Annotated in this window: 45 protein-coding genes (1 of these 45 only partly in view); 30 read left to right on the forward strand and 15 right to left on the reverse strand. The window is 70.6% G+C overall.

Going from position 1 to position 57,671, the window contains the following annotated elements; translation table 11 throughout:
* Positions 1–105: 105 nt before the first annotated feature.
* A complete protein-coding gene (locus tag N5095_RS18375; protein WP_267624622.1) occupies positions 106–288 on the reverse strand; it encodes a DUF7331 family protein in 183 nt (60 codons plus the stop codon).
* Positions 289–848: 560 nt separating this feature from the next.
* On the opposite strand from N5095_RS18375, the gene N5095_RS18380 reads away from it, so the two are divergent.
* On the forward strand, positions 849–1,811 hold the full coding sequence (locus tag N5095_RS18380) for a transcription initiation factor IIB (RefSeq protein WP_267624623.1): 963 nt from the start codon (positions 849–851) through the stop codon (positions 1,809–1,811).
* A 397-nt stretch (positions 1,812–2,208) separates the two neighbouring features.
* On the opposite strand, the gene N5095_RS18385 is transcribed toward N5095_RS18380, so the two are convergent.
* The gene (locus tag N5095_RS18385; protein ID WP_267624624.1) at positions 2,209–3,081 is read right to left on the reverse strand and encodes a DUF63 family protein; all 873 of its coding nucleotides are present in this window, start codon (positions 3,079–3,081) and stop codon (positions 2,209–2,211) included.
* Positions 3,082–3,248: 167 nt separating this feature from the next.
* On the opposite strand from N5095_RS18385, the gene N5095_RS18390 reads away from it, so the two are divergent.
* From N5095_RS18390 to N5095_RS18425, 8 genes are all read left to right on the forward strand, one after another.
* A complete protein-coding gene (locus tag N5095_RS18390) occupies positions 3,249–4,106 on the forward strand; it encodes a hypothetical protein (RefSeq protein ID WP_267624625.1) in 858 nt (285 codons plus the stop codon).
* 142 nt (positions 4,107–4,248) lie between these two features.
* The gene (locus tag N5095_RS18395; protein ID WP_267624626.1) at positions 4,249–4,977 is read left to right on the forward strand and encodes a hypothetical protein; all 729 of its coding nucleotides are present in this window, start codon (positions 4,249–4,251) and stop codon (positions 4,975–4,977) included.
* Positions 4,978–5,377: 400 nt separating this feature from the next.
* Complete coding sequence (locus tag N5095_RS18400) at positions 5,378–6,073, forward strand: hypothetical protein (RefSeq protein ID WP_267624627.1); 696 nt, start codon at positions 5,378–5,380, stop codon at positions 6,071–6,073.
* A 458-nt stretch (positions 6,074–6,531) separates the two neighbouring features.
* Complete coding sequence (locus N5095_RS18405; protein ID WP_267624628.1) at positions 6,532–7,251, forward strand: hypothetical protein; 720 nt, start codon at positions 6,532–6,534, stop codon at positions 7,249–7,251.
* A 461-nt stretch (positions 7,252–7,712) separates the two neighbouring features.
* Entirely contained in the window at positions 7,713–7,976 is a 264-nt protein-coding gene (locus tag N5095_RS18410) for a DUF7123 family protein (RefSeq protein WP_267624629.1), read from the forward strand.
* Between the two features lie 161 nt (positions 7,977–8,137).
* Complete coding sequence (locus N5095_RS18415; protein ID WP_267624630.1) at positions 8,138–8,818, forward strand: hypothetical protein; 681 nt, start codon at positions 8,138–8,140, stop codon at positions 8,816–8,818.
* A gap of 399 nt (positions 8,819–9,217) precedes the next feature.
* Complete coding sequence (locus N5095_RS18420) at positions 9,218–11,821, forward strand: bacterio-opsin activator domain-containing protein (protein ID WP_267624631.1); 2,604 nt, start codon at positions 9,218–9,220, stop codon at positions 11,819–11,821.
* 189 nt (positions 11,822–12,010) lie between these two features.
* Complete coding sequence (locus N5095_RS18425) at positions 12,011–12,469, forward strand: winged helix-turn-helix transcriptional regulator (RefSeq protein ID WP_267624632.1); 459 nt, start codon at positions 12,011–12,013, stop codon at positions 12,467–12,469.
* A 333-nt stretch (positions 12,470–12,802) separates the two neighbouring features.
* On the opposite strand, the gene N5095_RS18430 is transcribed toward N5095_RS18425, so the two are convergent.
* A complete protein-coding gene (locus N5095_RS18430) occupies positions 12,803–13,210 on the reverse strand; it encodes a winged helix-turn-helix transcriptional regulator (protein ID WP_267624633.1) in 408 nt (135 codons plus the stop codon).
* Between the two features lie 227 nt (positions 13,211–13,437).
* On the opposite strand from N5095_RS18430, the gene N5095_RS18435 reads away from it, so the two are divergent.
* Genes N5095_RS18435 through N5095_RS18445 form a run of 3 tightly spaced genes read left to right on the forward strand, consistent with a single transcriptional unit; the run spans position 13,438 to position 16,329 of the window.
* Complete coding sequence (locus tag N5095_RS18435; RefSeq protein WP_267624634.1) at positions 13,438–14,163, forward strand: hypothetical protein; 726 nt, start codon at positions 13,438–13,440, stop codon at positions 14,161–14,163.
* Between the two features lie 13 nt (positions 14,164–14,176).
* Entirely contained in the window at positions 14,177–15,163 is a 987-nt protein-coding gene (locus N5095_RS18440; protein ID WP_267624635.1) for a hypothetical protein, read from the forward strand.
* Positions 15,164–15,192: 29 nt separating this feature from the next.
* Positions 15,193–16,329, forward strand: a complete 1,137-nt coding sequence (locus N5095_RS18445) for a DUF63 family protein (protein ID WP_267624636.1) — start codon at positions 15,193–15,195, stop codon at positions 16,327–16,329.
* A 172-nt stretch (positions 16,330–16,501) separates the two neighbouring features.
* Here N5095_RS18445 and N5095_RS18450 read toward each other — a convergent pair whose 3' ends face one another.
* Positions 16,502–17,173: a hypothetical protein gene (locus N5095_RS18450; protein ID WP_267624637.1), complete on the reverse strand. Its 672-nt coding sequence runs from the start codon at positions 17,171–17,173 to the stop codon at positions 16,502–16,504.
* 1,093 nt (positions 17,174–18,266) lie between these two features.
* Entirely contained in the window at positions 18,267–20,339 is a 2,073-nt protein-coding gene (locus N5095_RS18455; RefSeq protein ID WP_267624638.1) for a S8 family peptidase, read from the reverse strand.
* A gap of 302 nt (positions 20,340–20,641) precedes the next feature.
* On the opposite strand from N5095_RS18455, the gene N5095_RS18460 reads away from it, so the two are divergent.
* Positions 20,642–20,941 carry a PadR family transcriptional regulator gene (locus tag N5095_RS18460; protein ID WP_267624639.1) on the forward strand — a complete coding sequence of 100 codons (300 nt, stop codon included), beginning with the start codon at positions 20,642–20,644 and terminating at the stop codon, positions 20,939–20,941.
* 170 nt (positions 20,942–21,111) lie between these two features.
* Positions 21,112–21,864, forward strand: a complete 753-nt coding sequence (locus tag N5095_RS18465) for a hypothetical protein (protein WP_267624640.1) — start codon at positions 21,112–21,114, stop codon at positions 21,862–21,864.
* A gap of 58 nt (positions 21,865–21,922) precedes the next feature.
* On the opposite strand, the gene N5095_RS18470 is transcribed toward N5095_RS18465, so the two are convergent.
* The 3 genes from N5095_RS18470 to N5095_RS18480 form a co-directional block, all read right to left on the reverse strand.
* Positions 21,923–23,521: a S8 family serine peptidase gene (locus tag N5095_RS18470; RefSeq protein ID WP_267624641.1), complete on the reverse strand. Its 1,599-nt coding sequence runs from the start codon at positions 23,519–23,521 to the stop codon at positions 21,923–21,925.
* A 192-nt stretch (positions 23,522–23,713) separates the two neighbouring features.
* Complete coding sequence (locus N5095_RS18475; RefSeq protein WP_267624642.1) at positions 23,714–24,061, reverse strand: hypothetical protein; 348 nt, start codon at positions 24,059–24,061, stop codon at positions 23,714–23,716.
* 166 nt (positions 24,062–24,227) lie between these two features.
* A complete protein-coding gene (locus N5095_RS18480) occupies positions 24,228–25,481 on the reverse strand; it encodes a tyrosine-type recombinase/integrase (protein ID WP_267624643.1) in 1,254 nt (417 codons plus the stop codon).
* 630 nt (positions 25,482–26,111) lie between these two features.
* On the opposite strand from N5095_RS18480, the gene N5095_RS18485 reads away from it, so the two are divergent.
* From N5095_RS18485 to N5095_RS18500, 4 genes are all read left to right on the forward strand, one after another.
* Entirely contained in the window at positions 26,112–26,540 is a 429-nt protein-coding gene (locus N5095_RS18485) for a CopG family ribbon-helix-helix protein (RefSeq protein ID WP_267624644.1), read from the forward strand.
* A gap of 170 nt (positions 26,541–26,710) precedes the next feature.
* Positions 26,711–27,520, forward strand: a complete 810-nt coding sequence (locus N5095_RS18490) for a hypothetical protein (protein ID WP_267624645.1) — start codon at positions 26,711–26,713, stop codon at positions 27,518–27,520.
* Positions 27,521–27,698: 178 nt separating this feature from the next.
* On the forward strand, positions 27,699–30,329 hold the full coding sequence (locus N5095_RS18495; RefSeq protein WP_267624646.1) for an efflux RND transporter permease subunit: 2,631 nt from the start codon (positions 27,699–27,701) through the stop codon (positions 30,327–30,329).
* Between the two features lie 73 nt (positions 30,330–30,402).
* Complete coding sequence (locus tag N5095_RS18500; RefSeq protein WP_267624647.1) at positions 30,403–30,918, forward strand: DoxX family protein; 516 nt, start codon at positions 30,403–30,405, stop codon at positions 30,916–30,918.
* Between the two features lie 57 nt (positions 30,919–30,975).
* Here the strand turns inward: N5095_RS18500 and N5095_RS18505 are convergent, their stop codons facing one another.
* Entirely contained in the window at positions 30,976–32,748 is a 1,773-nt protein-coding gene (locus tag N5095_RS18505; protein WP_267624648.1) for a COG1361 S-layer family protein, read from the reverse strand.
* Positions 32,749–33,305: 557 nt separating this feature from the next.
* On the reverse strand, positions 33,306–33,461 hold the full coding sequence (locus N5095_RS18510) for a DUF7563 family protein (RefSeq protein WP_267624649.1): 156 nt from the start codon (positions 33,459–33,461) through the stop codon (positions 33,306–33,308).
* A 294-nt stretch (positions 33,462–33,755) separates the two neighbouring features.
* Between N5095_RS18510 and N5095_RS18515 the strand changes: the two genes are divergently transcribed.
* From N5095_RS18515 to N5095_RS18525, 3 genes are all read left to right on the forward strand, one after another.
* Entirely contained in the window at positions 33,756–35,321 is a 1,566-nt protein-coding gene (locus N5095_RS18515; protein WP_267624650.1) for a DUF7125 family protein, read from the forward strand.
* 147 nt (positions 35,322–35,468) lie between these two features.
* The gene (locus N5095_RS18520; RefSeq protein WP_267624651.1) at positions 35,469–37,550 is read left to right on the forward strand and encodes a bacterio-opsin activator domain-containing protein; all 2,082 of its coding nucleotides are present in this window, start codon (positions 35,469–35,471) and stop codon (positions 37,548–37,550) included.
* Between the two features lie 155 nt (positions 37,551–37,705).
* Positions 37,706–37,990 carry a hypothetical protein gene (locus tag N5095_RS18525; protein WP_267624652.1) on the forward strand — a complete coding sequence of 95 codons (285 nt, stop codon included), beginning with the start codon at positions 37,706–37,708 and terminating at the stop codon, positions 37,988–37,990.
* A gap of 80 nt (positions 37,991–38,070) precedes the next feature.
* On the opposite strand, the gene N5095_RS18530 is transcribed toward N5095_RS18525, so the two are convergent.
* Positions 38,071–38,274 carry a hypothetical protein gene (locus N5095_RS18530; RefSeq protein WP_267624653.1) on the reverse strand — a complete coding sequence of 68 codons (204 nt, stop codon included), beginning with the start codon at positions 38,272–38,274 and terminating at the stop codon, positions 38,071–38,073.
* Between the two features lie 508 nt (positions 38,275–38,782).
* Here N5095_RS18530 and N5095_RS18535 point away from each other — a divergent pair.
* Positions 38,783–40,420 (forward strand): sensor histidine kinase, encoded by a 1,638-nt coding sequence (locus N5095_RS18535; RefSeq protein WP_267624654.1) that lies wholly within the window; start codon positions 38,783–38,785, stop codon positions 40,418–40,420.
* A 32-nt stretch (positions 40,421–40,452) separates the two neighbouring features.
* Here the strand turns inward: N5095_RS18535 and N5095_RS18540 are convergent, their stop codons facing one another.
* The 3 genes from N5095_RS18540 to N5095_RS18550 all read right to left on the reverse strand — a co-directional run bounded on the left by N5095_RS18540 (position 40,453) and on the right by N5095_RS18550 (position 45,497).
* Complete coding sequence (locus N5095_RS18540; protein WP_267624655.1) at positions 40,453–42,270, reverse strand: asparagine synthase-related protein; 1,818 nt, start codon at positions 42,268–42,270, stop codon at positions 40,453–40,455.
* 43 nt (positions 42,271–42,313) lie between these two features.
* On the reverse strand, positions 42,314–43,933 hold the full coding sequence (locus N5095_RS18545; RefSeq protein ID WP_303651737.1) for an alkaline phosphatase family protein: 1,620 nt from the start codon (positions 43,931–43,933) through the stop codon (positions 42,314–42,316).
* A gap of 493 nt (positions 43,934–44,426) precedes the next feature.
* The gene (locus tag N5095_RS18550) at positions 44,427–45,497 is read right to left on the reverse strand and encodes a glycosyltransferase family 2 protein (protein WP_267624658.1); all 1,071 of its coding nucleotides are present in this window, start codon (positions 45,495–45,497) and stop codon (positions 44,427–44,429) included.
* 455 nt (positions 45,498–45,952) lie between these two features.
* Between N5095_RS18550 and N5095_RS22405 the strand changes: the two genes are divergently transcribed.
* From N5095_RS22405 to N5095_RS22410, 3 genes are all read left to right on the forward strand, one after another.
* The gene (locus tag N5095_RS22405; RefSeq protein ID WP_267624659.1) at positions 45,953–46,825 is read left to right on the forward strand and encodes a winged helix-turn-helix transcriptional regulator; all 873 of its coding nucleotides are present in this window, start codon (positions 45,953–45,955) and stop codon (positions 46,823–46,825) included.
* 13 nt (positions 46,826–46,838) lie between these two features.
* Positions 46,839–47,963 (forward strand): hybrid sensor histidine kinase/response regulator, encoded by a 1,125-nt coding sequence (locus tag N5095_RS18560; RefSeq protein WP_267624660.1) that lies wholly within the window; start codon positions 46,839–46,841, stop codon positions 47,961–47,963.
* A gap of 137 nt (positions 47,964–48,100) precedes the next feature.
* Entirely contained in the window at positions 48,101–49,444 is a 1,344-nt protein-coding gene (locus N5095_RS22410) for a glycosyltransferase family 4 protein (protein ID WP_267624661.1), read from the forward strand.
* A 99-nt stretch (positions 49,445–49,543) separates the two neighbouring features.
* Here N5095_RS22410 and N5095_RS18570 read toward each other — a convergent pair whose 3' ends face one another.
* The gene (locus tag N5095_RS18570; protein ID WP_267624662.1) at positions 49,544–50,128 is read right to left on the reverse strand and encodes a metal-dependent hydrolase; all 585 of its coding nucleotides are present in this window, start codon (positions 50,126–50,128) and stop codon (positions 49,544–49,546) included.
* Between the two features lie 444 nt (positions 50,129–50,572).
* Here N5095_RS18570 and N5095_RS18575 point away from each other — a divergent pair, with 444 nt between their 5' ends.
* The 5 genes from N5095_RS18575 to N5095_RS18595 form a co-directional block, all read left to right on the forward strand.
* Positions 50,573–51,898, forward strand: a complete 1,326-nt coding sequence (locus tag N5095_RS18575) for a nucleotide sugar dehydrogenase (RefSeq protein ID WP_267624663.1) — start codon at positions 50,573–50,575, stop codon at positions 51,896–51,898.
* Positions 51,899–52,168: 270 nt separating this feature from the next.
* The gene (locus N5095_RS18580) at positions 52,169–52,363 is read left to right on the forward strand and encodes a DUF7563 family protein (RefSeq protein WP_267624664.1); all 195 of its coding nucleotides are present in this window, start codon (positions 52,169–52,171) and stop codon (positions 52,361–52,363) included.
* A 500-nt stretch (positions 52,364–52,863) separates the two neighbouring features.
* Positions 52,864–54,678, forward strand: coding sequence for a glutamine--fructose-6-phosphate transaminase (isomerizing) (gene glmS, locus N5095_RS18585; RefSeq protein ID WP_267624665.1), 1,815 nt, complete (start codon positions 52,864–52,866; stop codon positions 54,676–54,678).
* 154 nt (positions 54,679–54,832) lie between these two features.
* Positions 54,833–56,752 carry an asparagine synthase-related protein gene (locus tag N5095_RS18590; RefSeq protein ID WP_267624666.1) on the forward strand — a complete coding sequence of 640 codons (1,920 nt, stop codon included), beginning with the start codon at positions 54,833–54,835 and terminating at the stop codon, positions 56,750–56,752.
* Between the two features lie 70 nt (positions 56,753–56,822).
* Positions 56,823–57,671, forward strand: the 5' portion of a protein-coding gene (locus N5095_RS18595; protein WP_267624667.1) for a CapA family protein. It continues 681 nt past the right edge of the window; the window shows 849 of its 1,530 coding nt (coding positions 1–849); the start codon lies at positions 56,823–56,825; the stop codon falls past the right edge of the window.

Raw genomic sequence — 57,671 nt, forward strand, 5'->3', positions numbered from 1 at the left:
GGAGTCGTGAGGTGGTTCGCCGCCCGGGTCGGTCACGGGTGTGAGTCCGGACCGTGGCGAGTCGAGCGGCGCGGAGACGTCGAGTCGACTCGGCTGTGGTCCCGACTAGCACATGCTGGCGAGCGCCACGGGTACGTCCGAGAGCAGCCACGCGCTGTGGTTGTGGACGTCGTACATGACGACCCCACCGGCGCGCAGGTGGAGAACGGCGAGCGGTTCACCCGACGAGCGGTCGTCCGCCGACGGACGGCCGTCCTGTTCGTGGTTCGGGTTGTCGTTCCTGTGCATTGTCTTGTCGACGGGCGACTGCGTCGTCTCGTCGGTTAGTTCCTCCTACGCTACGCGCCGTGTTAACTCCTAGCTTACACGTTGGTTACGTCGGTACGCGGAGGCGCCTGCATACTCGGCGGATTGGACGGACGGGCGGTTGGATGGACGGGGAGGTGGACGTAAGCGGATGGATGCGGGGGATGGATTCGGGTGGATGCGAGGGGATGGAGCGATGGGCGGACGGGGCCGAGTACCGGCCGTGAGCGGCCGAACAGACGGCGAAGGCGGCAGGGTCACAGGGGCGGCGAGGGTCGGGAGGTGGCGTTAGCCGGTCGGGTAGCCGTAGCCCCGCTACCGCACAGTTAGCTGAACCTTATAGCTACGCCGCACGAAAACCGCGTGAGGGCCGCGACGCCGTGTGCGTCGCGTAACACTGCTTCGTCCCGCGGGGGTTCGGCCGCGGACGCCGGCGACCCGGGCGACCGACGAGGGCCGGGCGCCGACGCCGACGGCCGGCGACTCGCGACCGACGGGGCGACTGGGCACCCGAGCACCGCGGGTCCACTGGAAGGCGACACATGACCGAAACATTCGAAGACGGGCGGGAAACGACCGGAGAACGCAAACGGGCGGGGGGAACGTGCCCGGAGTGTGGGGGGCTGTTGACCGACGACGTCGTCCACGGGGAGACGGCCTGTAGCGACTGTGGGCTCGTCGTCGCCGAGAACGCCATCGACCCCGGGCCGGAGTGGCGCGTGTTCAACCCCGAGGAGGCCGACTCGAAGACCCGCGTGGGCGCCCCGACCACCGCGATGTGGCACGACAAGGGGCTGTCGACGACCATCGACTGGCAGAACCGCGACAGCCAGGGGAACCCCCTGTCGGCGTCCCAGCGGCGGACGCTCCACCGACTCCGGCTGTGGAACCAGCGCTTCACCGCGGAGAACGCCCAGGACCGGAACCTCCGGCAGGCACTCGGCGAAATCGACCGGATGGCGTCGGCGCTGGGACTGCCGAACGACGTGCGCGAGACGGCGAGCGTCATCTACCGGCAGGCGCTGAAGCAGGACCTGCTCCCCGGCCGCTCCATCGAGGCGGTCGCGACGGCGTCGCTGTACGCCGCCGCCCGGCAGGCCGGCATCCCCCGGAGCATCGTCGAGATGACGGGCGTCAGCCGGGTCGACGAGCGCGAGTTCCGCCGGGCGTACCGCTACATCGTCCGCGAACTCGGGCTGGTCGTCCAACTCGCCGACCCCGTCCAGTACGTCCGGCGCTACGCCTCCGAACTGGGGCTCTCCGCCGAGGCCGAGAACGTCGCCTGCGACCTGCTCGCGAACGCCCAGCGGCTGGGCTTCCACAGCGGGAAGAGCCCGGTCACCCTCGCCGCCGCGGCGGTGTACGCCGCCGCCGTCGTCACCAACGAGGACGTGACCCAGACGGACGTGTCGTCGGTCGCCGACGTGAGTGACGTGACCATCCGCACGCGCTACAAGGAACTGCTCGCGGCGGCCGACGGCGGGCCGGGGTCCGGCGACGACTGAGCGGCCGGTTCTCTCTCCCGCGACCGGGAGTTTTCCGAAGCGACACACCAAGCCGAGAGCGACGGTGAACGGCCGAACAACCGACGGGTGGGACTTCGGAAGAGGCCGGTCGCGGGACGAAGCACGACGTTCACGAGAGCAAAGCTCTCGTGCAGTTCGGAAGACGCGGCGCGTCTTCCGAGCACACCAGAACGGCCCCGCCGTTCCGGGGACAGCCCACAAGAAGTGCCGGCGGCACTTCTTGGGACGACGCTAAGCACGTGAGGGAGCGATAGCGACCGAACGCGCGCAACGAGTCGCGCGAGTCCCGCGGCCGGGGGCTTCCGGGAGCCGTCGGTACAGCACCGGAACCGCCGAACTCGCCGACGCGCCCTCGAATATCGACGGAAACGAACGCTCACAGAATCGCGTACAGGAAGAGGTTGTGGAGCCCCGGCCCCAGCCCCGCGGTCGCGGTGAGCCCGAGCAGCAGGTGTTGGTAGATGGGGCGGTCGGTCATCCCCTCGCCGACGACCCAGAGGACGGCCACGGCGACCGCGAGCTTGACGAGTAGAAACAGCCAGCCGGCGCCGAGCAGGTCGGCGGTCGGGAGCGTCGCCGCGAACTCGAGAATCCGGAGGGAGAGCGGCGTCTGTTCGGCGAACCCGAGGATGTCGATGCCGACGAGCGTGGTGGTGCCGTCGAGCAGGTGGCCGAAGAGGACGGCGGCCCCGAGGACGCCGGTGGCCGCAGTCACGTGCGGGGTGTTCCCGTCCAACCACCGCCAGACGGCGACGGTGCAGACGACGGCGACGAGGAAGGCGACCACCGGCCAGAACGGGTGGACCTCGCGCCCGCCCAGCGAGAGCGTGACGCCGGTGATCGGCGCGAGCATGAACACGCCGACGACGGCGAGCGCCTCGTCGACGCTCCACATCGAGTCGGGGTGGAGGTGGTCGGCCGCGAGAATCCAGACGGCGCCGCCGAGGACGAACGCCGTGACGTACACCAGCGGAGCCGTCAGGAGGGGAACGACGTTCGCCGGGAGGACAAGCGTCTTCCCGAGCACGGAGAGCGCGGCGGCGACGGCGACCCACGGGAGGAAGGCGACGACGGTCGTCTCGGTGGCGTCGAGACGACGCGCGCGCGAAGAGGAGACGACGGCGGCGGCGCCGAGCGCCAGCGCCAGCGAGTACAGCGGGAACGCCGTCACGGTCTCGACCGACCCAGCGACGAGGGGCCAGAACGCTCCGTCCCCAGCGCCGGCGCCGCCCGCCGCTACCGACTGCATCGCCCCCGCTCCGGCCACGCGAGCGTCGGTCGGTGGCCTCCCGTCGTCTCCTCGGGCATCTACCAGTTGTACGGCCGGACCGGTATTAGCGTCCCACTCAACGGCTCCGTAACGTAGTTACCTCCGTCTCGGCGTGGGCGGAAGTCCCCGCACGCCCACTAGCGAGCATGGAATCCACACAGCGTGACGAACGCGACCCGCGGACGGACGGGAGCGACCGGTCGGCCCGTGGTGACCCCGACCGGACCGACCGGGTCGACGGCGTCCGACGAACGATGCTCGGCGCCCTCGGCGTCCTCGGCGCCGGCCTCGTGTACCCCGGCCGTGCCCGCGGGGCGCCGGTCGCCGGGGGGAGCGCGAGGGGAGCGACCGGCGCTGACGGGACCGGCGGCGGGGCGAACCAGCGGGCGGCGACCCCGGTCGTCCGCGCGCTGGACGCGTTGGAGGAGTTGGAGCGGAGCCTCCGACAGACCGTGCGCGCGCTCGAGGCGGTGCTCGACGCCCTCGACGACGAGGCCGGGACGGTCGCGGGGGCGACGGACCGGATGCTGGACGCGGTCGAGCGGCTCGAGCGGACCCTCCGTGAGGTAGAGGACGCGGCCCGCCGCGACGCCGTCTCCCGCGGGGAGGCGCGCGCGGTGGCTCGCGACGGTATCGAAGGGGCGCAGGCGCGACTCGACTACGCGCTGGAGCTCGTCGCCGGCCCCGGCCCCGACGTGGAGGGCGAACTGGACGCCGTCGACGCCCGACTGTCGGCCGTCGAGGAGGAGATGGAGGACGCCCTCGACCAACTCGACGACGCCGCCCGGTGGACGGCCGACCGGGGACAGGAGCGGACCCTCGACCGAGCGGCCCGGAGCGTCGACTACGCCTTCCGGAGCCTCGACGACGCCGAGCGGGCGGTCGAGGACGGCGACGCCGAGGACGCCCTGCGGACGCTCGACCGGCTCCGCGAGACGGTGTCGGCACACGTGGTCGACCTCCGCGAGACGGTGGAGCCGCCGGCCGGCGGGCAGTCGCGCTGAGCGTCGATTCGCTCGTTTCCGGACACCTCGGCCGGCTGACCCCTCAGCTCGTCCCGTTTCTTTCGGATAGCGCCACACCTATCGGTTATGTGATGCTTATTGCGGAATCACGCCTCTGTACGGTAGGGATGTGAGAGAGACTATGCGCGACTTCTCCAAGCGACAGTATCTGAAGTACGCCGGCCTCGGGCTGGCCGCGATGACCCTCGGGGTCGGGGGCACCGCCGGCTCCGTCGCCGCGCGCCACGGCGCTCCTGTGGACGCGCCCCTCGTGGCGCCGCAGTTCGACGGCCGCATCCTCGACTACGAGCGCGACGACGACGGCGAGGTGCAGTTCGACTTCCGCGGCATCCGCTTCCGCACCTCCGACGACGACATCGACCTCGACGACGTCGACAGCGGGGTCTCCTTCGAGACCAACCGCCGCGACGACCACCTGCAGCTGCTCGTCGACCGCGGCGGGGTCCAACTCGACCTCGACGTGGCGGACGACGGCGACCGCATCGACCTCACCATGGCCGTCGGCGACGAGTACCTCGACTTCGAGTTCGACGACCGCGACCGCGAGGTCGACCTCACCGTCTCCGGCAGCGGCGTCACCTTCGAGGACGCCAGCGCGCGCATCGAGTACCAGGGCGACGCCATCACCCTCGACTGGGACGGCGACGACGGCGACCTCGACATCAGCGGCGACGTCTCGCTGCGCCTTCGCACCGACCGGCGCGACATCGACTTCGAGTACCGCGACGACGACGTCGCCGTCGACTTCCGCGACGAGGAGCTCGACTACGTGGGCGAGGACGTCACCATCGAGTGGCGGATGAACCGCGGCCGCCGGGACGACGACTTCGAGGCCCGCCTGCGCCGCTGAACGCGCGGCCCGTCGGCCCGACGGGTGTCGACGCCGGTCGTCACCGCGTCGGCGTCGGCCGGCCCGCCCGCAGGCGTATCGGCGGTCACGGGACCGCCGACGCGCCGCCACGGCCGCCCGACCGGACTCCCCACCGCACCGCAGTCCTTCATCCGGCGTCCGGCCGGCCCCGTTACGTCCGGGACGCTACGCCACCCCCGAGTGACGACGCCACCCAAGCGTGGCCCGAGTGAGATAATACAGAAACTACCACCAGTCAGTGGAATTCCAAGAGGATTTGATGCCTCATTCGTGTGATTCCTCAACTTTTCCGGTTTCTTCGAGGACGCAACGCAACGTATCGGTTATGTGATGCTTATGTCCCCATCACGCGTCAGTAGTAGTGGAGAGAAGAACAGCTATGACGCAGAACAGCAAGCGACAGTTCCTGAAGTACGCCGGTGCCGGCCTGGCCGTCTCGGCGATCGCCCTACCGGGCACGGTGAGTGCCGCCGCGCCCGCCCCGACGGCCGCCCCGCAGGTCAGCCCGCGCCGCGGCGACCGCCTCGACTACGAGCGCGACCGCGACGGCAACGTCGAGTTCGAGGCCTACGGCGTCTCCTTCGAGTCCGACGACGGCGACATCGAACTCCAGGACGACGACGTAGACTTCGAGACGAACGACGACCGCGACGAGCTCGAGCTGACCATCGACAACGGGAACGTCCAGCTCGACCTCGAGATGAGCGACCGCGGCGACCAGGTGGAGCTCACCCTCGCCGTCGGCGGCGAGTACATCGACTTCGAGGTCGACGGACTCGCCATCGAGTTCGAGGCCATCGGCGACGCCGGGCAGTTCGAGGACGACGGCGAGATTCAGTACGACGGGGAGGCCATCAGCTTCGAGTGGGACGCCGACAGCAACCAGCTGGAAATCTCCGGCGACGTCGAGCTCGAACTCGAGGTCGACCGCGGCGACCTCAACTTCGAGTACAGCGACGGCGACGTCTCCATCGACTTCGACGACGACGAACTCGAGTACGAGGGCCGCGACGTCTCCCTCGAGTGGGAGTTCGAGAACGGCGACCGCGACTCCTTCGAGGCTCGGCGCCTCTGAGCCGCCGACCGTGTCGGCCTCGATGCGTCGGGCCCCAGCGCCCGTCGCCTCCCGCCCCTTCGACCGTCCGTCACTACCGACCGCCGTGTCGTGACCGGCGGCTTCCGGACAGCGTTCCCCCGAGCGGCAGCCACCTCGGTGCGACCGTTCCCCTTCACGACCCGTTCCCGACGCCACGAGCCCTCCTGCTCGTTCCCGTGCGCGTGAGAGCACAAATCGAACGAAATCGTCGGAAATCGTCGAGCCGAACCGAGGCCGTCGCCTCCGAGCGGACCGTCGGCCTCGCCGCCGGGCGTCGGCCCCGTCTCTGGAGAGCCTCTCGGGGCGGGTTCGCCGGCCGCTGACCCCCTGTGATTCCGGGCTCCACACCACCCCGCCACTTCGCGGTAAGGCGCCTACGTATCGGTTATCTGACTGTTTATCCCCGTCGCAGGCCTCGTAGTAGACGGAGTTAAGAGATGAAGGACTTCTCCAAGCGACAGTACCTGAAGTACGCCGGCGCCGGGCTGGCGGCAGCCTCCCTCGGGATCGGTGGGACGGTCGGAAGCGGCGCGCTCTCGAGCGTCGAGGGTGCGACCTCGTCCGGCGGCGCGGCCCCACAGAACGGGCGGCCGAGCAGCGGCGACCGCCTCGACTACGAACGCGTCGGCAACGACATCGAGTTCGACTACCTCGACGTGTCGTTCGAGTCCGACGACGGTGACATCGAGCTCAACGACATCGACCTCGACTTCGAGACCGACGGCGACAGCCTCGAGCTGACCATCAACACCGGGAGCGCCTCGGTCGACCTCGAGATGGACGACAACGGCGCGTCCGTCGAGCTGACCATCAGTGTCGGCAGCGAGTACATCGACTTCGAGTCCGACGGCAACGACGTCGAGTTCGAAGCCATCGGCACCTCCGAGACGTTCGAGGACGACAACAACGAGATCGAGTACAAGGGTGACAGCCTCCAGTTCGAGTGGGACGCCGACTCCCAGGAGCTGGACATCACCGGCGACGTCAGCCTCGAACTCAAGACCGACGGCAGCGCCGACCTGGACTTCGAGTACCAGGACGACGACTTCATGATCGACTACGACACGACGGAGCTCGAGTACATGGGCCCCGACGTCTCCCTCGAGTGGGAGAACGGCGACGGCGACGACGACGAGTTCGAAGCCCGCCGGATGTAAGCCGACGAGTCGACCACCCCGCCGTGACGACCGCCGTCGGCGGTCGGCCACGACGTATCCCCGAGCGCATCGACGGCTCGTACGTGGTTTCCCGCGGTTCGCACGCGGCTTTTCCGGCGTTCACACCACCGCACGCGGCCCTGACAGTCGACTCCGAGCGGTCCGCCGCTGGACGGTCTAGACAGGCGGTCCCCGGCGACCGGCTCCCGACCACTCCGGGCCCGTACTTTCGCTCTTTCCGAGTCGGACGGCGTGTCCCCGTGTCTACTCACCCGTCCGTCACCTCGTTTCGTACTACTGGCACGTAACGCCGTTTCATATAGGTCAGATGATACTTATGCCCGTTCCGAGCGAAGGTATCGACGAGGGACGGCGGGTCGGGACGGCGGGGCAGGTCGGCGGCGTCGGCGAGGCGTCGACGACGGACGGCCCGGACTCCGGCCCCCGTTGGGAGGACGAACATGAGCGCACCTGCACACACCGAGACGAAGGGAGTGAACGACAAACAGCGACGGATTCTCGAGTACCTCCTGGCCAACGCCGGCTCGCGGACCTACTTCAAGTCGCGGCTCATCGGCGAGGCCGTGGGGCTCTCCGCGAAGGAGGTCGGCGCGAACCTCGCGTTCATCCTGCAGAGCGGGGCCAACGACGGGCTCGACATCGAGAAGTGGGGGTACTCCTCCGGGACCACCTGGAAGGTTACCCCGAGCGAACGGGGCGGGTGAGCGCGGTGCGGGCGGCCCTCCTTCTCGCGGTCGGTGGACGGTGGCCGTCACTCCGACACAACACCGACCGGTAAGTCACCTACCTCCGCCACAACGGCCTACGTATCGGTTATCTGACCGTTTATCCCCGTCGCAGGCCTGGTAGTAGACGGAGTTAAGAGATGAAGGACTTCTCCAAGCGACAGTACATGAAGTACGCCGGCGCTTCGCTGGCGGCGCTCTCCCTCGGAATCGGTGGGAAGATGGCGACGGAGGGCAGCGGTGCCCCCGCGAGAGTCGACGTCGGCGGCGGTGGCGGCGGCTCCACCCCCGCGGTCAGCGGCGGTGACGGCGGCGACGTCGCCCCCGAGGTCGGCACCGGCGGCGACGCGCAGCCCCAGAGCTCGCGTCCCCGCAGCGGCGACCGCCTCGACTACGAGCGCGACGACGACGGGAACATCGAGTTCACCTGGAACGACGTGGACTTCGAGACGAAAGACGACAACCAGAACGTCGAACTCACCGTCAACAGCGGCGACGTGACCCTCGACCTCGAGACGGACAACGCCGGACAGGACGTCGAAGTCACCCTCTCGGTCGGCGGCGAGTACGTCGACCTCGAAGTCGACGGCGACGACCTGGAGTTCGAAGCTATCGGCAACTCCGAGACGTTCGAGGACGACAGCGACGAGATAGAGTACAAGGGCGACGCCATCGACCTGGAGTGGGACGACGACGCCCGCGAGATCGACATCACCGGCGACGTGATGCTCGAGTACGACGGCGACGAGCTGGAGTACCGCGGCACCGAGGTCCACCTCGAGTGGGAAGTGGGCGGCGAGTTCGAGGCCCGGCTCCTCTGAGGAGCCGACCGAGTCCGAGCGCCACGTCGCTCTACGCCCCCGGCGTCGACACCGACACCACCGCTCCCGTCGGCGCCGACACCGGCACCGCCTCCACCGTCGGCGCCGACACCCGCGCCGGCGCGTCCGGCGGCCGGGAGACGCCCGCCCGGAACGAAACGGGCGGAGTAGAACGGAACGCTGTTTTCTCGCACCCGTCGACCAGGCGCCACTACGGGCCGCGTCCGACCGGCGGGCGACCCGCCGCGGTCGCGCCCGAGCCGACCGGCCGCCGGGCTGTCGGACCGACCGGGTCGACGGTCGGCGACGCCGGGTCGCCCGCCAGGGATGCCGTGTCGCCTGTCAACGGGATACAGTTATGCGCGTGGAGCGAGGAGTAGATAGGAGGGGAGGGCGGGTATGAAAGACGAGCAGGACTCGGGAGGGCGGAGGCGGCGAGACGAGCGAGTGACCGCCGACGCCCCGCCCGGCGGGGTCGAACGGACCGAGACCCTCGAGCGCCTCGGGACTCCGGCGAGCGTCGGGGCGTCCGACGGGCGGAACGACCACCCCGGACCGAAACCCGACGCCGACGCGCTCGCCGACCTCTATCGGACCGTGTTCGAGGCCGCCGACGACGGCGTGCTGCTCGTCGACGTGGCCGCCGACGCGTTTCTGACCGCCAACCCCCGTGCCTGCGACCTACTCGGCTACCCGGACGGGGAACTCGTCGACGTGTCGCCCACGACCGTCCACGCCGACGACGTCGCGCGCTACCGCGAGTTCGTCGCGAACGCGCTCCGCGCGGGCGACGGCTGGACCGAAGAGCTCACCTGCACCCGACGGGACGGCTCGACGTTCGTCGCGGAGGTCGCCGCGAGCGTCGTCGACGTGCGCGGACGGACGTACCTGCTCGCCCTGTTGCGCGACACGACCGACCGGCGCGCCTTCGAGCGCGAGCTGGCCGACCGGTGGCTCGCCGTCGACGCCGCGACCGAGGGCATCGCCCAGCTCGACGTCGACGGGGAGTTCACGTACGTCAACGGCGCGTTCGCCGCGCTGTTCGGCTACGCCCGTGACGCCCTGCTCGGACAGGGGTGGCAGGGGCTGTACGACGAGGCGACACAGGAGCGGTTCAGCAACCAGACCCAGCCGGCGCTGTTCGACATCGGGAGCTGGCGCGGGGAAGCGGTGGGCGTCAGAGCCGACGGGACGACGTTCCCCCACGAGCTCTCGCTCACCGCCCTCGACGACGGGGGCGTGCTCTGTATCGTCCGCGACGTGAGCGAGCGCCGCCGGCGCGAGCGCCAGCTCGAGGCGCTGAGCGAGGTGTCGGGCTACCTGCTGACGGCCGGCTCGACCGGCGAGATTGGCGAAATCGCCGTCGCGGCCGTCGAGGAGCTGCTCGGCTACTCGCTGGCCGGGGTGGCGATGTACGACGCCGAGACGGACAGCCTCGAGCTGACGGCGCTCTCCCGGGAGCTGGACCGTGTCATCGACCCGCTCGACCCGCCCGACTCCTTCGACGTGGAGGGAACCGAGGTCGGGCAGGCGTACAGGGGCGGCAAGCCCACCGTCACGCTCGTCGGCGAGGACGACCCGCTGAGCCAGACACCCATCACGCAGGTGCTGCTCGTCCCGCTCGCCGAACACGGTATCCTCGGCGTCGGTACCTACGGCGACGAGGGGTTCGACCGCTCGGACGTGGCCCTCCTCGAGGTGCTGGCGGCGAACGTCGCCGCCGCGCTCGGCCGGGCCGGTCGCGAGGCGGAGCTGACGGCCGCCCGGACCGAACTGGCGGCCCAGCGCGACGAACTGCTCGAACAGCGCGACGCCCAGCGGACCCTCCTCGACGTGAGCGCGCTCGCGCGCGAGGTCGTCGACGGCGTCGTCGACGCGCGCTCGCGGGCCGACATCGAGCGCGTCGTCTGTGAGCGCCTCGCCGCATCGGAGCTGTACCACTTCGCGTGGATCGGCGAATACAGCGCCGACCGTGGCCGCATCGTCCCCCGGGCCGGGGCGGGCGTCGGGCCGAGCCTCCTCGACGAAATCGCGGACATCGTCGTCACCGAGGGGGCCCGCGGGGCGGCGGACGTGGCCGTCGAGACCGGCGAGGTGCAGGTCGTCCGCGGCATCGGCGAGGTCGACCGCCTCCACGAGCCGGTGCGCCGCGAGGCGCTCGAACGCGGGTTCGAGGCCGCCATCGCGGTGCCGCTCAGCTACCACGGACGCGACTACGGCGCGCTCGTCGTCGTCGCGGGCCGCGAGGACGCCTTCGACGAGTACGAACTCGCGACCTTCGAGATGCTCGGCGACCTGGTCGGGTTCACGCTCCGCGCGGAGAACGACCGGAACCTCCTCTACGCCGACAGCGTCGTCGAGGTCGAGGTCCGAAGCACCGACCGGAGCTCCTTCTTCGTCGACGCCGCCTCCAGTCTGGGCTGCCGGATGCGCTTCGTCGGCATCGTCCCGACCGACGAGGGTCACCAGAAGCTGTACGCCCTGCTCGAAGGAGCGACCGTCGACGGGCTGGCCGAGTTCGCGACCGGCATGCCCCACGTCCGGGCGGTCGAGGCCATCGACGAGAACGCGGTGGACTCGCTGGTCGTGGTGACGCTGTCGGGCGGGTCCATGACCTACGACCTGACCGAACGGGGTGCACACATCCTCGACGCCGAGGTGGACTCGACCGGGACCCGGCTCCGCTTCGAGGTACCCTCGCGCGACGACGCCCGGAGCGTCGTCGAGGCGTTCCTCGACACCTACCCCGACACCACGGTCGTGGCCATCCGCGAGCAGGACCGGCCGGTGCGCTCGCTGTCGGAGCTCCGCGGACAGTTCCTCGGGAGTCTCACCGAACGCCAGCGCACCTGTCTCACGAGCGCCTACCTCGAAGGCTACTACGACTGGCCGCGACGCAGTAGCGCCGAGGAGGTCGCCGCCCGCCTCGGCATCTCCTCTGCGACGTTCCACCAGCACGTCCGGCTCGCCGAGGAGAAGCTCCTGCGTGCGCTCCTCGACTGACGCCACGGGAGGTTCGACACAGAACGGGGTTACGCGGTCGAAACCTACGGCTCTAGGGGCGATTTCTCGGATCGTTGACCGACCGTGTCGGCTGTCACCTACCCGCGTAGGCCGCTAACTTTCGTCCGTTTGGGGAGTAGTATACGTGAGGGGAGGCCCACTGATGACGACGAACGGAGGGAAGTTCTGATGGAACGCGACTTCGACTTCACCCGCACGGTCGGGATCGAAGGCGAGAAGAGACAGGAGACGACGGGGGGAAGAAGCGAGTACGTCGAACTCGAGTACGCCGAGTCCCACACCGAGACGGAGCCGACCGGGTTCGGCCACCCGAGCCCGGCACAGCTCCAGGAGGGGTTCACCACGGTGGCGACCCTCATCGGACGCAAGTGGCACCTGGTCATCCTCGACCAGCTGCTAACGACCGGCCCACTCGGCTTCAGCGCACTGCTACGGCGCATCGACGGCATCTCGAGCAAGGTGCTCTCGGAGAGCCTGACCGACCTCGAGGAGAACGGGTTCATCTCGCGGACGGTCGTCTCCGACCGCCCGTTCCGCGTCGAGTACGCCATGACGAACCGGGGGTACTCCCTCCGGCCCGTCCTGGACGCCGTCCGCGTCGGCTTCGACGACGGCGTCGACCGCTGACGGCGGCGACGCCGACGCCCGGCCCGGTCGGTCGGCACGGGTCGAATCGACTCGGCTGGGCGGCCGCGGCACGCTCCCTACTTTCTCTCTCGATTACATCCCGAGCGACACAGACACACCGACGACGGGAGCGGACGCTCGCTCACGCGCAGACCGGACACTAGACACCGGATAGACACGGTATCGGATAGACACGACACCGGATAGCGCCGGGTTCGTCGGGGGCCGGCGCGGGACAGCCGCCCAAAAGAGGACACCGAGTCGGCCGGGGCGGGACCCCACGGCCCGTCCGGCCGGTCGTCGTTCGGGGTCGAGGCGCGTTCGGCCGGTCGTTCAGCCGCTTCGGACGACCGGCTCCCGCTCCTCGCGCCGTTCGTACTCCTCCTCGGCCTCCGGTGGGAGGAGGTACTCGATGCTCCACGCGGCGAGGCTCTCGACGGTCGGCCGGAGCGCCTCGCCCTGCTCGGTCAGCGAGTACTCCACCCGGAACGGCTTGTCGCTGATGACGCGCCGGGTGACTACCCCCAGTTCCTCCATCTCGGCGAGGTTCTCGGAGAGCACCTTGCTGGAGATGCCCGAGATTTCGGTCTGGAGGGCGCTGAACCCGAGCGGCCCCTCGTTCAGTAGCCGGTGGATTATCACCGGACGCCACTTCTTGCCCACGATGTCCGCCGCGGCGGTGATGGGACACCAGTCTTCGCCCGCACACCATCGCTCGGCGGTGTCGCTACGCTTGCCCATACAGTTCCAACCTAGCGTGGGGGGTACAAAACCGGTGCCCGCTTGTGCGGAGGTGTGACATAGTCCCTGCGGTCGTTATTACACCCGCCGTGTCCGGTCACTCAGCTAGGAACCCACGGGTAACCCCGCTCCACGGGCGTAGTGACCGTACCGCCTCCGCGCCGCGTTACGTGCAGGTCGTATGACAGTTTATCGGGGCCGCGGGCGTACAGGCTTCTGAGAAGAGCATGGCGGACATCACCAAGCGGGACTACCTCAAACTGACCGGCGTATCGCTCGGGGCCGTCGCCCTCGCATCGGGCGGGCTCGTCGTAACGAACGCCGGGACGGCCCTCGACGCCGAGGCTGCGGTCTCGCCGCCGTCGCCCGGCGTCGCCGGACGCGTCGCGCCACCCGCCTCGGACCCGGGCGTCGAGGCCGACGTCGACGGCGACGAGATACACGCGGAGATCGAAGGCGCCGGCGACGGTGACGCCCAGCCCCAGCGGGCGGGACCCCGGAGCGGCGACCGCCTCGACTTCGAGCGCGACGCGGACGGCGACATCGAGTTCACCTGGGAGGGCGTCGACTTCGAGACGAAGGACGGCGACCGGGACATCGAGTTCCGGGTCGACGAGGACGGCGTCGTCCTCGACCTCGAGACGCGAAACGGCTGTCGCGACGTCGAGCTGACCCTCTCGGTCGACGGCGAGTACATCGACTTCGAGGCCGACGGCGAGGACGTCGAGTTCGAGGCGGTCGGCGCGTTCACCAGCTACGAGACCGACGACGAGGAGATCGAGTTCGACGGCGACGCCATCCGGTTCGAGTGGGACGGCGTTCCCGGCGACCCCGAACTCGACGTCACCGGCGACGTGCTGCTCGAGGTGAACCGCGACGAACTGGAGTACCGCGGCACCGCGGTCCACCTCGAGTGGGAGCGCGGCGGCGAGTTCGAGGCCCGACTGCTCTGAGGAGCCAGCCACCATGACCACACACCGAGACGACACCCGCGAGGAGGAGGAGGACAGCCTGTTCGAACGGTTCCACGACCGGCTCGTGGGACGCCCGCGCGAGTTCGGCGGCCGGGTCGAGGGGAACGGGGCCGAACGGAACGGGGAGGAACACGACGACGGACGACGGGTCGACGCCGCTCTCGGCGGGACCGGCGCCCTCGTCGCCGAGACGGTCGCGACCGACGACGACACCGGAACCGCGAACCGCGCCGACCCGGTGGACGGAACGGGTGGCGCGGGCGACGGCGCCTCGGCGGCGACGGGCGACCGCGACGCCGGCGACGACCGACCGAGTCGGCGCTCGACCGCGACGGCCGAGCGCTCGACCGACGGGCTGGCCGAGGCGCTCGCGGCCGAGTTGGCGGCGGGCGAGGTCGACGAGGACACCAGACGCCGGCTGGCGGCCGGGCTCCGCGCCGGTCTCGACACGCCGACGCGGGTCCGGCTCGACCAGCTGAGCGCGCGCGTCGCCGAGCTCGACGCGTACGCCGACGCGCTGGAGACGGTGCTCGAGCGGGTCGGCACCGACGACGACATCGTCGAACGCTTCGAGCGCCTCGCGGCCGAGACGGCGGCGGTCGAGCGCGGCGCCCGCGAGGAGCGGACCCGTGTCCGGGCCGACCTCGACGAGGTGACCGACGACATCGCGTCGCTCCGGACCGAGGTCGACGAGCGGGTCGCCGGGGCCGACACGCTCGGAGACGAAGTCGACACACTCCGTGCCGGCCTCGACGAACTGACCGACGAGACCGACGCGCTCCGGAGCGACTTCGACGACCTCGCCCGCGAGACCGGCGCGCTCCGGGCCGAGGTGGCGACGCTCCACGAGTGGCGCCGCCAGCTGACCGGCGCCTTCGTCACCGACGGCGGCGCGTCGGTCTCCGACGGCGCCGAGGTTCTCGACGGGACCGACGCCGTTGTCGGCGACGACGGTGCCTGGAGGACTGACCGCGAGTGAGCGCCGCAGACGTACACCGAGGAGACGACATGGAGACGAGACAGCGCGAGTTCGACGGGTTCTCGGCGTGGGTAGCCGCCGCGGTCGTGGCGGCGGTCGCCCTCGCCGGGGGGATGGTACTTAGACCGAGAGCGGTGTTCGACCGGTTCCTCTGGCAGGACTTCGTCGGCCCGCTCCAGGCGGAGGCGTTCGGCGCACAGTGTGCGATTCTGCTCCAGGGCGGGGCGTTCCGAGCGGTCGGTACGGAGGCCTGTGCGACCGCCGTCGCCGAAGGCCGGCTCGTCGCCGCGGCGGGGGCCACCCCCGTCTCGGCGGTCGGCTACGCGGCCGGCCTCCTCTTTCTCCTGCTCGGGGGCGCCCTCCTCCTGAAGCGCCTCCGACTCGTCGACGGCCGACGGTTCTTCTACGCCGTCCTGCCGTTTCTCGTCCTCGCCGGCGCGCTGTTGGCTGTCCGCGACGCGACGGCCGCCCTCCCGCGCGGGCCGGCCGGACTGCTCGGCTACCCCGCGGGGCTGTTGCTGACGACGCCGGCCGTGTACGCGCTCGCGGTCGTCCTCCCGGTCGTCGCTCTCGCGGTCGGCGCCGCGCTCCAGCGGCGCGGGCGCGTCGAGCGCTACGAACACGTCTCGACGACCGTCGCGGTCGGCCTGTTCGGACTGGCCGTCGGCGGGGTGGGGTCGCTCGCCTACCGGACCGAGGGGATGGGACTCCACCTACAGGGGGTCCCCGCGCTGCTCGTGGCGACCACCGCGCTCGCCATCGTGACGTGGCTGGCGGTCGCCCGCGTCTTCCCGGGCGTCGTCGCCCGAATCGGCTCGATGGGGCTGGTCGTCCTCTGGGCGTACCTCCTCCACGGGTTGGTGGTCGTCGTCGCCGCCGACTGGGCCGCCGAACTCGGCTTCGCCGCGGCCCGACCCGTCGACGGGCTCGTCCGGGTCGTCGCCGACGTCACCGCGACGGCGCTCCCCGCGTCGGTGGCGGCCGTGACGAAGCTCGCGTGGCCGTTCCTCCTCCTCCAGGTCGCGGTCGCGCTCGTCGTCGCCGCCAGCTTCGAACGCGAGCTGGTCCGCGAGGACGAACTCGCCCTGCTGTTGCTCGTCGCGGTGTTCGGCGTCGCGCTGGTGCCGGCCGTCCACGGGCTGCTGCGGCTCGCCATCGGCATCTGAGCCGAGCGCCGACGTTTCCCTTCTCCGCTCGCTCCCCCGTGCCGAGCGGCCGCCGCCCGCGGCACGTCGCGTCGGAGGTGACACTCGGCCCGCCGCCACTCCGCGGCGTGGTCGTGGTCGTACTAGTCGTGCTGAAACAGTCGAGGACGGAGAACAGCGTGAGAACCCGAGCTCAGACGACGCGGCGCGCCTCGAGGTCCCGGGAGTCGCGGTCGTAGCGAACCTGCAGCATCCGGTTCTGGGTGCGGAACCGACGACTGTTCGACCGGACGTCCTCGTCGAAGTCGCGGAAGTCGCTGTCGCCGATGCCGTCGAAGTCGAAGCGGAGATCGCCGTCTATCTCGACGCGCCGCCCGCGCTGACGGAACCGGAACCGACGACCGACGTAGTCGATGTCGTCGTCGCCGTCGTCCTCGAACGTCGAGTCGCCGCCCTCGACCCGGAACTCGTTGTCGACCCCGTCGAAGTCGCTGTCGATGCGCTCGCCGGCGAGGTCGAGTCGGGTACGAATCCGCGGCTCGGTGATTTTGAAGTCGAACGGGTCGGGGAGCCCGCCGAACCCGAACCGGGTGAACCGGACGCGGCCGACGCTCGGGCGCTCGTCACAGCGCAGCGTGGGGCTCACGAAGTCGAAGTCGTCGCCGCGGGTCCGAATCCGCGTCCCCGACTCGGGGTGGTCGAACCGAATGTCGCCGTTCTCGTCGCGGTCGAAGTCCAGGAAGTCGCCGGCGCTCGGCACGCCGCCCGGACCGGCCTGTCCGACCGTACTCCCCACTGCGAGGGGGAGCGCCGCGGCGGCCGCGCCGGCCGCGACGAGGTAGTCACGTCGGGATAGTCTGTGCATAGCTACTCCACCGCTAGAGAGGCGACAGGTCCGAATAAACGGTCGAAGAACTGAGGGGTGACCGCGCTACCGAGCCGTAGTAACCGCTCCCGCCGTCCACGGCCGGAGCGGGGTGCCCGAAGCGCAGGCCGGCAGTCCGGCGCGTGCGACCGTGACGTCCTGCGAACGCCGGTGCGGGCGAGGACGAACGGGAAGACGGAGCCGAACGGGAAGACGACCACGGTGCTGCAGTCCGCGTCGTGGTGACCACCGTGAGGGTCGGCGGCGGGGAGGCCGCGAGGGTCACACGACCGAGGGTGCGGCCGGATGTCGGCCGCCGGCACGGTGAGCGGAGTCGCCGACGTTCCCCGTCCCCGACTCGCGCCGTCCACCGGGAACGCCAGGGGACGCCGTCGCCCGCGGCGCGGGACGCGTCGTTCGGGTGCCCGGAGCGTCTCGTGTCGGAGTCGCGGGGCGTCGGTGCGGGTCGGGACGGGCCGGTCGGGGTCCGGTCGGAGTCCGGTCGGTGGGCAGGTGGTACGGGCGGGTCCCACCGACGGATTCGAAACCCCGCTCGTCCTCCCGGTGGCGGGTCGGCGTTCCGGGGACGCCCGGTCGTCCCCGGGTGAGATAGGCGTCGGACCCGATATACCCGACACGGTACCTCAACTCGCTGTCTCTCGCGACGCCCCTCGAACCGGCGCGACCGGACGTGAACGGTCGGTCGAGCAGGGCGGTCCGCGGACGGCCGGTCGATTACATCACTAACGCTGTAAACCCAGTGTGCTGAGGATAAACGCCGACGGGTTCGCGACGAGCCTCGGCCCGCGCCGTGGGGACGCCGGCTACTGGCCTCTGTGGCGGTCACCTCGGACTCCTCCGGAGAGCCGAACGGTAGTGTCGACACGGCAAACGGCGTGTCGGTTTTCAGCCGGATGAGGAATTCAGTCGCGGCGGTGTCGCGCCGACGGCTTCGGAGCAGTAGTCGGTCGAGGTACCGGCGTCGAGCCCGAGCGGGGGCTGGCGAGGTCTGACGGTCGGCTCGGCGGGAGAATCGCACCGAATCGGGACGCGGGCCGGCAGAGAGGCCCGAGACACCGGGTCGTGTCGCTCGCTACTCGCGCGGTTCGGTCGTGAACTCGACGGGTGCGCCGTAGCCGACCGTCTCCGGGTCGTCCGGGTCGTAGGCGTAGGCGACGGCGGTGTAGTCGGTGTCGCTCTCGAGACCCATCAGCATCTCGTCGAAGTCGTCGACCTCGTCCACGTCCTCGGCGTCCTCCTGGATGGCCGACCCCTTGTCGCCGGTCGGCCACACCTCGAAGCCGGTCTCGACCTCGCGGACGCCCCCGAGGTCGGTGATTTCGCCGTTGAGGCGGGCGCCCCAGTCGTTGATCCAATCCGCCTCGAGCGTCTCGACGGTGAAGGGGGCCTGTGACTCCTTCGAGGTGGTGAAGCGCACCTCCTCGCCGGTCACCTCGCTGTTGCCGGCGGCGACCGCGACGGCGACGTACTCCGTCTCGGGGTCGAGGCCGCCGACGGCGCCCTCGAAACTCCCGGTCTCGGTCTTCGTCTTCGGGTCGGTGGCGACGAGCGTCGCCTCCTTCTCGCCGGCGACCCAGCACCGACAGGAGACGCTCGCCTCGCCGCCCGCGCCGAGGCCGGTGAGTTCGCCCTTGAGCGTCGCGGCGGTGGACTCGACCTCGGCCGGTTCGGCGGTCGTCACCGCGAGGCCGTTGCTCGTCGAGAACGTCACCGGGTCGCCGGAGACGGTCGACCCGTCCGGCGCCTCGGCGGTCGCGACGACGACGTACTCGGTCCCCTTCTCGAGCCCCTCGACGGGTGCCTCGAACGCTCCCGTCGAGGAGACCTCACCGACCGCGACCGTCTCGCCGCCGTCGGCGCTCGTGTGGCGATAGGTGAAGCCCACCGCGGCCGACTCGTGGTCGCCGAGCCCGGTGAGCGTCCCCTGGAGCGTCGCCGAGTTCGGGCCGACGCCGGTCGGCGTGCCGGTCGTGACGCCGAACTCGCCCGCGGGACCGCCCTCCACGGCGGCGTCGACGTTCAGGAGCCCGGCGCCGGTCTCGCGATCGCCGTAGCCGAGGTCCTCGGCGGTCTCGGTGAGCTGTGCGCGAATCTCGGTGTTCGAGAGCCCCTGCGCGGCGAGGAGGGCGGCCGCGCCGGCGACGTGGGGCGTCGCCATCGACGTGCCGGAGTAGGTCTGGTAGCCGCCGCCGATGACACAGGAGGTGATGTCGGTGCCGGGGGCGGCGATTTCGACCTCGGGGCCGGTCGAGGAGAACTCCGAGAGTTCGTCCTCGCTGTTGGTGGCGCCGACGGCGACCGCCTCGTCGTAGGCGCCCGGATAGTGGACGCAGTCGATGCAGGGACCCTCGTTGCCGGCGGCGGCGACGACGAGCGTCCCCTGCTCGGTCGCGTAACGCACGGCGTCGTGGACGACCGAGGAGGGGGAGGTGGCGCCGAGGCTCATGCTGATGACCTCGTACCCCTGGTCGGCGGCCCACTTGATACCCCCGGCGACGCCGGAGCCGGTTCCACGCCCCTCCTTCGTCATCACCTTCACGCCGTGGAGGGTGGCATTCGTGGCGACGCCGACGACGCCGCTCCCGTTGTTGACGGCGTTGGCGATGCCGGCACAGTGGGTGCCGTGGCTGTGGTCGTCGTCCCAGGGCTCGTTACAGTCGAACCCGTCACACTCCTCGACGGCGTACCCTTCGCCGAGGTTGGGCGCGAGGTCGGGGTGGTCGCTGTCGATGCCGCTGTCGACGACGGCGATGTGGGCGCCGTCGCCCGTGTGGCCCTGCTCGTGGGCGGTTACGGCGCCGACGCGCTCGATTCCCCAGGGGTCGCTCTGGGCGGCGGTCTCGAACTCGCCGAGCGTGTGGAAAGTCACGTCGCGCTCGACGTAGCGCAGTTCGCCCCGCCGTTCGAGGTCGGCGACGGCCGCTTCCGAGAACCGACCGACGACGGCGTTGCCACGCTCCCCGAAGTCGAGTTCCTCCTCGACGCCGTCGGCCCGCTGGGCGGCGAACCGGGCGCCGTCGGTCGACCGTGTCCCGAGGACGAGCCGGTCGCCGTCGCCGGCCGCTGCTGCTTTCCCGGCGAGGCCGGCTCCGACGGCCCCGCCACCGATACACCGCAGTACGTTGCGTCGCGTTAGCTCACTCATGGCTGTCTCTCTGCCGAAGATGGGGCGTTCCCCGAACGATACCCGGTAACCTGCGGGTAAGCTGGATACCCGTCCGTTACGGGATGACCCAGAGTAGCGGCACCGTCCCGATAAAGCTATCTGAGGCCAAGGTACACTTTCCGTACCACGGTACCATACGACACGGTTGGCGGTAACGAATTGTTACCTGAGGTGACGTCGTACGGACACTCCGCGCCGGGAAGGTCCGCTCCCCGGCCGTAACCACCCCACTGCGGGCCGCGTGGGGCCATAAATACGGTCGACACCAACGTTACTGTACGATGAACGAGTTGACCGGGTTCCAACGTGACCTCCTCTACGTCGTCGCCGGACTGGACCGTCCGCACGGGCTGGCAATCAAGCGCGAACTGGAGACGTACTACGGAAACGACATCAACCAAGGCCGGCTCTACCCCAATCTGGACACGCTCGTCGGCCGCGGACTGGTGGAGAAAGGCGAGAAGGACCGCCGCACTAACTACTACGAACTGACCGACGCCGGACTCGAGGAGATCGCCTCCCGCCGAATCTGGGAGAACGAGTACCTCGAACATCTGGTCGGCGTCGGCTACGTCCCCTGACCCCGTTCTCGAACCGTCCTCTCGAACCCGGTCGCCGTCCCGTCGCGGCCGTCCGCTCCCACCGGCGTCGGGGTACGCCGCCGTAACGTCGGTACGACGCCGGGAGCGAGTTACGTACCAGTCGAATGGACGATATATCTCCGGCGAGCCTATCTTCCGGAAGAGACACCGTGACCACCGACAGCAGCTATCGCGTGCTCGCCTTCCTGGCCGTCGCGCTCGCCTTCCTGGTCGCCACCAGCGGCGTCGTGACCCTCCAGGTCGAGGCGTCGGCGAACCCGGCACTGCCGACGGTCCCCGTCGGCGTGCCGTCGGTCGGTGGCCTCCTCACAGGGGAGGGAGCGACCGAACGGACGCCCGCCGCTCCGGCCACCGCCGACGCCGCGTCGGCCCGGGCTTCGGCCGCCGCCGGCGACACCACCAGCGCGACTGACGACGTGACCGACGACACCGGCGACCAGGCGGCACTCGGAACGAACTCCGCGCTGGTGAGTCGAGCCGACGCGTACGTCGAGCGCTACAACCGCGGCGTGGACGCCGCCCCGAACCGAATCAGGGCGGAGTACGCCGACGACGTGCGGGCGACGGTCGTCGCCCTCAGCGCCTACGAGGCGGTGAAGCGCCAGGTCGCCGACGAGGTCATCCGCTTCGAGGTGCGTACCGGGACGGGCGACGTGGCCGTCGTCACCGTCGTGACCGACGCCGAGGCTCACGTGGTCGACTACCGGGTCGGCGACGGGCCGACGTCGCCGACGGTCGTCGTCCGCACCGACGAGGCGTCCCTGCGCGGCATCGTCGCGGCCGACGACCGGCTGGCGGCGACGCTCGACGCCATCGCCGACGGCGACGTGGTGGTCTCCGGCGACGGCGTCGACCCCACCGTCCTGAAGAACGTCGTCGAACTGTACCGGAGCGCCCCGTAGTCGCTCCGGAGCCGTCCCGTCGACGTTTCCGCGGGGACAGCCTCGGAGAGAGCCGGAGTTACGCCGCGGTGAACCGGACGGGGTCGCCGGCGACGACCGTCTCGGGGTCGTCCGGGTCGTACGCGTACGCGACGACGGCGTACTCGGCCCCGGCCTCGAAGCCGACGAACCGCTCGTCGAAGACGCCGTCCCGCCGGGTGCGGCCGCCGTCCTCCCTGAAGGACTCCCCGCCCGTCCGGCGAATCTCGAACCCGGTCCGGAGCCAGCCCGGTCCCTCGCGCCCGTCGAGTCGGTCGAGTCCGGACACCTCGCCACACAGGTGGGCGGTGCCGCCGCGGACCCGCTCGGGCGCCAGCGTCTCGACGGCGAACGAGGTCGGGGGGTCGGACGGGCCGGTGTCGTCGTTCGAGTCGTCGGCTCCGTCGCCGTCGCTCGCGTCACCGTCGTCCCCGGCCCCGTCCTCACCGTCTCCGCCCCGGCCGGCCCCGTCGTCCGCGATGGCCCGTTCGACGTTCAGGAGGCCGGCGCCGGTCTCGCGGTCGCCGTAGCCGAGGTCCTCGGCCGATTCGAGGAGTCGCGCTCGAATCTCGGTGTTCGAGAGTCCCTGCGCGGCGAGGAGGGCGGCCGCGCCGGCGACGTGGGGGGCCGCCATCGACGTGCCGGAGTACGTCCGGTAGTCGCCGCCGACGGCGGTCGAGGTGACGTCGGTGCCGGGGGCGGCGATGCCGACCTCGGGGCCGGTCGCGGAGAACGCCGAGAGCCGGTCGTCACTGTCGGTCGAACCGACGGCAATCGTCTCCTCGTAGGCGCCCGGGTAGTCGACGCAGTCGGTACACGGGCCGCTGTTGCCGGCGGCGGCGACGACGAGCGACCCCCGCTCCGTCGCGTACTGGACGGCGTCGTGGACCACCGCGGAGGGTCTGCGCGCTCCGAGGCTCATGCTGATGACCTCGTACCCCTGGTCGGCGGCCCACGTGACGCCCGCCGCGACGGTCATCCCGGTACCCTCGCCGTGCCCCGTCGTCACCTTCACCGCGTGGAGCGTCGCCTCGGTACTGACGCCGACGACGCCCTCGGCGTTGCTGGCGGCGTCGGCGATGCCGGCGCAGTGGGTGCCGTGGCCGTCGTCGTCGTCCCACGGCTCCGCGTCGTCCTCGCGCCCGTCGTACTCGACGACGGCGTACCCCTCGCCGAGGCTGGGCGCGAGGTCGGGGTGGTCGCTGTCGATGCCGCTGTCGACGACCGCGACGTGGACGCCCTCGCCCGTGTGGCCCCGCTCGTGACAGGGTGGCGCGCCGACGCGCTCGACACCCCACGGCTCGTGCTGGGCCGTCGACGAGGGGGCGCCGAGGGTGCGGAAGGCGGCGTCGCGCTCGACGTAGCGGAGCTCGCCCGCACGCTCCAGTTCGGCGACCGCGTCGGCGGAGAACCGCCCGACGAGGGCGTTGCCGCGCTCGCCGAAGTCGACCTCACCGTCGACGCCGCCGGCCCGTCGAGTCGCGAACCGGGCGCCGTCGGCCGAGTTCGTCCCGAGGACCAGCCGGTGACCGCCCTCGGGGTCGGCGCCGTCGGTCGCCGTCACTCGCCCGGCGAGGCCGACACCCACGGCCCCACCGCCGATACACCGCAGTACACTGCGTCGGGTTAGCTTCGTCATGCTCGCGCTTCGGGTCGCCGAGTGGTCGGCTCAACCGCCCGCCACCCGTTCGGTCGAGATGTTCCGTCCCAGCCAGCGACGGAGATACCCCACAGTATCGGGAGCGACGTGATAAGCTTATTCTGCGCCGAACGCACACGAAAAGCGTAGCGTTAACACACCGCACGCCGGGAGTTCGACCCGTCGGTCCCGTCAGGCCGTCCCCCGCCCCGCGGCTTCGACCTCCTCGCGGAGCCGGCGCACCGTCGGCTCGTCGAGGTCGAACCACTCGGCCAGCGTCCGGTCCGAGACGCCGCGAGCGTGGAGCACGGCGAGCGTGAGTCGGCGGACCGCCGCTGCGTCGTCCGTCGTCGCGAACTGTCGGCAGAGCGCCTCGGCCGGCCAGTCGGCCGTCGGGGGAGGGGCCGCCGACCGTCGCGGCCCGCGTCCGAGCGCCGGACCGGGGTGGCGGTCGAGCAGGTGTCGCTTCAGGGGCCACTCGTCCTCGGGTCCGATTTCGAACACTTCGTCGCAGTACGGGCAGCCTTTGTATACGGTCATGCGTCTCTGGGGTCCCGCGTCGCTATCAGTGAGAGTACCACGCGCGACGGTTTAGGGTTTGTCCGCTCACGCGCGAGGGGTGCCGGTCCGGTCGCCACGTTGGAACCGCGAGAGCCGGTGGTGACCGCGGTGACCCCGAAGACGCGAGAGGGGCGACGGCGGCGTTTCAGTCGCGGGTCGGCCCGTCGTGCTCCTCGAAGGCCCGCCCGGCGTCCTCGGCCATCTCCTTCGCGTCGATGTGGGAGTAGTGTTTCCGGACGACCGCTTCGGAGTTGTCGAGCAGGCGCGCCGCGGCCGTGAACCCGCGCTGGCGGACCATCACCTCGCCGGCGCCGCGGCGGCCGCCGTGGGGGGCGAGGTAGCCGTGGCGGTCGTCGAGGTCGAGGTCGGCGTCGGCACAGAGCCGTTGCATCACTCGGCGACCCCCGTCGGTGTTGATGCTGGGCGGCGCCACGTCGAACTCGCGCAGGAGGTCGAACACCGGGGCGTGCCCCGAGACGGCGTCGAGGCGCTCCTCGACGGCGTCTTCTTCCATCCCCCGGGCCGGGAGTTCCTCCCTGAGCCGTCCGTAGAGGGAGGGGAGGTGGAACGTCGGGAAGACGGGCCAGTCGTCGCCGGCGGGGGCGAGCACGCGCTCGTACCGTTCGAGGGGGCCGACGGCCTGCGCGGGGATGGAGCGGTCGGACCAGTCCTGCTTCTTCGAGAGCACCGTGAGCGTGTTGTCCGCGAGCGAGACGTCGGCCCAGCGGAGGCCGGTTCGCCGGTCGTCCGTCGGGTCGCCGAGCACCTCGCCGCCCCGCACGCCCGAGTAGCAGAGCAGGTAGACGAGCGCGCGGTCGCGGAACGCTCGGACCGGGGCGAAGGCGTCGCCCGCCGCTTCGCGCTCGCCGTCCGCGTCCGACCCGTCGCCGCCACCCCCCTCGTCCCTCGCGGCGGCGCGGGCGTCGAGCGCCTCGTCGGCCCGGCGGTCGACGTGGCGGGTGATGCGCAGGCGGTGCTCGTCGGTCCAGGCTTGCTGGTCGCCCGACCGGCGGCCGTCGCTCTCGGGCAGGGGCTCCTTCGCGACGTGACGCTGGGCGAGGTTCTCGCCCAACAGTCCCTCGCGGACACACCAGCCGACGTACGCCGACACCTGCGCGTAGTAGGTGAGCACTGTCCCGGGAGCGAGTTCCTTCCGGCGGAGCGGCTCCCCCGCCTCGGGGTCGTGGCCCGTCAGGTCGCGGGCGTACCGGCGGAACGTCCGGGCGTCGAGCGCGTCGAACGTCGCCTCCGGCGTGTCGCGGGCCAGCCAGTCGAGGAACTCCCGGACGACCCGTTCGCAGTTGCGGCGGTAGTTCCCGCTCCCCTCCCCGCCCCGGGACTTCGAGCGGAGGAACTCGGGAAGCGGGTCGGCGACGGGCGTAGCGTCGGAGCGACTCATCGGGGAGAGCCCCCGGAATCGGCGGCGGACTGGGTCGCGCGTGCGGTCATGGGTCGTCTCCCACCGACGGCGTCGGGGTACTTGAATTTACACGTGATTACTGGACTAATCGCGTGTAGTATCTCAATCCGAGATTGCGGCCCGAGAGAGCGCGAAGAGGCCGAATTACGGGGTTCCGAGGAGATGTAAACCTTCAGTTGCTATACAGACTTCCGGCTGTCGCGGTGACGGTTCGGCTACCCGACCCACGCCAAGAACAGCGGTAGCAACCGGACGACGCTCGCGCTCGAACCCCGCATTTCGATTTCGTGTCCCGTCGCGACGAAGTGGTTCAGAGCCGTCTCCCAGCACCCCTCGGTCGGGTCCGTCGGCCACTCACAGTCCAAACAGGTGTAACGGCACTGCATGACGCGTTTTCACTCGAGTAACACCTACGCGAACGGGAGTGATAAGCATCACTCGGAGGGGGTTTGGCGAACCGCACGGTCCCTCGTTCCGGACGGGAGGGACTTCCACCACGGCCGTCGGTGCAGGCCGAAGCGACCTCACCGGCGCCGAGTTAACAACTTCCGCGCTCACGCGGCGTTGGTTACTGTAATCTATAACAACTCGGCGCCCTTGTGTTAATACATGACCGTCGTCAGCGTCTCCATGCCCGAAGAGCTCCTGAACCGCATCGACGAGTTCGCCGAGAGCCACGGGTACACCGGCCGCAGCGAGGTGATTCGCGAGGCGAGTCGCAACCTCCTCGGGGAGTTCGAGGACAAACGGCTGGAGGACCGACCGCTCCTCGGCATCGTCACGGTGATGTTCGACTACGAGACGACCAGCGTCGAGGAGCGGATGATTCGCCTCCGACACGAACACGAGAACCTCGTCGCCTCGAACTTCCACAGCCACGTCGGTCCCCACTACTGCATGGAGCTGTTCGTCCTCGAGGGGTCGCTGGAGGAGATTTCGACGTTCGTCGGGAAAGTCCGCGCGACGAAGGACACCCTCAGCGTCGACTACTCGGTGATGCCCGTCGACGAGTTCGGGCCGCTTTCGTCGCCGGAGTAGGTCCGGGCCGCCGCGACCCATCCGGGCCGCCGGCTCCGCCGGTCGGCGTCGCCGTCGATTCGGTCGGGAACTGGGCGGCGGCCAGGGGGCTCGGGAAAGGTCCGTGCGAATTCATTTCAATCTGTGGAGTAGTGTAGAAAGTTGATTCCCTCGCGTCGCCTACTACCTCCATGAGTCCCGCGTCGGACGTGAGTGACGGTGTGGCAGCAGTAGACGGACCGCGGCGGCGGGCGTTGCAGCTCCTCGGACTCGTTGGCGTCCCGTTCGTCCTCCCGCTCTCCGCCGGTCGAGCGGACGCCGCCGTTGGTCCGCAGCTCCGCGACCGCGACGACGACGAGCGCTCCCGGACACGCAGTGCCAACGCGGCGCTGAACGACGTCGTGGACGCGCTGGACGACCTCCGGAGCGAGCTCGAGGCGGTGCTCGACGCGGTCGACCGGCTCGACGAGGACCGCGGCTTCGACGACGAGAGCGTCGACGACGCCGCCGACCTGCTCGACGAGGCCGAAGAGCGCCTCCGCGACGCGAGGGGGTTCGTCTCCGACCTCGACTGGTCGTTCCGCCGTGGTCGGTCCGGGTCGCGGCGGGACATCCGTGACGACGCGGTCGACGAACTCCTCGACGTGGTAGCGCTGGTCGAGGAGGCCATCGAGGTCCTCGACGGGGAGGACGCGGACGACGACGACCTCGACGACGACGAACTCGACGACCTGTTCGACGAGGCCGAAGAGCGCATCGAGGACGCCGAGGACGCCCGCGCGGCGCTCGACGACGCCATCGACGAGAGCCGGCGCTTCGACTACGACCGCGACGAGCGCGGCGCCCTCAGCGACGCGCGCAGCGCCAGCAGGTCGATCAGCAGGCTGCTCGACCGCACGGAGCGGGCGGTCGACGACGACGACCTCGGCGAGGCCGAGGAGTACCTCGACGAGGCCATCGACTGGGCCGAGTTCGCCCTGGACGCGTTCGACGACCTCTGAACGACTGACCCCGACTCGGTCCCGGCCCAGTTCTGTCCCGGTTCCGGCCGCGTGACACCGTGAGCCGGCCGTAACCGGCCGCTTTTGTCGCGGCGGCGCCTACGTTTTTCGGACCGATTCGACCCGCGAGTCCTGCGACGACCGGACGGCGACGGGACGGAGACGGGTCCACCACCAGATGCGCGTAGAGACCGTCGTCGAGCGGGTGACGGCGCTCGTCGTGGACCGACCCGGGGCGGTCGTGGCCGCGTTCCTCGCGGTGACGGCCGTCTTCGCGGTCGGGTTGGGTACGGTGTCGACCGACGCCGGCACGGAGGGGTTCACCGAGGACCTCCCGTCCACGCGGGCGTTCGAGGAGGTGACCGAGCGCTTCTCCCCGCCGTTCGAGGCGGAGTCGCGCTCCACACAGTTGGTCCAGCAGGGGCCGAACGTGCTCTCGAAGCCCGCGCTGTTGCGGATGCTCGAGTCGCAGGAGCGCCTCGCGGACGACCCCTCCTTCCGGGTGGTCGGCACGTCGAGCGCCGCGGGGCTGGTCGCCCTGACGCTCGACCCCGAGGCCGACACGGCCGACGAGCAGGTCGACGCCGTCGAGGACGCGACGGCCGAGGAGGTCGCGGACGCGGTCCGCGAGGCCGCGGCGATTCCCGGCTTCCGGACCCTCGTCAGCGACGACTTCAACGCCGAGTCGGCGACGGCGACGGCGACGGTCGGCGTCGTCGAACACGACCTCCCCGGCGAGGCGCCGGGCGTGGGGAACGACGCCGAGGACCCCCTCACACCCATCCAGCTTCGGGCGACGGCGCTCGTTACTCCGGACATCGTGGTGTTCGGGAGCGGGGTGCTCGGCGCGGAGTTCGGCACCGTCATCGGCGACTCCCTCCTCGTCGTCGTCCCCGCCGCCGTCGTGCTCATCGTCGTCTTCCTCGTCTACGCCTACCGCGACCCCGTCGACCTCCTGCTCGGTACCGGGGCGCTCGCGATGACGCTCGTCTGGACCGTCGGCTTCCTCGGCCTCGCCGGCATCGCCTTCTCCCAACTGCTCATCGCCGTCCCGCCGCTGCTGCTCGCGGTCGGCATCGACTTCGGCATCCACGCCGTCAACCGCTACCGCGAGGAGCGCGCCGGCGGCGAGCACCCCGACTCGGGGGTCGTCGGCGCGATGACCGTCGCCGAGCGCCAACTGCTCGTCGCCTTCGGCATCGTGACGGGGACGACCGTCATCGGCTTCGCCGCGAACGCGACGAGCGCCATCGGCCCCATCCGCGACTTCGGGCTGGTGTCGGCCGTCGGCATCACGTTCACCTTCCTCGTGTTCGGCGTGTTCCTCCCCGCCGCGAAGGTGTGGGTCGACGAGCGCCGGGTGCGCTACGGGCTCCCCACCTGGGGGACGACGCCGCTCGGCAAGGAGGGCTCCGCCCTGGGCGCCGTCCTCCCGGTCGGGGTCGCCATCGCGGCGCGGGCGCCCACCCTGTTTCTCGCGCTCGTGCTCGTCTCGACGGCCGGAATCGCCGCCTACGGGACGGGCGTCGACACCGCCTTCTCCCAGGAGGACTTCCTCCCGCCGGCCGAGACGCCCGCCTACCTCCGGGACCTCCCCGAGCCGTTCCGGCCGAGCGAGTACACGGCGACGCGGACCATCGACCTGCTGGAGGGGCGCTTCGAGACCGCACAGGACGACACCGTCACCCTCCTCGTCGAGGGACGGCTTGACGAGCCGTACGCGCTCCCCTCCATCGAGCGGGCCGGACGCGACCCACCCGACTCGTTCGTCCGCGAGGGCCGGAACGACCGCGGCTCGCCGGACGCCTCCGGCGGCGGGAGGGGAGGAGGCGACGGAGGCTCCGGAGGCCCCGGGGACGGGAGAGACGAGGGCCGAGGCGCCGTCGACCGGAGCGTCGCCGACGTGATTCGGGGCGCCGCGGCCGCCGACCCCGGGTTCGCGGCCGTCGTCGCCGAGTCCGACCTAGACGGCGACGGCCTCCCCGACGAGAACGTCCGAGAGACCTACGACGCGCTGATGGCCTCGCCCGCCGGCGACGAGGCCCGGCGGTTCCTCACTGACGACTACCGGTACGCGCGCGTGGAGTACCAAGTGAAGAGCGACGCGCCGCAGGACCGGGCCGCGCTGGACGCCGTGGCCGTCGCCGAGCGCCACCGACTCCCGGCGACGGCGACCGGGGAACTCGTCGTGTTCAAGGCCGTCTCCGACCTCATCTTCGCCTCGGCCGTCGAGAGTCTCGTCATCGCGCTGGCGCTGACGGCCGTCTTCCTCGTACTCGTCTACCGCGTCACCGCCGGTCGGGGGAGCCTCGGCGTCGTCAACCTCGTCCCCATCCTGGTCTCCATCGCCTGCATCGCCGGGACGATGCGCTACTTCGGCGTCCCGTTCAACGCGCTCACCGCGACCGTCCTCTCGGTCGCGCTCGGACTGGGCATCGACTACTCCGCCCACCTCGTCCACCGCTTCGCCGACGAGTTCGACGCCCGCGACGACGCCCTCGCCGCCCTCTCGGCCACGGCTCGGGGGACCGGCGGGGCGCTGACCGCGAGCGTGCTCACCACCGCCGCCGGCGTCGGGACGCTCACCCTCGCGCTGACACCCATCCTCGGGCAGTTCGGCCTCGTCGTCGCCGTCAGCGTCGTCTACTCCTACCTCGCCTCGCTCGTGGTGACGCCCTCGGCCGTGATGGTGTGGGCGCGGCTGACCGGCGCGCGGGGACGACCGCGGACGGCGTCGGCGACGACGGGGGCGGACGGCCCGGTCGGAGGTCCCACCCCCACTCCCGAGGGCGGGGTCACCGAACGATAGCGACCTACCTCTGAACAGCGACGCACCCGGAGGAACCCTCCCGCCTCATGCGCCGAGCGCGCCTACGACCACCATGGCCACCGTCACCGACGTCGAGCAGCGACGTGCCACCGGCACCGTCACCGACTACGCACCACTCCCGCTCCGGCTGGGGGTCGCGTACGTCGTGCTGGTCCACGGGCTGGGGCGGTTCGGCGTCGGCCCGTTCGCCGGCACCGACGTCGCCGGCTTCGCCGGCTTCCTCGCTTCCCTCGGCGTCCCCGCGCCCGACGTGATGGCGTGGGTCGTCACCGCGGTCGAGGTCGGCGGCGGCGTCCTCCTCCTCCTCGGCCTGCTCACCCGCCTCGCCGCCGCGCTCATCGTCGCCGACATCTCGGTCGCGCTGTGGCTCGTGCAACTGCCCGCCGGCTACCCCGCCGCCGCCGCCGGAATCGAACGGGACCTGCTCCTCGTGCTGTGTGCGCTGACACTCGTCGTCGTGGGCGCCGGACGGCCGTCGCTCGACCGAGCGCTGTTCGGCGGGTCGCCGGTGCGACGGCTCCTCGGCCGTCTCGGTCGGCCCGCTTCGACGACCCCGAGTGACGACTGAGTCCGCGACTCCGCAGATACGCTCGTGCTGTGAAGTCGGATGTGACAGCTGCTCGTGTCACGCCACGTCCGGGTCCGACCCCGGGAACCCCGTCGGCTCGTCGTCGCCGCCGTCGCCTTCCTTCCCCCGGCCACGGCGGCGTCGGCGCAGGAAGAGGAGGAGGACGAGGAGGAGGAGGAGGCCCAACCCGAGGCCGCCGAGGAGGGTCGGCGAGGGGAGGAAGCCGCGGCGTTCGGGTTCGACGACGGTCACGCCGACCTGGAACGTCTCGGAGAGCTTCGTCTCTCCGTCGGGGGTGTCGTAGAGGAAGTCGACGGTGACGGGGTACTGCTTCGCCACGGCGTCGCCGGCGGCGCTCACCGTGAACGCGACCGTCGCCGTCTCCCCCGGCTCCAGACTGTCGACGAACGCCGAGTCGTCGGTGACCGAGAGCGGGTCGGAGGCGAACAGTTTGGCGTTGACGTTGCGCACCGCCTCGTCGTCGTTGTTGGTCACGGCGAGGACGACTTCGGCCTCGCCGCCGGCCTCGACCGTCGCGTTGACCGGGGTGACGATGAAGGCGTCGCGCCGGTCGCCGACGAAGGCGACGGCGTCGAGTTCCTCGCTCGTCCGGCGGTCGGCGTCGGCGTCGCGGTAGACGACGACGAAGGTCACCTGCCGGGGGCCGGGGTCGGCGCCGTCGCGGGTGTCGACCGGGAAGGCGAACTCCCGGAACTCGTCGGCGCCGAGCGTGCCGAGGGCGAACTCCGTCTCTTGTGGAACGAGCGACTCCGAGCCGACCGAGAGCCGGACCACCGCGTCCACCGCGTCGGTGGGGCCGTTGTTCGTCAGCGTCCCCCGAATCTCCCCCTCCTCGCCGGCCCGGAGGGTGGCGAACACGTCCGAGAGGGTGAAGCGCTGTTCGGTGCCGGGGACGACGCCGACGCCGATGGGTGCGGACTCCACCCGGTCGCCGTCCTCGTCGGTGTAGACGACGACCGCCTCGAGGGGGTAACTCCCCGGTCGGGCGTCGTCCGCGAGCGCGACGCGGTAGGTGACGGCGGCCCGGTCGCCCGGCCGGAGCGTGCCGAGGAAGCGCCCGTCGACACCGTCGCCGCCGGCGCCGTTCCCCCCGGCGTCCCCGTCTCCCCCCACCAGCGAGAGGTCGCCGCCGTCGGCGCGAACCCGGAGGGTGGCGTCGCGGGCGACCTCCGAGCCGCGGTTGGTCACGTCGAGGGTGACCGTCCCCGTCCCGCCGGGTTGCACGTCCGCCCCGGCCGCGACGACGCCGAAGCGGGCCTGCGGTTCGACCTCGACGACGAGCGGGACCGTCCGGAGGACGAAGCTGTCGTCGAGCACGGTGCCGTTGGCGGCGATCTCCTCGTCGTACGTCATGACGTACCGGAAGGGGAGTTCGTAGGTCCCGGGTCGGGCGTCCTCGGGGACCGAGACGGTGAACTCCGCCCGGCGCACCTCGCCGTCCGGGATGTCTCCCAGGGGAACGGTCCCGGTGCGCACGTCGACGGGCACGTCGTCTCGCTCGAGCAGCGCGACCCGCACCTGCTTGGCCGTGGTGACGCGCTCTTCGAACTGTCGGCGCGTGTTCGAGGAGATCTCGGCGGAGGCGTTCGTGCTCACGTCGTCGATGTCGCCGGAGTTGAGCACCTCGACGACCACCGTCGTCTCCTCCCCGGGGACGAGGACGTTGTACGGGAGGTACGCGAAGAGGTTCGGCTCGCCGTTGACGGCGACCCGGTCGTCGGCGACGGCGGGCGTCGACAGCGGGACGGACCCCGCGGTGAGCAGAAGGGCGACCAGCAGGACCGCGTACGGACTGACCGTCTGACTCATCGGACCGCCATCACATAACCGATACCCGTAGGTGAGCCGTTCTTATAGCCTTTCTACGGCCGGCTCGGAACCCTACGCACGGAGGGTCACCCGCGGCCGGCGCCGAACGCGGGAACGGTCGCCAGCGAAGATATCAAACGAGATAACTGCGGCGGTGGAGTTATGTACTGGTCCGACTTCGATACTGATAACGGCGGGATAGGACGGGAAGCGGTACCCGCGTTCCGTCGACCGAGGTTCGGACGCCACGCGACCGTCGACACACCACCACACCACCACCACAGGCGGTCGCCGCGGCCACCGACGCTCGGCACGCTGTTCCTACACACCACGCCCCGTCACCGGGGCACCCCACACCTGCGAGCGACGCCGCCGGCTCTCCCCTCCACGGAGTCGGGACCCCTTCGGTCGCCGCGCCCCGGTACCTCGGGGTACCTGCGTTCCCTCGAGACCGTCGACCGTTCACGTCGCCGCCAGCACACGCGCCGACGGTCGCGTCGACGCGGCGCTCGCGACGTGACGGGCGGGAGGGACGAAGCGGGACCGAAACCGTTCGGTTACTGGCGCTTGCTCCGCGCTTCGCGCACCTCGGAGCCGTCGCGGAGCTTGTCCTCGCAGTGGGGACAAACCCGTGGGTGTTCCATCCCGTTCGGGGCGAACACCCGAACGTAGTTCTCCGTGACGAACGAGCCGCAGTTTTGGCATTCCGGCATACGCGGGCGCTTTCGACCTGAACCCCATAACGGTTGTGGCTGACCGGCGCCCAGCCGTCCTCAGTCCGGCGGTTCGGCCGGGGCGGTCCGGAGGCCGGAGAGGACGGGGGTCGCCGGCGGAGTGTCGGCGGCGGGCCGGCGCACGAGCGACCCGGCGACCGAACGACCGAAAGCCGCGAGATTCCCACGTTCGGCGCCAAGCGGCGGCGATAGCCGGGCGTCCATTCCGGGCAGCCAAAAGGATTAGGCCGGCGACGAAAGCTTCTTACGGGCTTCGGGTGACGCTCACGAACGATGAGTGGGACGCTCGAGCGCGTATCCACGGGTGTGACCGGGCTCGACGAGGTCTTGAACGGTGGCCTCGTCGCGCATCGGACGTACATGATCCGTGGCTCGCCGGGTGCCGGTAAGAGTCTCCTCGGCCTCCACTTCCTGGCGGCCGGAGTCGACGCCGGCGACGACGTACTGTACGTGAACATGGAGGAGCCGGTGGCGGAGATCGAACAGAACGCCGGGGCGCTCGGGGTCGACACGGAGGGAATCGAGTTTCTCGACCTGAGCCCCGACTCCGAGTTCTTCGCCGACGACCTCTCCTACGACATCTTCTCGCCCGACGAGGTGGAGGACGGGGAGATAACCGACCAGATATCCGAGCGGGTGGAGGAGGTCGACCCCGACCGCATCTTCGTCGACCCCATCACCCAGCTTCGATACCTCTCGCCGGACGAGTACCAGTTCCGGAAGGAGGTGCTGTCGTTCATGCAGTTCCTCAAGGAACGCGGAGCGACGGTGCTCTTTACCTCCCAGGACACGCCGACGACGCCCGACGACGACCTGCAGTTCATGTGCGACGGCGTCGTCGAGCTCGACCGGGCCGAACAGGGCCGGACGGTGTCGGTGCCGAAGTTCCGTGGCTCCGGCGTCCGCGACGGGAACCACGCCCTGCGAATCCGGGACGGCGGCATCGAAGTGTACCCACGGCTGGTGCCGCGCCAGCACGACACGGAGTTCACCGCCGAGACCATCTCCTCGGGCGTCCCCGAACTCGACCGCCTGCTCAACGGCGGGCTCGAACGCGGGACGGTCACCATCGTCACCGGGTCGCCGGGGGTCGGGAAGACCACCAGCGGCGTCCAGTTCATGAAGGAGGCCGCCGGCCGGGGGGAGCGCTCCGTCGTCTACTCCTTCGAGGAGGCAAAGAGCACGCTGGTCCACCGGTGTGAGTCCATCAACATGCCGGTGACGGAGATGATAGAGAAGGGGACCCTCGCCATCGAGGAGATCGAGGCGCTCCAACTGTCGGCGACGGAGTTCGCCCACAACGTCCGCGAGGAGGTCGAGGAGAACGACACCAAGATCGTGATGATAGACGGCGTCGAGGGGTACAAGCAGGCCCTGCGCGACAGCGACGAGGACCTCGTCAGGGAGCTTCACTCCGTCTGTCGCTACCTGAAGAACATGGGGGTGACGGTCATCCTGATGAACGAGATGCGCACCATCGTCGGGGAGTTCCAGCTCACCCAGGAGGGGCTCTCCTACCTCTCGGACAGCATCCTGTTCATCCAGCACATCGAGGTCGACGGTCGGATGCGGAAGGTCATCGGCGTGCTGAAAAAGCGGACGAGCGACTTCGAGCGCACCGTCCGCGAGTTCCAGATTACGGAGTACGGCGTGAAGATCGGCGAGCCGATGGACGGCCTTCGGGGTATCCTCAGCGGGAGCCCGACGTGGGACCACCACGACCGGCCGACGACCGCGAACTCGCCGCCGGAAGGGAACGCCCACCACGACCGACACAACGGACGGGGCACCCGGCGGAGCGAGCGGGACACCGAACAGCCCGACCGAGACTGGCAGTAACCCCCTCATGTGCCGGAATGCCACTGCGGACCGACGGGGGCGGAGCCAGCGACCGGGACGGACCGACCGGGAGACGACAGCGGGCGGTAGCGCCGGGGCCAGGTTCGAGGGACGGGGCCGCGGCGTGAACCGCCGACGGAGTCGGCCGTGAGCGCCGAGCGCGTCCTCGTGTTCATCGAGCAGGAGGAGAACCGACGGCTCCTCGCGGAGTGGCTGTCACAGGAGTACGACGTCGTCGAGGGGGAGTCCGCGGCCGACCTCGAGGCCGAGTTCGACCTCTGTATCGTCGACCGGGCGGCCGCCGAGCGGTACGACGAGGCGCTCCAGAAACGAAAGGAGCGCGAGACGCCCGTGCTCCTGCCGTACCTGTTCGTCGTGCCACAGCGCCAACTCGACCGCCTCGGCGGCGACATCTGGAGTCGCATCGACGGGGTCGTCCGCGAGCGCATCGACGAACTCATCACGACCCCCATCAAGAAGGCCGAACTCGAGGGGCGACTGCGGAACCTGCTCAACTCGCGCGCGCTCTCCCTCGAACTACGGGAACAGCGCGAGCAGTACCGACGACTGCTGTCGGTCGCTCCGGAGACCATCACCACCGTCGGCGTCGACGGCGACATCAGCTACCTGAACGCTCGCGGAGCGGAACTGTTCGGCGTCACCGACCCGGAGTCGCTGTACGGGCGGTCGCTGTACGACTACGTCCACGAGGACGAACGCGACGACCTCCGGTCGATGGTCGAGAGCGTCAACGAGAGCGGCGAACAGGCCGGCTTCATGGAGGCCCGCGTGGTCGTCGGGAACGACGGCGACGCCGGGGTGGCGAGCGGGAGCGGCGACCCGAGCGGGAGCGGCGACCCGAGCGTGAACGGCGACGGGAGCGGACGCGCGGTCGAAGGGGGGGCGTCCGAGGTGCGCCACGTCGAAATCGGCGCCGCCTCCATCACGTACGAACAGCGGCCGGCGGTCCAACTCGTCGTCCGCGACGTGACGGACCGCTACCACCGCGAGCGACAGGTCGAGCGCCAGCGGGACCAACTGGAGAAGCTCAACCGGCTGAACGGCGTCATCCGGCAGATCGACCAGGCGCTCGTCCGGGCCACCTCCCGCGAGGAGATCGAACAGGCCGTCTGCGACCGGCTGGTCGAGGTGGACCGCTACGTCGCCGCCTGGGTCGGCAACGACCGGGCGACGAGCCGCGAACTCACGGTCCGTGCCTCGGCGGGCCGCCTCGACGGCTACCTCGACGAGATCGTCGTCACCGCCGGTGGGGGCGACACGGGCGAGGGGCCGGCGGGGCGGGCGCTGACGGGCCGCGAGGTCGCCGTCGTCGACGACGTAGCCGACGACCCCAGCTTCGAGCCGTGGCGGGAGGCGGCGCTCGACCGGGGGTACCAGTCGAGCATCGCCGTCCCCATCTCGTACGCGGACACGCTGTACGGCGTCCTCAACGTGTACGCCGACCGGGTCGACGCGTTCGACGACGACGAGCGCGACGTGCTCGCCGAACTGGGCGAGACCATCGGCCACGCCATCAACGCCGCCGAGAGCAAGCGGGCGCTGCTGGCCGACCGCGTCATCGAACTGGAGGTGCACCTGCGCGTTCCGGACTCCTTTCTCGTACAGGCCTCCCGGGAGGTCGACGCCGCGTTCACCTTCGAGGGCGTGGTGTCGAACGCCGACGGCACCTACCTCGAGTACTTCGCCGTCGACTCCGAGAACCACGAGGCCGTCCTCGAACTCGCGGAGGGACACGAAGGGGTCAGTCACGTCCGCCACGTCGGCAACCACGGCGGGGAGGCGCTGTTCGAGTTCGTCTTCGAACACGACCTCGTCGTCGAGGCCTTCAGCGGGCTCGGCGCCCGCATCGAGGAGCTGACCGTCGCCGAGGGCGTCTACGACGTCGTCGCCGAGTTCCCCTACGACACGCAGGTCCACACCGTCGTGGAGGCTCTCGAACTGAAGTACGACGGCGTCGACCTGCTCGCCCAGCGCGAGCGCGAACGGCCCGTCCAGTCCCGCCAGGAGGTGTGGTCGGAGTTCAGAGAGAGCCTGACCGACCGCCAGTGGAGTTCGCTCCAGACAGCCTACTACGCGGGCTTCTTCGACTGGCCGCGCACCTCCACCGGGGAGGAAGTCGCCGAGTCACTCGACATCTCGCCGGCGACGTTCCACGAGCATCTGCGGGCGGCCCAGCGGAAGCTGTTGACCGCGCTCCTCGACGGGTAGTCGGAGTCGGCGACGCGGGCGGCGGTGCGGCGGGACCGCCGGCGTCGGCGGTGGCGGCACGGTCGACGGCATCGTCGCCGCCGCGACCGCCTCGAACGGTGACTCGTCCCGCCGGAGACGGGGGGGATAAATGACTGGACGACCAACGTAACCGTATGGACGCGACGATGGCGTGGTACGCGGTGTACGCCGGGCTCTTCGTGCTCGCGCTGTACACGCTCTTTCGTACCTGGGTCCTCCGGCTGGACTGGACCCTCGCCGACCGCTGGCGGACGACCGCGCTGGTCGTCGCCTGCCTCTGCTCGTTGCTCGTCGCGAGCGACGTAGTCGGCCTCTCGCTCCCCGGGCGGACCAAACTCGGCGTCGCCGGGGTGGGCGCCCTCGCCGCCGTCGCCTTCCTCTTCTTGCAGTTCGGCGACCCGACGCGACCGCTGCCGTAGTCGGGACCGTCGGCCCCCTGGGTCGGCGTTCGCCGAGGCGAGTCGTCGGGCGGCCGAACCGACCGCCGACGGTTCCGGGCTCAGAGGTTCTCGTCCACTCGCACCGCGGTACGGGCGGTCGCCGAGAGCCAGTGACCCGACCCCTTTCGCGTGGGGTCGAACAGGACGACCTCGTCGTCGTCGAACACGCCGTCGAGCCCCGCGGCCTCCGCCCCGCGGGTGCACTTCACCGTGTAGCGTGGCCAGTCCTCCGAGTTCGTCCGACTCGGTCCGTTCGCTCTCATCCCCGACGGCCCTCGCCGCGTCCGGACCGTCGACCGCACCGCGAACCGCCCCCGGATGACCGGACGGGTCGGCACGACCGATGCGACCACTCCGGCCACCGTAATCGCCCCGACCGCCTCAACCGCCTCGACCATCGTAACCGACCGACGCCGTGGCGTCGACCGGCACCTCCCGCGCGTACAGCGTCACGTCTCGTCGTCTCCCGACAACCGGTCTCGGCCCAGCACATGTCTCGTCGTCGTCGCTTCAGGGTCACCAGTTAAAAAACCAATACGAGTCGTCGGTGAGGGGTCGGACTTACCCGACGGTTATCTACGTCAGACTTCTTGACTGTTCAACGCTAGATACAGAATTCGGTGGAAAAAGTATTAACCCGTCCATCCCCGTATCGTGAGCCATGACACGGCGTGGGAGTCGGGGCGAGCGCTGGTTTCGGCTCGGCCGCCGCCGTCGTGCGGTCGGGGTGGGGCCGACGAGCACGAGCGGGGTCGAGGGGGTCGGCGAGCGATGACGACGCTCGACGTGCTCTACCTCGGCGACGAGCCTGCGACGGTCCGGGCGCTCGTCGACGTCGACGACTGTACCGTCTGTCTCGTCTCGACGCCGACGACCGCGCTCGACCGCCTCCGCGACGCCGCCTTCGACTGCATCCTCTGTGAGTACCCGCTCGCGGACGCCGACTCGTTCCTCCGACGCGTCCACGAACAGGGGGGTCCGCCGGTCGTCGTCCGCACCGCCGACGGGACGCGGCCGGACGCGCCCCACGACCGACTCGTCGGACCCGGTGGCGTGGACGACACGGACGACGCGGACGGTGTCGGTGCGGGCGCGACCGACCCCGCCGACGGCGCGGGCACCGACGACGGCACGGGCGACGGCGTCGAGGGTCGGGACGCCGAGCCGGCGCGCGTCCTCGACACGCTACGAGCGTACGCGGGACGCCGGCCCGTCCCCGCGGCCGACGGGAGTCACGCGGCGAGCGTCCGGACCGGGGAGCCGACGCGGGTGCCCGCTCCGGACGCGACGCCCGAGCCGTTCGACGACCCGCTGCTCGACAGCCTCGGGGACTTCCTGTTCGTCACCGACGCCGAGGCGAACCTCATCCGTTGGAACGCAGCGTTCACGGAGGGAACGGGGTACGACACCGACGAAATCGCCGAGATGGAACCGCTCGATTTCTTCCCCGACCGCGACGCCGAAGCCGTCACCGCCGCCCTCGCCCGCGTCGCCGAGGACGGGGAGGCGACCGAGGAGCTCAACATCCTGACGAAGGGGGGTGAGGAGGTGCCCTACGAGATATCCGCCACGCTCGTCGGCGAGGAGGCGCCGGTGCTGTGTGGAGTCGGCCGCGACATCACGAAGCGGCGCGAGACCCAGCGGAAGCTCGACGAGGCCATCGACGAGCTGGAGCGCTCGAACGCGGAGTTGGAGCAGTTCGCCTACGTCGCCTCCCACGACATGAAACAGCCCCTGCGGATGGTGTCGAGCTACCTCGACCTGCTCGAACGCCGGTACGCCGACGAGCTGGACGAGGACGCCGAGGAGTTCATCGGCTTCGCGAAGGACGGCGCCGAGCGGATGCGCGAGATGATAGACGGCCTGCTCGCGTACTCCCGCGTCGGTCGGCGCGACCGCGAGCACGAGCCCGTCGACCTCCGGGACGCCCTCGACACGGCGCTCACGAACCTCGAAATCGCCATCGAGGAGAGCGAGGCCGAGATAACGGTCGACCCGCTTCCCCGCGTGCTGGGCGACCCGGGACAGCTCGCTCAACTGTTCCAGAACCTCGTCGGCAACGCCATCAAGTACTCCGAGGGCACCCCGCACGTCGAGGTTCGAGCCGAGGACGCCGGCGACCACTGGGCCGTCGCCGTCGCCGACGAGGGAAGTGGCATCCCGCCGGAACGCCTCGACCGCGTCTTCGACATCTTCGCTCACGACGAGGAGTCCGGCGGGAGCGGCATCGGCCTCGCCATCTGTGAGAAGATCGTCGACCGCCACGGCGGCGACATCCGCGTCGAGAGCGAGGTCGGCGTCGGCTCGACGTTCACGTTCACCTTCCCGAAGCTGGGGGCCGACTCGCCGGAGCCGGAGCCGTCCGGAGCCGAAGCCGAGGCCGGAAACGGGGCCGGCGACCGGGTGTAACCGCGCCTCTCACACCGCGTCCAGGCTCCGTCTCACGCCGTCGCCCGAAGCGACCACGAGTGGCTCCGCGTCCCCGGAACGCGCTCGACGTCGGGGTTCTCTAACACCCGGTCCCGCCAGACGGCGTAGGTCAGGAGGTTCCACGCGACCGGGGCGTCCCCGTCGACGACCCGGTCGCGCTCGGGTCGCGGGACGACCGTCGGGAGGTCGTACCGGTCGAAGGCGTCCGCGAGCGGCCCCTCGTCGAAGTACCGCCCGACCGGGAGCGCGCCGGACCCCTTCGGTCGCTCCGTCGGGTAGCCCGGAAGCCGACGCTCGAGTAGCGTCTTGAGGAGGTACTTCGGCCGGAGGCTCCGCCGCGAGAGCGCCGTCCGGGGGCCGGGGACGTACCGTCGACTCGCCGGCACCGAGAGCGCACAGTCGGCCAGCCGCCGCGTCGCGAACGGGGCGACGAGAGCCGTGTCGTGGACGGCCGCGAGCTGCCGCCAGTGCCGGAGGTGGTCGTGGCCGAACAGACAGTACAGATGCGCCAGTTCGGCCGCGTCGACGAATCCACTCGTCCGTTCGGAGCGGTCGACGAGGCGCGAGACGGCCGCGTGGCGGGCGTTGATTCGGTCGGCGACGACCGACTCGCCGACCATCCGGGCGACCCGGCCGGGGTCGGCGTAGGTGAGCGTCCGAACGGGGAACGAGTCGGGGTCGGTCGGCGGTCGGCGGAGCATCCCCGCGTAGCGCCGGAGCGCCGCCGCGTCGTCGCCCGGACGGCCGGGAAGCGCGGCCGCGAGGCGGCCGACCGGGGAGTCGACGACCGACGAGAGCCACGACGCGAGGCAGGCGCCCTTCGTCCCGCCGAGGCCGAACAGCGCGTCGGCCTTCGTCGCGTCGACGAGTCGGCCGCCGCCCGCGCGTCGGAGCGCGGCGTCCATGAGCGTCGTCTGTGCGTAGTGGGTGGGGAGACAGGTCGCTTCGACGCTCGCCGCGAGACGGTCGGCGAACGACCCCTCGGAGACGACGACGGAACGGTTGTCGGCGCCGAGGGCGTCTGCGGCGGCCGAGGCGTAGTCGAGCTCGAAGGCGAACTCGGGGGAGTCGACGCCCCACGTGAGCGTCGGCGTCGCGTCGGGGAGGTAGCTGTGGACGAGCGTCGAGTCCACGCCGCCGGAGAGCGCGGTCGTGAGGGCTCCCGAGTCGGCGTCGGCGCCGTCCGTCGGCGACAAGCCGCCCGCCGACGACAGGGTGTCCGCGAGCGCGCGGTCGACGGCGTCGAGCACCTCGCCGGGGGAGCGGTCGGCCGTGACCGAGAGCGACCCGAGGGGAGCGCCCGACACGCCGGGGCGGGGAGTGGCGTCGAAGTCGAGGAAGCCGGTCGTCCCATCGGGAGCGTGGGCGGACCCCGGGGACCACTCGACCCACGTCCCCCGCTCCAGCGCCCGGACGCGGTCGAGGTAGGTCAGCGGGTCGACGGGGGCGCGAAAGAGGAGGTGGTCGGCGACGGCGGCGTCGGGGGTTCGTCGGTCCTCGGGGTCGAGCGCGGCGACGGCGTTACGGAAACAGTCCGTGAGGAGGAGTCGGCCGGCGCTCGACCGGCAGACGTACAGCGAGCGCGAGGCGGTGACGCTCCGGTAGGCGACGAGCGGGCGGTCGCTCCCGGGGGCGACCCGGAGCAGGACGGCGTCCTCGGCGACGGCCGGGAGCCGACGGCGGACGGTCCCGAGGTCGGGCGACTCGGTGACGAGCGCTCGGAGCGCGGCGTGTGGGACGCCCGCGACGAACCAGTCCGCGTCGTCGCGGACGACGTGCTCGGCGTCGGGGGCCGACAGCAGCACGTCGATGTCGGTCGTCGTGTCCATCGTGAGGTCCCCGCGAGTCCCGGAAGGTCGTCGCCCGTCGACGCTACTCCAGATAGCCGAGGTCGGCGAGGCGGTCCTGGACGTCGCCGTCCTCGTCCAGGCGCGGGCCGGCGTCGGCGTCGAAGTCGTCGTAGCCTGTCGCGCCGGCGTCCTCGACGACCGGGACGACCCGACCGTCCATCCGGTCGCTGTAGGGGACGCCCATGGCGGAGAGCACCGTCGGCGCCACGTCGAACAGGTGGGCGTCTATCGGGACGGAGGCGTCGACCCCCGCGCCGGCGGCGGCGAAGATGCCCTCCATCTTGTGGTTCCACGGCTCCGTGGGCGGCGCGAAGTAGCCGTCACGAACCTGTGCGGAGAGGAACTGCTCGAACTCGTTGGGGACGGTGACGACGTCGACCGCCTTCTCGGCGTAGGGGCCGTGGAAGTACTCCTCCCGTGGGGCCACGTCCTCGAACATCGGGTCGCCGTCGGGCGTCGTCGCCGACCGGAGTTCCTCGATGAGTTCGGCGCGCACCGCGTCGTACTGCTCCGGCGGGACGACGCCGTTGGGTTCCCGACCCTGTAAGTTGATGCGGACGCCCAGCTCGGTCCGGGCGCGCATGTACGCTTTCGAGCCGGGGAAGTCCACCTGCTCGTTCGCGGTGCGGGAGACGTTCTCGGGGGCGTAGCGTTTCACGACGCCGTCGAGGCCCACCGCTCGGAGCCCCTTCCCGACGCGTTCTGCAGTGAGACCGAACTGGGCGGCCTTGGCGGCGACGCGTTCGGTGGTCGTCGGCTCCCACGTCTCCTCGCCGGAGCCCTCCCGCAACTGGTCGCGGATGGGGTTCCACGACGGCATCCCCTTCCCGCCCTTGGCGGTCTCGACGTACCCCTTGTCGCGGAGGAACTCGTTGACGCGGAACTCGTACTTCTCGTAGGGGCCCATCCCGTGGTCGGAGGCGATGAAGACGGCGTCGGGGTCGTGCTCGTCGAGAATCTTCCCGACCGCCTCGTCGGTGGCGCGGTAGACGCGCTCGACTTTGTCCTCGTCGCCGTCGAACTCGTGGAAGACGGTGTCGGTCTTCTGGAACTGGACGAAGCCGAAGTCCGGGTCGTGTTCGTCGGCGAGGTAGCGGAAGGCGTCCCCGCGCATCCCGACGAGGCGCTCGTACTCCTCCATCTTCTCCGCGTCGCTCAGGTCGTCGGAGCCGCGGGTGTAGTTCGGGTACACCCGGTACTCGCCGAGTTCACGCTTCAGGTCGTCGAGGGTGCCTTCGGGGTGACAGGGCGGGTCCTCGGGGCCGATGAACCCGGGCACGATGGCGCCGTCTATCTCGTCCGGCGGGTGGGTGACGGGGACGTTGACGACGACGCTCGACTTCCCGTGCTCGTCGAGCAGTTCCCAGATGGCCCGCTCGCGCACGTCGTCGCGGGAGACGACTTTCCAGTCGTACCCCTCGTAGTCGACGAACCCGTACACGCCGTGTTTGCCGGGGTTGACGCCGGTGTACATCGACGGCCACGCGCTCGGGGTCCACGGCGGAATCTGCGATTCGAGCGGTCCCGCCGTGGCGTCCGAACCCTCACAGAGCGCCTGCAGGTTGGGAATCGCGTCCCGCTCGTACAGCCGTTCGAACACCGCGGGACAGCCCGCGTCGATGCCGATCAGCAGCACGTCCATGCCGTCGCTCACGCGTCCCACCCCGGCACGTCCGTCGAGGGCGTCGCGCGCGGCTGCCGCGCGGCTTGCCAGCCCATCCTCATTGTCCTTCCGTTGGGCGTCGACCGGTTTTATTATGCGGCGGGTAAGCGGGCCGGGGTCCGGATTTCGCGACGTTGGGCGCGCCTACCGGTCGAATTCGTGATACGTCGCTCGAGGAGATGGTCGGCGGGGCGGACGGAGACGACCGCAGCCGTCGCGTTCGTTCTCCGGCACCGGCGGGTCCCGGACCGACGAGGCGGCCCGCTCCCGCGGTGCCTTCGCTTCCGGACCACCGCGTCAGCGAGTCGGCTGACGACGAACGCCAGCCGTCGCGGCGCTCAGTCCCCCTACTCCCCGGACCACCACGTCAGCGATTGCCGGGCAGACGAGCCTGCCCGGCGTCGTTGCGCTCAGTCCCCGTACTTCCGCGTCAGCGCGACGGCCGCGCCTGAACGCGCGGCCAGCGTTGCGCTCAATCTCCGTACTCCCGAATCGTCAACTCCCGATGCTCCGCGCGGTCGAGCGCCATCGCGACGAGGAGGAGCGCGACGCCGAGGACGACCCGGCCGAGCGCGCCGCGGAGGCCGTCGTCGCTCGGACGGAGCGCGGCGAGGAGGCGAGCCAGACCGAGCGCGACGGCGGCGGCGCCGGCGTAGTACGCGAGGGCAGGACGGGCGGCGCCGTCGCCGAGCAGGTGTTTGCGGTTGAGGCGACCGAGGAAGTTCGCGAGGAGCATGGTCGACACCCGACGGACGTACTCGCCGTACTGGATGTGGCTCTCCTCCTCGTCGTACTTCGCGGGCTGGGCCACGTCGGCGACGCGCATGTCGGCCCGGTTGAGCTTGACGAGCACGTCGTTGCAGTAGCCGTAGTACTCGTACATCCCCTCCAGGTCCATCCCGTCGAGCGCCCGCAGGGAGATGGCCGTGTAGCCGTTCTGGGGGTCGGCGACGCCCCAGTAGCCGCTGGCGATCTTCGTCAACAGCGAGAGCATCCGGTTGCCGACGAGGCGGAACTGCGGCATCTCCTCGGTGTCGGCGAGGAAGCGGTTCCCCTTCGCGTAGTCGGCGCGGCCCTCGACGATGGGGTCGAGGAAGCGCGGCATGAGGTCGGTGTCCATCTGTCCGTCGGCGTCGACGGTGACGGTCACGTCGACCCGGTCGGCGCGGGCGGCGAGGTAGCCCGTCTTGATGGCGCCGCCGGCACCGCGGTTCTCCTCGTGACGGATGGGGACGACGCGGGCGTCGAACCCGCCGTCGGCGGTCGGCGCGACCTCGCCGCCCTCGCCGGTCGCCTCCGGGGTCTCGCCGCTCGTTCCGTCGCTCGCGACGGCGCTCCCGGCCGAGGCGTCGGCGACGGCCCGTCCCGTCCGTGGCTCCCCGTCGGCGTGCGCCCGAATCTCGGCCCACGTCTCGTCGGTCGAGGCGTCGTCGACGGCGTACACCCGGTCGACGTACGACGGAATCCCGTCGAGGACCTCGCCCACTAACCCCGCCTCGTTGTAGGCGGGGACGACGACACCGATCGTGTGTTCGCGGTACATAGTGCGTGTGCTGGGAACGCGGCCCGGTCGGGGTGACGGCGGCGTCACGTTTCGACCGGCCACGTCGCTCTGTTGGTCGTCCGTGGTCGAGGGGCTTTATAATCGGGCACCTAAGCCGCGCACGGAGTGACGGTCGCCGAGCGAACCGGGAGGGGCCGAGAGCGGTGTCCACACGGGACAGTCGCCACCGGTCGACGCCGGTCCGCGACGAGCGACCGTGGCGGCGCCGCTCCGCGGGACGGCCGCCCCGGCCGAGGTGCCGGGGACACCGGTCTCCGGATGCGAGCCGGCTACGGGGGGTTTCGCGTCGGTGACGACCGGTGGAGAGGCGCGCGGCTTAGGTGACTGATAACCGCAGTCGGGGACGGGAGCGGGCGGACAGCCGAGGGCGCGCGCCGCTTACTCGGGGCATAATAAAAGGGGGGTAACACCTTCGTCCGGGCAAGGAACAAAGCGTGACCACCGAAGACACCGATGCCGAGACGGTCGTGGAGGCCGTCGATCTCATCTCCAAAAAGTGGCATCCGGTCATCATCCAGGCACTCCTCCGGGAGGGCCCCCAGCGGTTCAACGAGCTGAAAGGGAGCCTCGGCATCTCCGCGAAGGTGCTGACCGACAGTCTCGACGACCTCGTCTCGAACGACCTCGTCGACCGACACGTGCTCAGCGAGTCGCCGAAGCGCGTCGAGTACGACCTCACGCGGCACGGCCGGGACATGCAGTCGGTCATCGCCGCCCTCGCCGACTGGGGCGAGCGCCACCTCGGCGAGGACACCCGACCCGTCGTCCTCATCGTCGACAACGACCCGCGGCTGGTGAAGATGCACGCCTCGTGGCTCGAAGAGGATTACCGCATCAAGCGCGCTTACGACGGCGAGGAGGCGCTGCGCCAACTCGACGACGAGGTCGACGTGGTGTTGCTCGACCGCCGGATGCCCGGCCTGCAGGGCGAGGAGGTGCTCCGGAAGGTCCGCGGGCTGGGCATCGACGCCCGGGTGGTCGTGCTCAGCGCCGTCGAGCCCGACTTCGACGTCTTGGAGATGGGCTTCGACGCCTACGTCGTCAAGCCCGGCACGAAGACCGAGCTACAGGAGGTCGTCGAGGACGTGCTGGCGCGCAACGCCTACGACGACGCCACCCAGGAGTACCTCTCGCTGTCGGCCAAGCAGGCGGTGCTGCGCGCCGAGAAACCGGAGGAGACCCTCCGGCGCGACGAGCGCTACCGCCAGCTGGAGACACGACTGAACGAGCTCGCGACGGAGCTCGACGCCTCGGACGGGGAGACGACCGACACCGCCCGGACGATGCTGACGGAGCGCGAGGGGTGAGTCGACGGGGCGGATGATTCCGGACGACCTCAGCGTCCTCCTCGTGGAGGACAACCCCGGCGACGCGAGACTCATCGAGGAGCTGTTCCGCGAGACCGACCACCCCGTCGCACTCGTCGAGCCGGGGGCCGAGCCGCCGGCGCGCGGCGTCGCGCTCCACCACCGCGACCGCATCGCGGACGTGCCCGACGCCCTGGCGACGTACGACCCCGACGTGGTCTTGCTCGACCTCGACCTCCCCGAGAGTAGCGGCACCGACACCGTCGAGACCGTCCGCGGCCACACCGCGACGACGCCCATCGTCGTCCTCACCGGCGCCCCGGAGGACCGCTTCGGCGTCGACGTGGTGAGCGAGGGGGCTCAGGACTACCTCGTCAAGGACGAGGTGACCCCCGAGGTGCTGCTTCGGGCGGTGCGGTACGCCCTCGAACGCAAGCGCATCGAAGGGGAGCTGCGCCAGCGCACCGAAGAGCTGCGCATCCTCAACCAGCTCACCCGCCACGACATCAGAAACGAGATGACGCTCGTCGTCGGCCGGGCCCGCGAACTGGAGGAGCACGTCGACGTCCACGGCCGGGACGCCCTCGACGAGATCGTCCGCTCCAGCAACCACATCCTCCAGCTGACGGGGACCATCGGCGACATCGTCGCCTCCGTCACCGGCGACGACGACACCGACCTCGGCCCCGTCGCGCTCGGGCCCGTCCTCCAGTCGGAGGTCGAGACCGCCCGCGGGATGTACGACGTGGCGGTGGAGACGCCGGCGGCCGTCCCCGACGTGTCGGTCCGGGCGAACGACCTGCTCGCCTCGGTCCTCTCGAACCTCCTCTCGAACGCCGTCCTCTACAACGACAAGGAGACCCCCGAGGTGTCCGTCTCGCTCGACGTGGAGCCGGAGACGGTCGTCGTCCGCGTCGCCGACAACGGCCCCGGCATCCCCGACCGCCGCAAGGACGAGGTGTTCGCGGAGGGCGCACAGGGTGCCGACTCCGGCGGGATGGGCATCGGCCTCTACCTCGTCAGCCGCCTCGTCGACCGCTACGGCGGCGACGTGTGGGTCGAGGACAACGACCCCGTCGGCGCCGTCTTCTGTGTCGAACTCGTGCGCGCCGACCGCGGGCCGGACGTCCAACCCTGACCGGGACGCCCCGGGCCACCGCCGCCGGGCGACCCGCCGGTTACACACAGTATAGTTAACCGTCGCCCGCGGGTAGCCGGGGGTATGTGCCGGACGCGACGGTGCCGCCCCGACGAGCGGCGCCCGGGGTGGAGCGCGTGACCGACGACGCCGACAGCGGCGCGGACGCGAGTGCAACGGACGGGAGCGGGGCCGACGCCGACGGCGACCGCCTCGACGTGGGGTTCGTCCCCGCCGAGGTGCCCGGCGCCGGCCTCACCGGCGCCGTCGAGACCTCGGCGCTCCTCGTCGAACACCTCTCCCGACGCCACGACCTCACGGTGTACGTCGCCAGTCAACACGCGGCAGACGACGTGGACCTCCCGGCCGAGGACCGGGTCGAGTACGTCATCCACGACGACCTCCCGAAGCTCCCACACCCCATCACGGCCAAACACCGGGCACTGCGCGAGGAGACGGACGCGCTCGAATCGCACGACCTCGTCCACTCGTACTCCTCGGTGTTCGTCCCGGTGCTCGCCGACCTCTCGACTCCGACGATATCGACGCTCAACTCCTACGTCGCGGTCTGCCCGAAGGGAGACATGCGCTACCACGGGAAGCGCACGTGCTCCGGACCGGGTCCCGCGAAGTGCGTCGCCTGCGTCGGCGTCACCGGCGCGCGGCGGCGGCAGGGCCTGGAGAACGAGGCCCGAAGTGCCTACTCCTCGCTGGGGAAGCTCCCCCTCGTCCGGGACTCGATGGCCCGTCGGAACGGGGTCGACGCCTACCACGCCCTGTCGCCACATCTGGCCGAGGACTACGCCGCCCTCGACTTTCCCGCCGAGCGCACGCGGGTCATCCCCCACTTCTACGACGGAGGGTTCCGCCGCGACCCCCGCACGACCGCCGGCGACCCCGTCACTCTGTTGTACGTCGGCGGGCTCCGGGAGTTCAAGGGCGTGCAGGTGTTGGTCCGGGGGCTCGCCGAACTCCGTTCGCGCGGGGTCGACGCGCGGCTCCGGGTCGCCGGCGCCGGGCCGTACGGCGACCGAATCAAGCGGCTCGTCGGCGAACTCGGCCTCGCCGACGCCGTCGCCTGGCACGGCTACGTCGACCACGACGACCTCCCCGACCTGTACGCCGGCGCCGACGCGTTCGTCTATCCGGGTCTCATCGACGAGCCGTTCGGGCGCGTCCTCCTGGAGGCGCTCGCGGCCGGGACCCCCGTCGTCGCCAGCGACGTGGGGAGCACGGACTACATCGTCGGCGACGCCGGCGAGCGGTTCGAATCGGGTGACGAGCGTGCCCTCGCCGACGCCGTCGAGCGCCTCGTGGCGGACTACGAGGAGCGAGCGGGGGCGATTCCCGACCAGCTGGCGCGGTTCGAGCCGGAGACCGTGCTGGCGCAGTTCGACGAACTCTACCGGGACGTGGCGACCGGGCGACTGCGGCGGGAGTCGCGGCCGTCGTCCGCCTCGTCGCCGACGCCGTCTCGGTGAGGAGCCGAGCCGGGACCTCACGCTCCGGCCGACCCGCCGGTCTCCACGAGGTCGAGCGGTCCGGGGACGACCGGACCGCAGTCGCGGCGGCACGAGAACCTACGCCGCCCGCATCGACCGCCGCAGGCGCCGCCAGAGGCCCGCGACGCCGGGTGCGCCGTCGACGAGCCAGAGACAGAACGCGAGAAAGAACGGGCCGAAGTAGACCGCGAGCAGGGTGAACTGCTGGCCGGCGGTGAGTTCGCGGACGAACGCGGCGAAGTAGTAGCTCGCGCGCTCGAGGAGCCCGCGCTCGACGGCGTACGCCGGAAGCGTAACGATGGGCCAGAGGACGCGCTCGAAGTCGGTCTCGTACCCCGAGACCATCGCGACGGCCACGTCGCCGGCGAGGTGGGACCACCAGCCGACGACGAGCGCGACGCCGGCCTCGGGTCGGCCGCGACGAACCGCCAGTGCGAGCCCGAGGAGGCCGAGCGGGACGGCGACGAAGACGGAGTGGGCGACGGAGTAGCCGGCCGGGAAGAGTCCGAGCCCCCACGAGAGGGTCTTGTCGACGACGTCGGGGAGTTGCGTGGCGAAGAGGAGGACGACGGCCGCGAGCCCGCCCGGCGGGCCGCGACCCGCGGCTCGGGAGCCCAGCGAGAGGAGGACGTAGCCGAACGCGGCGTGGCCCCAGGGCCACATCAGGGACGCACCTCCGCGGTCGAACGAGCCGGGGGCCGGGAGCCGCTGGCGGGGACCGTCCGTCGGCGACGAGAGGTCATCGCCGCGGCGTAGGGAAGCACCCGGTAAAAAGTCGTGGACTGGCCGCCGGTGTGGTCGGGGTGAGCAGTCGAAACGTGTCGACCGCTCCGGAGCCCTATAGAGACGTCCGGACGGGACCGGGCGCGAGCCGCCTGCCGAGGGGGCCGCGAGGTGGTCCGTCAGCCGCGCGTACGACGACCTAAACCCGCATCATCGTTACGCGACGTTACCGCCTCGACAAGGCCGAATTACCGAGCTACAGTCCCCCTAAGTGGTCCTTACCACGTCGATAATAAAGCCCTTCGAGCAGAGAGAAGCTGATACGAGCGACCACCGAGTCGACCACCGGCCGGCCGTTCCCACCCGACCGGAGGACCCCAGCACATGTCAGAGGCAAGCACCAAGAGAGAGCGCGTACCGGACGTCGAGAGCGCGACCATCTGTATCGTCGGCCAGGGGTACGTCGGACTCCCCCTCGCCATCGCGTTCGACGAGGAGGGCCACGACGTCGTCGGGTTCGACATCGACGACGACAAGATTTCGACCCTGAACGACGGCGTTGACACCACCGGCGGTGACCTCGGCGACGCGACCATCGCCGGCAGCGACGTGTCGTTCACCACCGACGCGGCGGCGATGGCGCAGACGGACTACGTCATCGTCACCGTCCCGACCCCCGTCGACGAGATGAACAACCCCGACCTCGGCTTCGTCGAGGCGGCCGGCGAGACCGTCGCCCCGCACCTCACCGAAGACACCACCGTCGTCCTCGAGTCGACGGTGTACCCCGGCGTCACCCGCGAGGTGCTCGGACCTATCCTCGAGCGGGACTCCGGGCTGACGGTCGGCGAGGACCTCGCGCTCGGCTACTCGCCCGAGCGCCTCGCGCCGGGCACCGACCGCACCGTCCGCGACGTGAAGAAGATCGTCTCCGGCTCCGACGAGGAGACGCTGGACGACCTCACGGACCTGTACGGGAGCATCGTCGACGCCGGCGTCTACCCGGCACCCTCCATCGAGGTCGCGGAGGCGGCGAAGGTGACCGAGAACGTCCAGCGCGACATCAACATCGCGCTGATGAACGAGCTCTCCATCATCTGTGAGCACCTCGACATCGACACGCACGAGGTGCTGGAGGCGGCGGGCACGAAGTGGAACTTCCACGACTACCGACCCGGCCTCGTCGGCGGCCACTGCATCCCCGTCGACCCGAACTACCTCGCCCACGGCGCCGAGCGCGCCGGCTACCAGCCGAAGCTCATCATGCAGGGCCGCGAGGTGAACGAGTACATGCCCAAGCACACCGCCGAACTCGCGCTGAAGGCGTTCAACAAACAGGGGACGCTCGCCCGCGACGCCCGCGTGCTGGTGCTGGGACTCGCCTACAAGCCGAACGTCGGCGACATCCGCACCTCCGAGGTGAAGGGCGTCATCGAACACCTCCAGGAGTACGACGTCGAGGTGCAGGGGTACGACCCGCACGCCGACGACGAGCGGAGCGAGGAGTACTTCGGCATCGAGATGCAGGAGACCCTCGAGTTCGCCGACTTCGACGGCGTCGTGCTCGCGACACCCCACGACGAGTTCGAGAACCTCGACCTCCGCGCCGTCGCCGGCGCGCTCAACGACGACCCGGTGCTCGTCGACGTGATGAGCGTGCTCAACGAGGAGCACGCTCACTCGCTCGGCTTCGAGTACAACAGCCTGTAGCGACTCGACGAGCCGACCGACGCGCGACTCGATGGTCCCCTCGCCGACCGCTCTTCTTCCCGCGCCCGCTGCGCTCACTCATCCGAACGTCGGCCGTGAGCCCGTGCCGTCCCGCCCCACCGATTCGCGAGCTACAACGACGCCTTTCGCCGGACGGGAGCGCCCTCGGGAGCGCGAACTCGCCGACGCCCGGGCGTCGTAGAGAGCCATTGTGGTACGAGTTACCACGTCAATACCAAAGACGGGGTCGCGAGTACCGGACGGGACGCTATGGCGACCCGAGAGACGCGAACGGACGGGCAGAGTCGGTGTAACAGCTGTGGGTCGTTCGTCACCCCGCGGTTCGCCCGCGTGTTCGGCGGCAACGACGACGAGGTGTTCGGCTGTCTCGCCTGTCAGCGCACGCGCGACCTCCGCGAGGGGAATCAGGTGCCGACCGACCGGAAACGCGGCGACCGACGCTGAGTGGCGCCGACCGTCGCGACTCGCCGGACCCGCCGGACCCGCCAGACTCGCCACGACGGGACACCGGTGAGGCCCGAGGTCACCGGCGACGCTCGGCACGAGCCTCCCGCTCTCGAACCCGGTGCCGAGGCGTCGTCGAGCGCCGCGGCGGCGAACCGGCAGAAACGCTGAACCGGCCGCAACGGCCCGCTACCCGGGATTATCGTCGACCTAACAGCACGAGGAGGTTCGACGGCGTCCCCGAAACCCGCGAGTATCGCCACGAGAGGCCTCGTACGACCCGAGTAGCGGGTCGAACCCCGGATGTCGTGGTGTTCGGCCCGTTAGCCCACGTATAATAAAGGGCGCTTCGGGACAAGCCGAATTCACAGAGCCGTGCCCCCTCCTGTGCCGCAGGGGTGCACGAACGGAGGATTACAAGACATGAACGGACTGATCCCGGCCGGTCGACCACACGGTCGGCCCGCCAACACGCAGCTGCGACGGACGGAGGGCTAACTATGTGTGGAATCATCGCGACCATCGGCTCGGACGACGCCGTCGGCGAACTGCTGACGGGCCTCGAGAACCTGGAGTACCGCGGCTACGACTCCGCCGGCATCGCCGTCCAGAACGGCACCGGCATCAAGGTACGCAAGAAGGCTGGCAAGATCAGCGAGCTCAAGGACACCATCGCGGCCGACGTGCCCAACGGTGAGGTCGGCATCGGTCACACGCGCTGGTCGACTCACGGGCCGCCGACGGACGCGAACGCCCACCCGCACACGAGCGAGACGGAGCGGGTGGCCGTCGTCCACAACGGCATCATCGAGAACTACGAGCGCCTCCGCGAGCAGCTCGCCGCCGAGGGGTACGAGTTCCACAGCGAGACCGACACGGAGGTCATCCCGCACCTCGTCGAGCACCATCTCGACCACGGGATGACCGTCGAGGGTGCCTTCCGTGCGACGGTCGACGAACTCGAAGGGAGCTACGCGGTCGCCGTCCTGGCGCACGGGACGGACACCGTCTACGCCGCCCGGCAGGACTCGCCGCTCGTCGTCGGCGTCGACGAGGACACCGGTCAGTACTACCTCGCCAGCGACGTGCCCGCCTTCCTCGACTTCACGGACCGCGTGATGTACATCGAGGACGGCGACTTCGTGCGCGTCACGCCCGGCGAAATCGAACTCACCGACCGCGACGGCGAGGCCGTCACGCGCGACGTCGAGACCGTCGAGTGGAACGCGGAGGAGACCGGCAAGGGCCAGTACGACCACTACATGCTGAAGGAGATCGACGAGCAGCCCGACTCGCTCGCGAACACCCTCAGCGGCCGCATCACCGACGACGGCGACGTCTCCCTCGAGGAGTTCCCGCCGGGCACCTTCGAAGACGTCGACGAGGTGCAGTTCGTCGCCTGCGGTACCTCCTACCACGCCGCGCTGTACGGCGTCCAGGCGCTCGAGAACGCCGGCGTCCGCGCTCGCGCGACCATCGCCAGCGAGTACCAGACGCCGACGGTCGACGAGAACACCCTCGCCGTCGCGGTGACCCAGTCCGGCGAGACCGCCGACACCCTCTCCGCGCTCCGCGCGGCGGAGGCCGCCGGCGCCGAGACCGTCGCCGTGACGAACGTCGTCGGCTCCTCGGCCGCCCGCGAGGCCGACCACGCGCTGTACATCCGCGCCGGCCCGGAAATCGGCGTCGCCGCCACCAAGACGTTCTCCTCGCAGGTCGCGACCCTGACGATGCTCTCCCACCGGCTCGCCGACGACCTCGAGCAGGGGACGCCCCGCGAGGACGCCGCGGAGTTCTTCTCCGAGCTGGAGAAGCTCCCGGAGTACGTCGAGCAGACGCTCAAGACGAGCAACGCGAAGGCCGTCAGCGAGCGCTACCTCGACAAGGGGTCGTACTTCTTCATCGGCCGGGACAACGAGTACCCGGTCGCCCTCGAAGGCGCGCTGAAGTTCAAGGAGATCACCTACGAGCACGCCGAAGGGTTCGCCTCCGGCGAGCTGAAACACGGCCCGCTCGCGCTCGTCACACCGAACGCCGCCGTGTTCGCGCTGTTCACGGGACGGCGCGGCGAAGGGACCCGGAAGAACGCCGAAGAGGCGCACACCCGCGGAGCGAACGTCATCGGCGTCGCGACCCACGGCACGGACGTGGGCGGCTTCGCCGACGCGACCCTCCGCGTCCCCGAGACCCACCCGGACATCGCCGGCCTGCTGGCGAACGTCCAGCTCCAGCTCGTCTCGTACCACACGGCGAACATGCTGGAGCGCGAAATCGACAAGCCGCGCAACCTCGCGAAGAGCGTCACCGTCGAGTAGACGCCCGCGACGGAGACACCACCGACACCCGACCCCGGGTGGAGGCCCACCCGACCCGGTTCGACTCGGTTCGGTCCGGCTCAAGTCGGTTCGAGTCGGTTCGATTCGGCTCGAACTCGGGTCCGCCGCCACCCACGACACGACACACCACACCATGCGAAACGAACTGTTCGGCGTCTTCGGCGACCGCGCCGACCTCGACCGCGTCACGACCACGGAGCGGTTCGCCCGCGTCGTCGAGACGCCGCGTGCGACCGTCGGCGTTCGCGACCTCGGCTACGGCCTGCCGAACCGCACCGCCGTCTACGAGACCGACGACGGCGACGGCGCGGCCGTCGTCTGGGGGGAGGTCGTCTCCGAGACCGGCCGCTCGACCGCCGAGCGCCTCTATCACCGCGTCGGCGCGGTCGGCCGCGACGCCTTCGCCGAGTTGAACGGTTCCTACCTCGCGTTCGTCGACAGACCCGACGACAGCGACCCAGTCGTCGTCACCGACCCCATCCGCTCGTGGGAGTGTTTCTACACCGACGCCCCCGGCGTCCGCGTCTTCGGCTCCGACGCCGCGCGCGTCGCGAAGGCGGTGTCGAACCCGGCCGTCGACGGGCGGACCGTCGCCGAAGTGACCCACTTCGGCGTCGCCTTCGGCGACGACACCGCCTTCTCCGAGCTCGGGCGCGTCCCCTTCGACGGCTACCTCACCCCCGAGTCGACCGGCGAACTCCGGCGGTTCGTCTACGACCCACAACCTCCGGAGGCGTTCGAGACCGGCGACTACGCCGCCGAACTCGCGGCGCGGCTCGAACGCGCAATCGAGCGTCGAACGGGGATGCCCGGCCGGACGGGACTCATGCTCTCGGGCGGCTACGACTCCCGGCTGTTGCTCTCAGAGTCCCCCGACGTGGACGTGGGCTACACGATGGGCGACCCGGGTGCCGGCGAGGTGGCCGTCGCCTCGCGGCTCGCCGACCAGTACGGCGTCGACCACGAGACCCTGGAGGTGACGCCGCGCTACCTCGACCTCCGGCCGGAGGTCATCCAGTACACCGGAGGGGTCCGCGAGTCGCTGCACATCCACCACCGGGGGAACAACGTCGACATCGACGCCGACTCGATGCTCCACGGCGCCCTCTTCGACACGCTCTTTCGCGGGTTCTTCCTCCCGGAACGCGGGGTCGAACTGTTCGGCCGGACGTTCCCGCTCTCGGGGCTGGACCCCGACCCCGACGTGCCCGCGTACTTCGCGGAGAAGCTCGGCTGTCTCGGCGGGCGCGACCCGTCGGCCGTCGAGGACTGCGAGTATCTCTCGGCCGACTCGGCGCGGGCGTTCGCCCGGGAGGTCATCGAGCCAGCGTTCGAAGCGGGGTACGACCGCTGTGAGAACCGCCACAACGCGGTCGACCTGCTCGGAATCAAGCTGAAGCCGACACTCGCCTTCCGGACCCACCTCGCGGATCACTACGTGGAGAGCCTCGTCGCCGCTGACTCGGAGCTCCTGGAGTGGCACCTGAAGACCCCACCGGAGCACCGCACCGACGAGACGTGGCTCGACGCCATCGGGAAGCTCGACTCGGAGCTGCTGCGACACAGTCCGCCGGACCGCCCGCACCGCTCCTTCCGGCTGAACGAGATCGAACGCGTCGTCCGGGGGGCGCTCCCGCTCGTTTCGGAGTTCGACCGACCGTGGCCCGACCGGCGGGAGCTGTACGAACAGAACGACCTCGACCGCAAGCTGTTCCCGGGCTACGACGAGGTCCACGGGCTCCCCGCCCGGGTGAAACTCCGGATGAACGACCTGACGACGTGGATCGAGTTCGCGACCGGCGAGCCGCGCTGCACTCCCGACCAACTGCTCCGGCCGCCGGAGGGCGAGCAGGCCGTCGCCCCCCGCACCGACGGCGGCTGGTCCGCCCGAAACGGCGATGTGGACGGCGGGGTCGACGACGCGAACGACGGACCCGACCGCCGCCGCCCCGACCCGGCCGACGGCGCCGGGAGCAGTCCACGGGGACCCGTCACGCCGTCCGGCCCCACTGGTCCCACTGGCCCCTCCGGTCCGAGCGGCCCGTCCCGGTGACCCGAGACCCGGCACCGGTTTCGCGGCGCGTAGTTAAGACGTCCCGGCGACTCACCACGTCCAGACCCGAATGACGGACTTCACCCGGCTCCGTATCGACGTCTCCGAGGAGCGGCCCGTGTCGGCGACCGCCGAGACCGACGCCACGGCCGCGTCCGGCGACGATGGCCGCGACCGCCACGGGGAGCGAGTCGGCGACAGCGACACCGAAGACGGGACGTGGTCGGCACTGTTCGCGGGCGACTGCATCTACAAGGGCCGACTCGCGGCCGACCCCGTCGCGCCGGCGGTCGCCGAGCGTATCCGGGCCGCGGACGTGAGCGTGGTGAACCTCGAGGCACCGGTACGAGGCGGGGGGGAGCCGGCCGGGAAGGTCGGGCCGGCCCACGCCTCCCATCCGGAGACGCCGGCGCGCCTCGCCGCGGCCGGCTTCGACGTCGCCTGCCTCGCGAACAACCACCTGATGGACTACGGCACGGCGGGACTCCGGGTGACCCGCGAGGCCTGTGCCGACGCCGGGCTGGCGACCCTCGGCGCCGGCGACGACCTCGACGCGGCGTTGGCCCCGTTCCGGACGAGGGTGGCGGTCGGCGGGGCGAACGGCGAGGGCGAGCCCGGCGAAGCGGAGTCGAACGGGACCGAATCGGTCGAGCTCGCGGTCGTAAACGCCTGCGAGCGGGAGTTCGGCGTCGCGACCGCGGACGAACCGGGCGTCGGCTGGCTCTCACACCCTTCGACCGAACGGCGGGTGGCCGAGGCGGCCCGGTCGGCCGACGTGACCGTCGTCGTCGCCCACGGCGGCGTCGAGTACGTCCCGTTCCCGCCGGCGGGGTTCGGGACCCGGCTCCGAACCCTCGTCGACGCCGGTGCCGACGCCGTCGTCGCCCACCATCCACACGTCCCCCAGGGGTGGGAGCTG

It is taken from the genome of Halobium salinum (assembly GCF_026586625.1).
In the GTDB taxonomy this organism is placed as follows: Archaea; Halobacteriota; Halobacteria; order Halobacteriales; family Haloferacaceae; genus Halobium; species Halobium salinum.

Coding starts and splice junctions, on each gene's coding strand:
- N5095_RS18375 (WP_267624622.1), bottom strand. CDS start 288: ATGCACAGGAACGACAACCCGAACCACGAACAGGACGGCCGTCCGTCG.
- N5095_RS18380 (WP_267624623.1), top strand. CDS start 849: ATGACCGAAACATTCGAAGACGGGCGGGAAACGACCGGAGAACGCAAA.
- N5095_RS18385 (WP_267624624.1), bottom strand. CDS start 3,081: ATGCAGTCGGTAGCGGCGGGCGGCGCCGGCGCTGGGGACGGAGCGTTC.
- N5095_RS18390 (WP_267624625.1), top strand. CDS start 3,249: ATGGAATCCACACAGCGTGACGAACGCGACCCGCGGACGGACGGGAGC.
- N5095_RS18395 (WP_267624626.1), top strand. CDS start 4,249: ATGCGCGACTTCTCCAAGCGACAGTATCTGAAGTACGCCGGCCTCGGG.
- N5095_RS18400 (WP_267624627.1), top strand. CDS start 5,378: ATGACGCAGAACAGCAAGCGACAGTTCCTGAAGTACGCCGGTGCCGGC.
- N5095_RS18405 (WP_267624628.1), top strand. CDS start 6,532: ATGAAGGACTTCTCCAAGCGACAGTACCTGAAGTACGCCGGCGCCGGG.
- N5095_RS18410 (WP_267624629.1), top strand. CDS start 7,713: ATGAGCGCACCTGCACACACCGAGACGAAGGGAGTGAACGACAAACAG.
- N5095_RS18415 (WP_267624630.1), top strand. CDS start 8,138: ATGAAGGACTTCTCCAAGCGACAGTACATGAAGTACGCCGGCGCTTCG.
- N5095_RS18420 (WP_267624631.1), top strand. CDS start 9,218: ATGAAAGACGAGCAGGACTCGGGAGGGCGGAGGCGGCGAGACGAGCGA.
- N5095_RS18425 (WP_267624632.1), top strand. CDS start 12,011: ATGGAACGCGACTTCGACTTCACCCGCACGGTCGGGATCGAAGGCGAG.
- N5095_RS18430 (WP_267624633.1), bottom strand. CDS start 13,210: ATGGGCAAGCGTAGCGACACCGCCGAGCGATGGTGTGCGGGCGAAGAC.
- N5095_RS18435 (WP_267624634.1), top strand. CDS start 13,438: ATGGCGGACATCACCAAGCGGGACTACCTCAAACTGACCGGCGTATCG.
- N5095_RS18440 (WP_267624635.1), top strand. CDS start 14,177: ATGACCACACACCGAGACGACACCCGCGAGGAGGAGGAGGACAGCCTG.
- N5095_RS18445 (WP_267624636.1), top strand. CDS start 15,193: ATGGAGACGAGACAGCGCGAGTTCGACGGGTTCTCGGCGTGGGTAGCC.
- N5095_RS18450 (WP_267624637.1), bottom strand. CDS start 17,173: ATGCACAGACTATCCCGACGTGACTACCTCGTCGCGGCCGGCGCGGCC.
- N5095_RS18455 (WP_267624638.1), bottom strand. CDS start 20,339: ATGAGTGAGCTAACGCGACGCAACGTACTGCGGTGTATCGGTGGCGGG.
- N5095_RS18460 (WP_267624639.1), top strand. CDS start 20,642: ATGAACGAGTTGACCGGGTTCCAACGTGACCTCCTCTACGTCGTCGCC.
- N5095_RS18470 (WP_267624641.1), bottom strand. CDS start 23,521: ATGACGAAGCTAACCCGACGCAGTGTACTGCGGTGTATCGGCGGTGGG.
- N5095_RS18475 (WP_267624642.1), bottom strand. CDS start 24,061: ATGACCGTATACAAAGGCTGCCCGTACTGCGACGAAGTGTTCGAAATC.
- N5095_RS18480 (WP_267624643.1), bottom strand. CDS start 25,481: ATGAGTCGCTCCGACGCTACGCCCGTCGCCGACCCGCTTCCCGAGTTC.
- N5095_RS18485 (WP_267624644.1), top strand. CDS start 26,112: ATGACCGTCGTCAGCGTCTCCATGCCCGAAGAGCTCCTGAACCGCATC.
- N5095_RS18490 (WP_267624645.1), top strand. CDS start 26,711: ATGAGTCCCGCGTCGGACGTGAGTGACGGTGTGGCAGCAGTAGACGGA.
- N5095_RS18495 (WP_267624646.1), top strand. CDS start 27,699: ATGCGCGTAGAGACCGTCGTCGAGCGGGTGACGGCGCTCGTCGTGGAC.
- N5095_RS18500 (WP_267624647.1), top strand. CDS start 30,403: ATGGCCACCGTCACCGACGTCGAGCAGCGACGTGCCACCGGCACCGTC.
- N5095_RS18505 (WP_267624648.1), bottom strand. CDS start 32,748: ATGAGTCAGACGGTCAGTCCGTACGCGGTCCTGCTGGTCGCCCTTCTG.
- N5095_RS18510 (WP_267624649.1), bottom strand. CDS start 33,461: ATGCCGGAATGCCAAAACTGCGGCTCGTTCGTCACGGAGAACTACGTT.
- N5095_RS18515 (WP_267624650.1), top strand. CDS start 33,756: ATGAGTGGGACGCTCGAGCGCGTATCCACGGGTGTGACCGGGCTCGAC.
- N5095_RS18525 (WP_267624652.1), top strand. CDS start 37,706: ATGGACGCGACGATGGCGTGGTACGCGGTGTACGCCGGGCTCTTCGTG.
- N5095_RS18530 (WP_267624653.1), bottom strand. CDS start 38,274: ATGAGAGCGAACGGACCGAGTCGGACGAACTCGGAGGACTGGCCACGC.
- N5095_RS18535 (WP_267624654.1), top strand. CDS start 38,783: ATGACGACGCTCGACGTGCTCTACCTCGGCGACGAGCCTGCGACGGTC.
- N5095_RS18540 (WP_267624655.1), bottom strand. CDS start 42,270: ATGGACACGACGACCGACATCGACGTGCTGCTGTCGGCCCCCGACGCC.
- N5095_RS18545 (WP_303651737.1), bottom strand. CDS start 43,933: ATGGACGTGCTGCTGATCGGCATCGACGCGGGCTGTCCCGCGGTGTTC.
- N5095_RS18550 (WP_267624658.1), bottom strand. CDS start 45,497: ATGTACCGCGAACACACGATCGGTGTCGTCGTCCCCGCCTACAACGAG.
- N5095_RS18560 (WP_267624660.1), top strand. CDS start 46,839: ATGATTCCGGACGACCTCAGCGTCCTCCTCGTGGAGGACAACCCCGGC.
- N5095_RS18570 (WP_267624662.1), bottom strand. CDS start 50,128: ATGTGGCCCTGGGGCCACGCCGCGTTCGGCTACGTCCTCCTCTCGCTG.
- N5095_RS18575 (WP_267624663.1), top strand. CDS start 50,573: ATGTCAGAGGCAAGCACCAAGAGAGAGCGCGTACCGGACGTCGAGAGC.
- N5095_RS18580 (WP_267624664.1), top strand. CDS start 52,169: ATGGCGACCCGAGAGACGCGAACGGACGGGCAGAGTCGGTGTAACAGC.
- glmS (WP_267624665.1), top strand. CDS start 52,864: ATGTGTGGAATCATCGCGACCATCGGCTCGGACGACGCCGTCGGCGAA.
- N5095_RS18590 (WP_267624666.1), top strand. CDS start 54,833: ATGCGAAACGAACTGTTCGGCGTCTTCGGCGACCGCGCCGACCTCGAC.